The 57671-nt window shown below is 56.3% G+C and carries 52 protein-coding genes (1 of these 52 running past the window's edge); 23 read left to right on the top strand and 29 right to left on the bottom strand.

What is annotated here, in order from left to right; genetic code table 11:
• Together J1779_RS02750 and can are read right to left on the bottom strand one after the other, a co-directional pair.
• The coding region (locus J1779_RS02750) for a hypothetical protein (RefSeq protein WP_217202828.1) at window positions 1-218 on the bottom strand (218 nt) is incomplete at its 3' end.
• A 1323-nt stretch (window positions 219-1541) separates the two neighbouring features.
• Window positions 1542-2198, bottom strand: a complete 657-nt coding sequence (gene can, locus J1779_RS02755; RefSeq protein WP_056774718.1) for a carbonate dehydratase — start codon at window positions 2196-2198, stop codon at window positions 1542-1544.
• A 135-nt stretch (window positions 2199-2333) separates the two neighbouring features.
• Here can and J1779_RS02760 point away from each other — a divergent pair, with 135 nt between their 5' ends.
• A complete protein-coding gene (locus tag J1779_RS02760) occupies window positions 2334-3257 on the top strand; it encodes an ABC transporter ATP-binding protein (RefSeq protein WP_056774722.1) in 924 nt (307 codons plus the stop codon).
• Window positions 3257-4027, top strand: a complete 771-nt coding sequence (locus J1779_RS02765; RefSeq protein ID WP_056774725.1) for an ABC transporter permease — start codon at window positions 3257-3259, stop codon at window positions 4025-4027. The genes J1779_RS02760 and J1779_RS02765 overlap by 1 nt, the downstream gene beginning before the upstream one ends.
• A gap of 41 nt (window positions 4028-4068) precedes the next feature.
• Here J1779_RS02765 and panD read toward each other — a convergent pair whose 3' ends face one another.
• From panD to panB, 3 genes are all read right to left on the bottom strand, one after another.
• Window positions 4069-4449, bottom strand: coding sequence for an aspartate 1-decarboxylase (panD, locus tag J1779_RS02770; RefSeq protein WP_056774729.1), 381 nt, complete (start codon window positions 4447-4449; stop codon window positions 4069-4071).
• Window positions 4450-4554: 105 nt separating this feature from the next.
• The gene (gene panC / locus J1779_RS02775) at window positions 4555-5409 is read right to left on the bottom strand and encodes a pantoate--beta-alanine ligase (RefSeq protein ID WP_183848620.1); all 855 of its coding nucleotides are present in this window, start codon (window positions 5407-5409) and stop codon (window positions 4555-4557) included.
• 15 nt (window positions 5410-5424) lie between these two features.
• Window positions 5425-6219 (bottom strand): 3-methyl-2-oxobutanoate hydroxymethyltransferase, encoded by a 795-nt coding sequence (gene panB / locus J1779_RS02780; protein ID WP_112287803.1) that lies wholly within the window; start codon window positions 6217-6219, stop codon window positions 5425-5427.
• A gap of 158 nt (window positions 6220-6377) precedes the next feature.
• On the opposite strand from panB, the gene qseB reads away from it, so the two are divergent.
• Together qseB and qseC are read left to right on the top strand one after the other, a co-directional pair.
• Entirely contained in the window at window positions 6378-7055 is a 678-nt protein-coding gene (gene qseB, locus J1779_RS02785; protein WP_217202829.1) for a quorum sensing response regulator transcription factor QseB, read from the top strand.
• Window positions 7056-7060: 5 nt separating this feature from the next.
• Window positions 7061-8419: a quorum sensing histidine kinase QseC gene (qseC, locus tag J1779_RS02790; protein WP_217202857.1), complete on the top strand. Its 1359-nt coding sequence runs from the start codon at window positions 7061-7063 to the stop codon at window positions 8417-8419.
• Window positions 8420-8424: 5 nt separating this feature from the next.
• Here qseC and folK read toward each other — a convergent pair whose 3' ends face one another.
• From folK to thpR, 6 genes are all read right to left on the bottom strand, one after another.
• Window positions 8425-8904, bottom strand: coding sequence for a 2-amino-4-hydroxy-6-hydroxymethyldihydropteridine diphosphokinase (gene folK, locus J1779_RS02795; protein WP_122094117.1), 480 nt, complete (start codon window positions 8902-8904; stop codon window positions 8425-8427).
• Entirely contained in the window at window positions 8901-10229 is a 1329-nt protein-coding gene (pcnB, locus tag J1779_RS02800; protein WP_217202858.1) for a polynucleotide adenylyltransferase PcnB, read from the bottom strand. Before pcnB ends, folK begins: the two co-directional genes overlap by 4 nt.
• Window positions 10230-10718: 489 nt before the next feature.
• Window positions 10719-11585: a tRNA glutamyl-Q(34) synthetase GluQRS gene (gluQRS, locus tag J1779_RS02805; RefSeq protein ID WP_217202830.1), complete on the bottom strand. Its 867-nt coding sequence runs from the start codon at window positions 11583-11585 to the stop codon at window positions 10719-10721.
• A gap of 81 nt (window positions 11586-11666) precedes the next feature.
• The gene (dksA, locus tag J1779_RS02810) at window positions 11667-12122 is read right to left on the bottom strand and encodes an RNA polymerase-binding protein DksA (RefSeq protein ID WP_013576943.1); all 456 of its coding nucleotides are present in this window, start codon (window positions 12120-12122) and stop codon (window positions 11667-11669) included.
• A gap of 253 nt (window positions 12123-12375) precedes the next feature.
• Window positions 12376-13086: a DNA/RNA nuclease SfsA gene (gene sfsA, locus J1779_RS02815; protein ID WP_056774757.1), complete on the bottom strand. Its 711-nt coding sequence runs from the start codon at window positions 13084-13086 to the stop codon at window positions 12376-12378.
• A gap of 21 nt (window positions 13087-13107) precedes the next feature.
• Window positions 13108-13650: an RNA 2',3'-cyclic phosphodiesterase gene (gene thpR / locus J1779_RS02820; protein WP_217202831.1), complete on the bottom strand. Its 543-nt coding sequence runs from the start codon at window positions 13648-13650 to the stop codon at window positions 13108-13110.
• A 106-nt stretch (window positions 13651-13756) separates the two neighbouring features.
• Between thpR and hrpB the strand changes: the two genes are divergently transcribed.
• The 6 genes from hrpB to fhuB all read left to right on the top strand — a co-directional run bounded on the left by hrpB (window position 13757) and on the right by fhuB (window position 25352).
• On the top strand, window positions 13757-16201 hold the full coding sequence (gene hrpB / locus J1779_RS02825; RefSeq protein WP_217202859.1) for an ATP-dependent helicase HrpB: 2445 nt from the start codon (window positions 13757-13759) through the stop codon (window positions 16199-16201).
• 207 nt (window positions 16202-16408) lie between these two features.
• Window positions 16409-19042 carry a bifunctional glycosyl transferase/transpeptidase gene (mrcB, locus tag J1779_RS02830; RefSeq protein ID WP_217202832.1) on the top strand — a complete coding sequence of 878 codons (2634 nt, stop codon included), beginning with the start codon at window positions 16409-16411 and terminating at the stop codon, window positions 19040-19042.
• A 297-nt stretch (window positions 19043-19339) separates the two neighbouring features.
• On the top strand, window positions 19340-21562 hold the full coding sequence (gene fhuA / locus J1779_RS02835; RefSeq protein WP_056774774.1) for a ferrichrome porin FhuA: 2223 nt from the start codon (window positions 19340-19342) through the stop codon (window positions 21560-21562).
• Window positions 21563-21650: 88 nt separating this feature from the next.
• Window positions 21651-22463, top strand: coding sequence for a Fe3+-hydroxamate ABC transporter ATP-binding protein FhuC (gene fhuC / locus J1779_RS02840; protein WP_056774777.1), 813 nt, complete (start codon window positions 21651-21653; stop codon window positions 22461-22463).
• Between the two features lies 1 nt (window position 22464).
• Window positions 22465-23367 carry a Fe(3+)-hydroxamate ABC transporter substrate-binding protein FhuD gene (fhuD, locus tag J1779_RS02845; RefSeq protein WP_217202833.1) on the top strand — a complete coding sequence of 301 codons (903 nt, stop codon included), beginning with the start codon at window positions 22465-22467 and terminating at the stop codon, window positions 23365-23367.
• Window positions 23364-25352: a Fe(3+)-hydroxamate ABC transporter permease FhuB gene (gene fhuB, locus J1779_RS02850; protein WP_217202834.1), complete on the top strand. Its 1989-nt coding sequence runs from the start codon at window positions 23364-23366 to the stop codon at window positions 25350-25352. The genes fhuD and fhuB overlap by 4 nt, the downstream gene beginning before the upstream one ends.
• Window positions 25353-25432: 80 nt before the next feature.
• Here the strand turns inward: fhuB and hemL are convergent, their stop codons facing one another.
• The gene (hemL, locus tag J1779_RS02855) at window positions 25433-26713 is read right to left on the bottom strand and encodes a glutamate-1-semialdehyde 2,1-aminomutase (protein ID WP_136377216.1); all 1281 of its coding nucleotides are present in this window, start codon (window positions 26711-26713) and stop codon (window positions 25433-25435) included.
• A 187-nt stretch (window positions 26714-26900) separates the two neighbouring features.
• Here hemL and clcA point away from each other — a divergent pair, with 187 nt between their 5' ends.
• Window positions 26901-28364 (top strand): H(+)/Cl(-) exchange transporter ClcA, encoded by a 1464-nt coding sequence (gene clcA, locus J1779_RS02860; protein WP_056774792.1) that lies wholly within the window; start codon window positions 26901-26903, stop codon window positions 28362-28364.
• A 103-nt stretch (window positions 28365-28467) separates the two neighbouring features.
• Complete coding sequence (erpA, locus tag J1779_RS02865; protein ID WP_056774928.1) at window positions 28468-28812, top strand: iron-sulfur cluster insertion protein ErpA; 345 nt, start codon at window positions 28468-28470, stop codon at window positions 28810-28812.
• A 120-nt stretch (window positions 28813-28932) separates the two neighbouring features.
• Here the strand turns inward: erpA and J1779_RS02870 are convergent, their stop codons facing one another.
• The 3 genes from J1779_RS02870 to mtnN form a co-directional block, all read right to left on the bottom strand.
• Window positions 28933-29178, bottom strand: a complete 246-nt coding sequence (locus tag J1779_RS02870; RefSeq protein WP_217202835.1) for a hypothetical protein — start codon at window positions 29176-29178, stop codon at window positions 28933-28935.
• Between the two features lie 334 nt (window positions 29179-29512).
• On the bottom strand, window positions 29513-30325 hold the full coding sequence (gene btuF, locus J1779_RS02875; protein ID WP_217202836.1) for a vitamin B12 ABC transporter substrate-binding protein BtuF: 813 nt from the start codon (window positions 30323-30325) through the stop codon (window positions 29513-29515).
• Complete coding sequence (mtnN, locus tag J1779_RS02880) at window positions 30325-31029, bottom strand: 5'-methylthioadenosine/S-adenosylhomocysteine nucleosidase (RefSeq protein ID WP_217202837.1); 705 nt, start codon at window positions 31027-31029, stop codon at window positions 30325-30327. The genes btuF and mtnN overlap by 1 nt, the downstream gene beginning before the upstream one ends.
• A gap of 170 nt (window positions 31030-31199) precedes the next feature.
• Between mtnN and dgt the strand changes: the two genes are divergently transcribed.
• The 6 genes from dgt (at window position 31200) to gudD (ending at window position 40138) form a co-directional block, all read left to right on the top strand.
• Window positions 31200-32714, top strand: coding sequence for a dGTPase (dgt, locus tag J1779_RS02885; RefSeq protein ID WP_056774931.1), 1515 nt, complete (start codon window positions 31200-31202; stop codon window positions 32712-32714).
• Window positions 32715-32920: 206 nt separating this feature from the next.
• Window positions 32921-34363: a serine endoprotease DegP gene (gene degP / locus J1779_RS02890; RefSeq protein WP_056774806.1), complete on the top strand. Its 1443-nt coding sequence runs from the start codon at window positions 32921-32923 to the stop codon at window positions 34361-34363.
• Window positions 34364-34591: 228 nt separating this feature from the next.
• Window positions 34592-35752, top strand: coding sequence for a CdaR family transcriptional regulator (locus tag J1779_RS02895; RefSeq protein ID WP_056774812.1), 1161 nt, complete (start codon window positions 34592-34594; stop codon window positions 35750-35752).
• 308 nt (window positions 35753-36060) lie between these two features.
• Window positions 36061-37404 (top strand): MFS transporter, encoded by a 1344-nt coding sequence (locus J1779_RS02900; protein WP_056774815.1) that lies wholly within the window; start codon window positions 36061-36063, stop codon window positions 37402-37404.
• Window positions 37405-37428: 24 nt separating this feature from the next.
• Window positions 37429-38772, top strand: a complete 1344-nt coding sequence (locus J1779_RS02905) for a glucarate dehydratase family protein (protein WP_217202838.1) — start codon at window positions 37429-37431, stop codon at window positions 38770-38772.
• 28 nt (window positions 38773-38800) lie between these two features.
• A complete protein-coding gene (gene gudD, locus J1779_RS02910) occupies window positions 38801-40138 on the top strand; it encodes a glucarate dehydratase (RefSeq protein ID WP_183848640.1) in 1338 nt (445 codons plus the stop codon).
• A gap of 69 nt (window positions 40139-40207) precedes the next feature.
• On the opposite strand, the gene J1779_RS02915 is transcribed toward gudD, so the two are convergent.
• The 3 genes from J1779_RS02915 to J1779_RS02925 form a co-directional block, all read right to left on the bottom strand.
• Window positions 40208-41026, bottom strand: coding sequence for a shikimate 5-dehydrogenase (locus J1779_RS02915; protein ID WP_056774828.1), 819 nt, complete (start codon window positions 41024-41026; stop codon window positions 40208-40210).
• A gap of 100 nt (window positions 41027-41126) precedes the next feature.
• On the bottom strand, window positions 41127-41645 hold the full coding sequence (locus J1779_RS02920; protein ID WP_238485044.1) for a P-loop nucleotide/nucleoside kinase family protein: 519 nt from the start codon (window positions 41643-41645) through the stop codon (window positions 41127-41129).
• 33 nt (window positions 41646-41678) lie between these two features.
• On the bottom strand, window positions 41679-42479 hold the full coding sequence (locus J1779_RS02925; protein ID WP_217202839.1) for an isocitrate lyase/PEP mutase family protein: 801 nt from the start codon (window positions 42477-42479) through the stop codon (window positions 41679-41681).
• 91 nt (window positions 42480-42570) lie between these two features.
• On the opposite strand from J1779_RS02925, the gene J1779_RS02930 reads away from it, so the two are divergent.
• From J1779_RS02930 to J1779_RS02940, 3 genes are all read left to right on the top strand, one after another.
• Window positions 42571-43461 carry a LysR family transcriptional regulator gene (locus tag J1779_RS02930; RefSeq protein WP_217202840.1) on the top strand — a complete coding sequence of 297 codons (891 nt, stop codon included), beginning with the start codon at window positions 42571-42573 and terminating at the stop codon, window positions 43459-43461.
• Between the two features lie 52 nt (window positions 43462-43513).
• Window positions 43514-44167 carry a DNA oxidative demethylase AlkB gene (gene alkB / locus J1779_RS02935; RefSeq protein WP_217202841.1) on the top strand — a complete coding sequence of 218 codons (654 nt, stop codon included), beginning with the start codon at window positions 43514-43516 and terminating at the stop codon, window positions 44165-44167.
• 109 nt (window positions 44168-44276) lie between these two features.
• Complete coding sequence (locus tag J1779_RS02940; RefSeq protein ID WP_056774844.1) at window positions 44277-44756, top strand: cold shock domain-containing protein; 480 nt, start codon at window positions 44277-44279, stop codon at window positions 44754-44756.
• Between the two features lie 59 nt (window positions 44757-44815).
• Here J1779_RS02940 and J1779_RS02945 read toward each other — a convergent pair whose 3' ends face one another.
• The 6 genes from J1779_RS02945 to J1779_RS02970 all read right to left on the bottom strand — a co-directional run bounded on the left by J1779_RS02945 (window position 44816) and on the right by J1779_RS02970 (window position 50807).
• Window positions 44816-45784: a Csu type fimbrial protein gene (locus tag J1779_RS02945; protein ID WP_217202842.1), complete on the bottom strand. Its 969-nt coding sequence runs from the start codon at window positions 45782-45784 to the stop codon at window positions 44816-44818.
• The gene (locus tag J1779_RS02950; RefSeq protein WP_217202843.1) at window positions 45781-48318 is read right to left on the bottom strand and encodes a fimbria/pilus outer membrane usher protein; all 2538 of its coding nucleotides are present in this window, start codon (window positions 48316-48318) and stop codon (window positions 45781-45783) included. Before J1779_RS02950 ends, J1779_RS02945 begins: the two co-directional genes overlap by 4 nt.
• An 18-nt stretch (window positions 48319-48336) precedes the next feature.
• Window positions 48337-49134 (bottom strand): fimbrial biogenesis chaperone, encoded by a 798-nt coding sequence (locus J1779_RS02955; RefSeq protein ID WP_217202844.1) that lies wholly within the window; start codon window positions 49132-49134, stop codon window positions 48337-48339.
• 17 nt (window positions 49135-49151) lie between these two features.
• The gene (locus J1779_RS02960) at window positions 49152-49673 is read right to left on the bottom strand and encodes a Csu type fimbrial protein (RefSeq protein ID WP_056774939.1); all 522 of its coding nucleotides are present in this window, start codon (window positions 49671-49673) and stop codon (window positions 49152-49154) included.
• 8 nt (window positions 49674-49681) lie between these two features.
• Window positions 49682-50200, bottom strand: a complete 519-nt coding sequence (locus J1779_RS02965; RefSeq protein WP_122096330.1) for a Csu type fimbrial protein — start codon at window positions 50198-50200, stop codon at window positions 49682-49684.
• Window positions 50201-50261: 61 nt separating this feature from the next.
• Entirely contained in the window at window positions 50262-50807 is a 546-nt protein-coding gene (locus tag J1779_RS02970; protein WP_056774943.1) for a Csu type fimbrial protein, read from the bottom strand.
• Window positions 50808-51228: 421 nt separating this feature from the next.
• Between J1779_RS02970 and J1779_RS02975 the strand changes: the two genes are divergently transcribed.
• The gene (locus tag J1779_RS02975) at window positions 51229-52005 is read left to right on the top strand and encodes a YdcF family protein (RefSeq protein ID WP_217202845.1); all 777 of its coding nucleotides are present in this window, start codon (window positions 51229-51231) and stop codon (window positions 52003-52005) included.
• Here the strand turns inward: J1779_RS02975 and J1779_RS02980 are convergent.
• Window positions 51984-53519, bottom strand: a complete 1536-nt coding sequence (locus J1779_RS02980; RefSeq protein ID WP_217202846.1) for an MFS transporter — start codon at window positions 53517-53519, stop codon at window positions 51984-51986. The genes J1779_RS02975 and J1779_RS02980 overlap by 22 nt on opposite strands.
• A 116-nt stretch (window positions 53520-53635) precedes the next feature.
• Between J1779_RS02980 and J1779_RS02985 the strand changes: the two genes are divergently transcribed.
• The gene (locus tag J1779_RS02985) at window positions 53636-54517 is read left to right on the top strand and encodes a LysR substrate-binding domain-containing protein (protein ID WP_122096364.1); all 882 of its coding nucleotides are present in this window, start codon (window positions 53636-53638) and stop codon (window positions 54515-54517) included.
• A gap of 11 nt (window positions 54518-54528) precedes the next feature.
• Here the strand turns inward: J1779_RS02985 and J1779_RS02990 are convergent, their stop codons facing one another.
• From J1779_RS02990 to J1779_RS03005, 4 genes are all read right to left on the bottom strand, one after another.
• Window positions 54529-55659, bottom strand: coding sequence for an aminotransferase class I/II-fold pyridoxal phosphate-dependent enzyme (locus J1779_RS02990; RefSeq protein ID WP_122096333.1), 1131 nt, complete (start codon window positions 55657-55659; stop codon window positions 54529-54531).
• Window positions 55660-55687: 28 nt separating this feature from the next.
• The gene (locus tag J1779_RS02995; protein WP_217202847.1) at window positions 55688-56512 is read right to left on the bottom strand and encodes an amino acid ABC transporter permease; all 825 of its coding nucleotides are present in this window, start codon (window positions 56510-56512) and stop codon (window positions 55688-55690) included.
• Window positions 56512-57330, bottom strand: a complete 819-nt coding sequence (locus J1779_RS03000; protein WP_183848663.1) for a transporter substrate-binding domain-containing protein — start codon at window positions 57328-57330, stop codon at window positions 56512-56514. The genes J1779_RS02995 and J1779_RS03000 overlap by 1 nt, the downstream gene beginning before the upstream one ends.
• Before the next feature lie 153 nt (window positions 57331-57483).
• On the bottom strand, window positions 57484-57671 hold the 3' portion of the coding sequence (locus J1779_RS03005) for a DUF1345 domain-containing protein (RefSeq protein ID WP_056774886.1). 472 nt of this gene lie beyond the right edge of the window; the window shows 188 of its 660 coding nt (coding positions 473-660); its start codon lies off the right edge, out of view; it ends in the stop codon at window positions 57484-57486.

Below are 57671 nucleotides of genomic sequence, written 5' to 3' on the forward strand. Positions count from 1 at the left end.
GGTGAAGCGTCATCGTGTCGAAGATCATTTTTTTCTATGGAGATATTCTTATTATTAACGATATTCTTACTTTTAGTAGTATTAGGGATATCAGTTAAAATAGCATTTTCGAAAACGGTTAAATCTATTTTAGGATTGAATACTACATCCCAATTATTTTCTTTCCTATGCAGTCTGATTGTTTTCAAAAAGCTCTTAAACTTATCATCTTGCTCCATATTTAGATGTTCCAATTTAATCTAGTGTAGATGGATGGGGTCAATATTAATCCAATTGAGAGGAAAGATGCAACACGGTTTTGTTTATGTACATCTAGTATTTGGCCTCAGCTAGCCACAAAAAACCTTCATCTAAAGCTTATTATTATTCGATGCAAAGTTCTACCTATCAGCATGCTCACTAGTGCGCGACGCTCTGTGTCTGTGTCTGTGTCTGTGTCTGTGTCTGTGTCTGTGTCTGTGTCTGTGTCTGTGTCTGTGTCTGTGTCTGTGTCTGTATCTCTGTCTGTGAATTGGTCATGGTCAGCGCCGTCTACCTAGTCAATTCTGTTTCCAACTCTCGGTTTTTTGGCTAAATTTAGCTCTCTCGTAGAATTATTGACAGAACTTCTAGTGTTCCGCCGTGATGTTGTGTTTCATCAATTCGCGTTCGATTTCCGGCAAACGCGCCCGTTCTTCTGCCGTCAATCTTGCCGACGGGTCAATATCACGGCCTTTTGTTGGGTCAAAACTTCGCTGCGCCTTGCTGACTCTCGGTGCTTCCTCCCTTATACGCGCCACAATCGCCTCACGGCGGCTGTGTCTGTCCAGTCAATATGAGAACTGGATGCTGTTGGCGCGCTCCCATCCCGGCTATCACGCCAATCTGTAGTCTGTTCCGTTCCACCTAACCCACAGTTACCGACAGAACTCCAAGGCGCACCGGAGGCGCTTTTTGCGGTCAAAACCTCAGAATCCACGCTACGTCATTGAGTGGTACGCATTTCATCAACATGAGATTCGCCAAGGTGAGGCGCAAAATACCCACAACCTTTTTCATTTATTCATCGCAGGTATTCAGCTCATTGGCAACGCGACGTGCTACGCAGAGAGTCTGTTCGTCACGCGCTACATTAGCGCCGCCCTGGGCAGTCATGTAAGCCATAACGTCACCGGCACAGAGTCCATCAGCAGTTCGCTGGTTTCGACATTCTCCAGGTCGCGGCTTTTCAGATAATCCAGATTCGACAGGCGGCGGGAACATAATCACCCTGCAAAGAATTCCCGGACGCGCGAATATCAACCAGACAATGGTCTATGTTCATTTCGCGCCGGACTTCCTGCAGGACGCAATTTCCTTCAATCCACTGAGGGGAAAAGCGGGGCTGGAGTGTCCACATAGTGTCCACACCTGAGCATCTTTGTAGGTCTTACAGCTGCTTACAGTATTTATAACTCATTGATTTATAGTGTTAGCGTTGTAAGTGCAGGAAAAATAAATAACAAAAAAGGCACATTTTTGTGCCTTTTGTTTTTTGAATTTCTGTAGAGTAGTGCGGCTTGTTATTGCGGGTCGCCGTTGAGCAGGGCGGAGACACCCTGGCGGTAGCGCTGTTCCAGCGTTTCGCGGCTGGTGGCGTCGACTTCGAGGTTGCGCAGACGTCCGTCCTGAATGCCGTAAACCCAGCCGTGCAGCGTGACTTTCTGGCCGCGTTTCCAGGCCGATTGCATCACGGTGGAGTGGCCGAGGTTATAAACTTGTTCAACCACGTTCAGTTCGCACAACTTGTCGAGGCGCTTTTCTGGCGACAGTTCGCCCAGCAGGGAGCTGTGTTTGTACCAGATGTCCCGGATATGCAACAACCAGTTATTTATCAAACCCAGTTCAGGGTTTTCAACCGCCGCCTGCACACCGCCACAGCCGTAGTGACCGCAGATAATCACGTGTTCGACTTCCAGCACGTCGATAGCATATTGCACCACGGACAGGCAGTTAAGGTCGGTGTGAATGACCAGGTTGGCAACGTTACGGTGAACGAAAAGTTCACCCGGCTCCAGCCCTGTCAGGCGTTCGGCAGGCACACGGCTGTCAGAACAGCCAATCCACAGGAAACGGGGTTTTTGAGATTGGGAAAGCCGCTCAAAGAAACCAGGATCTTCATCAATCATGGTTTTGGACCAGGCTGCGTTATTGCTGATGAGTCTTTCTATGTCATTCATTGATGTTAATAGCCTGTGTTACGAGCTGACTGCGATGGAGTAATATAGGGCAATGCCCCGACTTTTCAAACTGATTCGGCATCTCCGTTTACTCATTCTTACAACAGGGTTTTCACAAGAAGGTACGCTCCCTTTATGAATTACGCATTGGAACTGGAAAAGTTAACCAAAACTTACGCCGGTGGTGTACAGGCTTTGCGTGGAATCGATCTGCGCGTCGAAGCCGGCGATTTTTATGCCCTGCTTGGGCCAAACGGTGCGGGTAAATCCACCACCATTGGCATCATCAGTTCACTGGTCAACAAATCCGCTGGCAAAGTGCGGGTGTTTGGTTACGACATCGATAAAGACATCGTCAACGCCAAACGCCAGCTCGGGCTGGTGCCGCAGGAATTTAACTTCAACCCGTTTGAAACGGTCATGCAGGTGGTGGTGAATCAGGCCGGTTATTACGGCGTGCCGCGTCCGCTGGCGCTGCAACGCGCCGAAAAATACCTGACCCAGCTGGATCTGTGGGGCAAACGCAACGAGCGTTCGCGCATGCTGTCCGGCGGGATGAAACGCCGTCTGATGATTGCCCGTGCACTGATGCATGAGCCAAAACTGCTGATCCTCGATGAGCCGACGGCGGGCGTGGACATCGAGCTGCGCCGCTCTATGTGGGGCTTCCTGAAAGAGCTGAATGCGCAGGGCACCACCATCATTCTGACCACGCACTATCTGGAAGAAGCAGAAATGTTGTGCCGCAACATCGGCATCATTCAGGGCGGCCAGCTGGTGGAAAACACCAGCATGAAAGAACTGCTGTCGAAGCTGAAATCCGAAACCTTCATCCTGGATTTAGGGGTGAAAAGCCCGCTTCCGGTGCTGGAAGGCTACCGCAGCCAGCTGACGGACACGTCAACGCTGGAAGTGGAAGTGATGCGCGAGCAGGGCCTGAACTCGTTGTTCAGCCAGCTGAGTAAGCAGGGTGTGCAGGTATTGAGTATGCGTAACAAAGCGAACCGTCTGGAAGAGCTGTTTGTCACGCTGGTGAACGGCAGCGAGGAAAAGAAATAATGTCGCAACTGTATTGGGTGGCACTGAAAAGTATCTGGCTGAAAGAGATCAACCGGTTTGGGCGCATCTGGATCCAGACGCTGGTTCCGCCGGTCATCACCATGACGCTGTATTTCATCATCTTTGGGAATCTGATCGGCTCGCAAATCGGCAGCATGCATGGTTTTACTTACATGCAGTTTATCGTACCTGGCCTGATCATGATGGCGGTGATCACCAACTCGTACGCCAACGTGGCATCGTCGTTCTTCAGCGCCAAATTCCAGCGCAATATTGAAGAGCTGCTGGTGGCACCGGTGCCGACGCACGTGGTGATCGCCGGTTATGTCGGCGGCGGGGTGGCGCGTGGGATCTGCGTGGGGATCCTGGTGACGGCGATTTCCCTGTTCTTCGTGCCGCTGGTGATCCATTCCTGGTGGGTGATCGCGCTGACGCTGCTGCTGACCGCGATCCTGTTCTCGCTGGGCGGCCTGCTGAACGCAGTGTTTGCGACAACCTTTGATGATATCAGCCTGATCCCGACCTTCGTGCTGACGCCGCTGACCTATCTGGGTGGCGTGTTCTACTCGTTGTCCCTGCTGCCGCCTGTCTGGCAGGCGGTTTCCAAGCTCAACCCGATCGTCTACATGATCAGCGGTTTCCGCTACGGTTTCCTGGGGATTTCTGATGTGCCGCTGGTGTTTACCATGAGCGTGCTGGTGGCGTTTATTGCGGTGTTTTACCTGCTGGCGTGGTACCTGATTGAACGCGGTCGCGGCCTGAGAAGTTGATTTTTGCTTTGCTCCTCCCCCTTCGCAGGGGGAGGATTTTATTATGCCACCTGAACCGGCACGGCTTTCGCGGTGCGTTTCAGCTGGTTTTCACCTTCGAAATAAGCCACTTTCGGTTTGTGCTGACGAGCCTGTTCATCTGACATCTGCACGTATGAACAGATGATCAGCAGATCGCCGACGCAGGCACAGCGCGCTGCCGCACCGTTGACCGAAATAATCCGCGAACCGCGTTCTGCCGCGATGGCGTAGGTCGAAAAACGCTGACCGTTATCAACGTTATAAATATCAATCGCTTCGTATTCCAGAATGCCTGAGGCATCGAGAAAATCCTGATCGATGGCGCAGGAACCTTCATAGTGCAAATCTGCCTGAGTGACGTGAACCCGGTGCAATTTGCCTTGCAGCATAGTGCGAATCATTGCTTCTACCCTTACTGACGTAAAAAGTCTGAGAATCTGCCGGGCTGAATACTAAAAATCCGATATCCAGCCGGCCAACATCTTTGCTGATTTGATCCGCGCTGTCTACTGCGTCAGATCAACCTGCTGGTTATCAATCAGCCGTGCCTTGCCCAGCCAGGCAGCCATCAGGATCACCGCTGATGTGCTGTCCACCGACAATTCCTGCAAGGTTTTCGCATCACGGATAAACAGTTCGTCCGGTGTGAAACCCGCCTGACGAAGTTGCTGTGCCGTGTCCTGCAACATCTCATCGATATGGCGCTCGCCCTGGCTCAGACGTTCCGCCAGCGCGTTCATGATCCTGTTCAGCTGCGGTGCGAGTTTACGTTCATCACTGGTCAGATAACCGTTACGTGAGCTCAGTGCCAGGCCATCTTTGGCGCGCACAATCGGCACACCGATAATCTCGATGTCATAGCCCATGTCTTCCACCATGGTGCGCAGCAGCGCCAGTTGCTGGAAGTCTTTCTGGCCGAAACAGGCCACCTGCGGTTGCACCAGATTGAACAGCTTGCTGACGATGGTCGAGACGCCACGGAAATGCCCCGGACGGCTCGCACCTTCCAGAATGGTGGAAATTACCGGCACATCGACCTGCGTTTGCGTCGCTAAACCTTTCGGATAGATTTCCGCAGGCGAAGGAGCGAACACCAGATCCACGCCGCGTTTATTCAGCTTCTCGCAGTCTTCCTGCAAGGTGCGCGGGTAGCGTTCGAGATCATCCGGGCGCTCGAACTGCATCGGGTTGACGAAAATACTCACCACCACCACATCGCCACGCGCTTTAGCTTCTTCCACCAGCGTCATGTGGCCTTCGTGCAGATTGCCCATGGTCGGCACAAGGGCGATGCGTTTGTTATTCTTACGAAAATCCCGGATTTCGCGACGCAGCAGCGCCACGCTGTCAATGATCAACACGGATAGTGTCCCCGATTATTTAAAGGAATGTTCTTCGCCCGGATACACGCCTTGCGCGACCTGATCGACGTAAAGGCGGACTGCGCCACGAATATCACCGGCTTCGCTGAGGAAGTCTTTGGCGAATTTCGGCGTGTGACCGCCGGTGATGCCGAACGCATCATGCATCACCAGAATCTGGCCGTCGGTGACGTTACCGGCGCCAATGCCGATCACCGGAATGCTCAGCTCCTCGGTCACGCGGCGCGCCAGTTCAACGGGCACACATTCGAGCACCAGCAGTTGTGCGCCAGCTTCTTCCAGCATCATCGCATCTTTGATCAGCTGGTTAGCGGCAACTTCATCGCGGCCCTGCACCTTATAGCCACCGAAGATATTTACCGACTGCGGCGTCAGCCCCAGATGGCCGCACACCGGCACGGCGCGCTCGGTCAGCATGCGGACTGTGTCACACAGCCAGCTGCCACCTTCAAGTTTGACCATATTGCCGCCCGCGCGCATCAGCACAGCAGCGCTTTCAAACGCCTGCTCCGGCGTGGCGTAACTCATGAACGGCAGGTCAGCCAGCAATAACGCGTGAGGTGCGCCACGACGCACGCAGCGCGTGTGATAAGCAATCTCTTCTACGGTGACCGGCAGCGTGGAATCCTGACCCTGAACGACCATGCCCAGAGAATCGCCAATCAGCATGACGCTGATACCCTGTTCTGCGAACAGTTGCGCGAAACTGGCGTCATAGGCGGTAATGGTCGCAAATTTATGTTTTTCCTGCTTCCATTGGCGAAGCTGGCTCAGCGTGGTTGGTTTCATGAACACTTTCCTTTGAATAATTCATCGGATGAATATGATGCCGGTATTCTACTGTATGTGCTGAAAGGCAAACAGCACGATCAATGCGTGACTCATTGATCCAGCTCTTAAGAAATGATTAAGAAGCGTCACCTAAAATGGGAAAAACGGAGGGAACCATGCGAATTCTGTTAGTTGAAGACGACAAAATGATCGGTGACGGTATTAAGGCCGGGCTGACGAAACTGGGGTTTACGCTCGACTGGTTCACCGACGGGCTGACCGGCAAAGTTGCGCTGGACAGCGCGCCTTACGATGCCGTGATCCTTGATTTAAGCCTGCCGGGAATGGACGGGATGCAACTGCTGCGCGAATGGCGAAATGCCGGACGCGATACGCCGGTGCTTATCCTCACCGCGCGGGATGCGCTGGAGCAACGCGTCGGCGGGTTGCAGGCCGGTGCCGATGACTATCTGTGCAAACCCTTTGCGCTGGTGGAAGTGGCGGCGCGTTTACAGGCGCTGATCCGCCGACGTCACGGCGTTGTCACCTCAAAAGTGATCCACGGCGGTATCGAGTTTGATCCTGCTGCGCGCAGCGTCACGCTCAACGGCGACACCGTCACCCTGACGCCGCGCGAAGTGGCGGTGCTGGAACTGTTTCTTAATAACAAAGGCCGCGTGCTGGCCCGTACGCTGATTCAGGAAAAACTCTATAGCTGGGACGATGACGTCAGCAGCAACGCGGTCGAGGTGCACATTCACCATCTGCGCAGCAAGCTCGGCAAAGGGTTTATCCGCACCGTTCACGGCGTCGGTTATACGCTGGGCGATGCGCAATCAGGGGAACCGGTGTGAAAGAGCTGAAAAACCTCAGTCTGCGCCTGCGGCTGATCCTGATTTTTTCAGTGCTGGCGCTGCTTACCTGGCTGATTGCCAGCGGCGTGGCATGGCATCAGACCCGTAAACACATCAACGAAGTGTTCGACACCCAGCAAATGCTGTTTGCCAAACGCCTTGCTGCCACCGGCCTCGGTGAGCGTCTGAATGAGCAGAAAAATACCGAACTGCCGGACACCAAAAAATGGGTGCACAAAGGCTCACGCGGCCATACCGATGATGACGCGCTGACGTTTGCCATCTTCAACCGGCAGGGCGATATGTTGCTCAACGACGGGGAGAAGGGCAGGCACATCCGTTTTGACCGCGACACGCTGGGCTTTAAAGATGTCGAGCTGAAAGGCGATGACGATCTTTGGCGGATGGTCTGGCTGACCTCGCCGGACGGGCAATACCGCGTTGCCGTCGGGCAGGAATATGATTACCGCAATGATATGGCATGGGGGCTGGTCAGCGGCCAGCTGACGCCGTGGCTGGCGTCTCTGCCGGTGCTGCTGCTGGCACTGATTTTGATGGTGACGCTGGAATTGCGGCCGCTTCGCCGTGTGGCAGAAGGCCTGCGGCAGCGTTCGCCGGAAGACGCCACGCCAATCAGTACCGATAAATTGCCGGGTGAAGTCTTGCCGCTGGCGGATGCGCTGAACTCACTGTTTACGCGAACCGGTGAAATGCTGGTTCGCGAGCGTCGTTTCACGTCCGATGCCGCGCATGAGTTGCGCAGCCCGCTGGCCGCGCTGCGGGTGCAAACCGAAGTGGTACAGCTTTCCGGTGACGACACCGAAATGCGCGAACATGCGCTGGAAAATCTGACCACCAGTATCGATCGCGCCACGCGGCTAGTGGATCAGTTGCTGACGCTTTCACGGCTGGAAAGCTTTGCGGAACCGGAAACGCTCGAGCGTGTCGACTGGTCTTCGCTGGTCGTGCAAAGTCTGGCGGAACAGGATCACCGTGCGCACAGCAAAGGGATCGAACTGCGTTTTGAGGATCATGGCACGCCACCGGAAATGCGCGGGCAATCGCTGCTGTTATCGCTGATGGTGAGAAACTTGCTGGATAATGCGATCCGCTATTCGCCTGCCGGGACTTACATCACCATTACGCTGGATGCGCAGGGTTTATGCGTCGCCGATCAGGGGCCGGGGATCACCGGTGAACATCTTGCCAGGCTGGGCGAGCGTTTTTACCGGCCACCGGGACAGGAACAAACCGGCAGCGGGCTGGGGATTTCGATCGTGCAACGGATCGCACAGTTACATCAGATGAAGGTGGTCTACAGGAACAGGGCAGAAGGGGGGCTGGAAGTGCGGGTAAGTCGCTGAGCGACTTACCATTTCGTCAGGCCATTCAGGGGAACGCGTGCGAGCAGGCTTTGCAGCGTTTCACCGTCCGGGAACACCAGTTCGGGTGCCAGATCCGCCAGCGGATAGAGCATGAACTCGCGGTTTTTCATGTCGTAATGCGGCACGATCAACCGCTCGGTGTTGATCACCTGATCGCCGTAAATCAGCATATCGAGATCTAGCGTCCTCGGCCCCCATCGCTCGGCTTTACGCACGCGCCCCTGGTTTTTTTCAATCGCCTGTGTGCAATCGAGCAATTGTTCAGGAGGGAGAAGGGTATCAAGCGCCACCACGGCATTGAGATAATCCGGCTGATCTTGCGGCCCCAGCGGTTTACTGCGGTAAAACGGTGAGGCGGCCACAAAATGGGTGCGCGGCATGTGTGCCAGCGCCTCCAGTGCGCAATTTACCTGGTCCAATGGACGGGCAAGATTACTGCCCAGAGCCAGGTAAACGCGGATCATTGACCGCTATCCTTACGCGGAGCAGCCCGTTTGCGCGGACGGCGGGTGCGTGCACGGCGTGCCGGCACGGCATCTTCACCCAGCGTACCCAGCATCGTTTTCTGGGAGGCCGGAGTGGCTTCCTGGAATTCGCTCCACCATTCGGTCAGGCTTTGCAGCTCGCGATGCTGTTCTACGTCGGCACGCAGTGCCAGTAAATCGAAGGCGGCACGGAACTTAGGATGCTCCATCAGTTTGTGCGCACGCTTGCCCTGACGGCGTGAAAGACGCAGCTGCAATGCCCAGATATCACGCACCAGCGTGGTGATACGTTTAGGAATGGCCAGCGTGCGGCATTGCTCATCCAGCACATCGTTCATCGCCAGAGAGAAGGCGTCGTAATAGGTCAGACCGCCTTCCTGCGCCAGTTTCTGGGCATGTTCAATCACCGGATACCACAGCATGGCAGCGAACAGGAACGCCGGATTGACGCGCTGATCGTTGTGCAAACGGTGATCGGTGTTTTTCAACACCTGCAACAGGATGTGTTCCATCGGGCTGTCGCCGGCTTCAGTAAACTGGCGGGCAATCAGCGGGAACAACGGCTGGAACAGCTGGTATTCGCAAAGCTTCTTGTAGGTGGCGTAGCCGTAACCGGCCTGCAACAGCTTCAGGGATTCTTCGAACAGACGCGCTGGCGGAATTTCCTGCAACAGCGTGGCCAGACGTGGGATCGGCTCGGCAGTTTCCGGGCTGATTTTCATGTCCAGTTTTGCCGCGAAACGTACCGCACGCAGCATACGCACCGGATCTTCGCGATAGCGGGTTTCCGGATCGCCAATCAGACGGATAATGCCGTTTTGCAGATCGCGCAGACCGCCGGTGTAATCACGCACCGTAAAGTCGGCAACCCCGTAGTACAGGCTGTTGATGGTGAAGTCACGGCGCTGGGCATCATCTTCGATGGTGCCGAAAATATTGTCGCGCAGCAGCATTCCGTTCTGAGCCTGCTGGGACACATTCTTGTCGTCAGTTTCTTCGTACTGTTCGTGATGACCACGGAATGTCGCGACTTCGATGATTTCCGGGCCAAACATGACGTGCGCCAGACGGAAACGGCGACCGACCAGACGACAGTTACGGAACAGCTTACGAACCTGATCCGGCGTGGCGTTGGTGGTGATATCGAAATCTTTCGGTTTTTTATCCAGCAGCAAATCGCGCACGCCGCCACCGACCAGGAAGGCTTCAAAGCCAGACTTGTTCAGGCGGTACAGCACTTTCAGCGCGTTTTCGCTGATGTCACGACGAGAGATGTTGTGCTCATCGCGTGGAACAATAGTGATGGCGCGGGTTTCACCGGCATAGTCAAACGACGGACGAGGCTTCTGTACGTGCTCGACGGGGGCGCGTGGCTCACTGCGCTCACCGCGTTGATCGTTGCGTTCGCCGCGAGGCTGATAAGGCGTGGAGCGGCGATTGTTGTTGTTACGGCGCTCGCCCCGGTTCGCGTTGTCTTCCCGGCGGCCGCGATTTTCACGGCGTTGGTCGTTGTCACGACGCTCAGGATTTTTTGCCTTCACATTGCCTTCAGCCACAGGGGAAGGATCACGACGGGAAGTCTCCTCGCGATTAACTTCTGCATGAAGCGGGGCGTCGTCATGAACAGCCTTTTCTTCACGAATGACTTTATCTTCACGAACTAGCACCTTACGGCAAAAATTGGCTACTCGGGTAAAAATGGTACACCTCGATAGTGACTGAAAAATGGCGTGACGCAAAAACAGCGGCTAATCATAGCTCACGACAGGCTCTTTGAGAATGCCGATGTGCTTTTAAGCGTTCTGACGCGGGATATCTGCTGGCGTCCAATGTGTTATCGCCCAGCGTAATAATAAAGGCAACGTATAATCCTGCCAGTTTTCCGGCGAGGTTTGCCCTAAAAAATTCAGTGCGTTAATGATTACCGGACGTGGATCGCCTTCCGGCAAGGCGGGCGCATGATTCTGCTTCGAAAGCTTATCGCCTTTTTCATTGACCGCCAGTGGCAAATGCAGATAACCCGGTTGCGGGTAGCCAAGATGACGATACATCGAGATCTGGCGCACCGTCGGTTCGATCAAATCTGCTCCGCGCACAATGTGATTCACGCCCTGGAAATGGTCATCGACCACCACCGCAAGATTATAGGCGAACAGCCCGTCGCGGCGGCGGATAATAAAATCTTCTTCGGCAAGCGCCGCATTTGCCTGCAAGTGCCCCTGAAAATCATCGTCAAAACCGTATACCGGCAAGGTCTGATGCAGGCGGATCGCGGCGTTCTCTGGGCCTGACCCGAGCGTGCGGCAATGGCCATCATACACGCCGCCGGTGTGCGCAATGCGCTGACGGGTGCAGGTGCAATAATAACTTTTCTGTTGCTGATACAGTGCGTCGAGTACCGCCCGGTAAGCGTCATGCCGCGCCGACTGCCAGAGCACCTCGCCATCCCATTCCAGACCGTAACGCTCAAGCGTCGCTAAAATCCGGCCAGCAGAGCCCGGGACTTCGCGCGGCGGATCGATATCGTCGATGCGAACTTTCCATTGTCCGTGCTGAGCGCGGGCATGCAGATAACTGCCGAGTGCGGCAATCAGCGAACCAAAATGGAGATCACCGGAAGGTGAAGGTGCGAAACGACCAATGTAGGGTTTCAAAGACATGGCAGGGTTTCAAAGAAATCAGCGTGAAGAACGGCTTTATAAAGGAAACGCGGTGCATGACGCACCGCGTGGAACCCTGAATTAACCAGCCATCTGCTTTTCGCGGATTTCTGCCAGAGTTTTACAGTCGATACACAAATCAGCAGTTGGACGTGCTTCAAGACGGCGGATACCGATCTCAACGCCACAGGAATCGCAGTAACCGAAATCCTCGTCTTCTACTTTCTTCAGTGTTTTTTCAATCTTTTTGATGAGCTTGCGTTCGCGATCACGGTTACGCAGTTCAAGGCTAAATTCTTCTTCCTGAGCGGCACGGTCAACCGGATCAGGGAAGTTTGCAGCTTCGTCCTGCATATGCGAAACGGTACGGTCTACTTCATCCCTGAGCTGATTGCGCCATGCTTCAAGAATCTTTTTGAAGTGAGCCAGCTGAGCGTCGTTCATGTACTCTTCGCCCGGCTTCTCTTGATACGGCTGCACCCCAGCGATAGCGAGAATGCTCAAGGACGACGTCTTACGGGTTTGGCCTTCTTGCATGATGCTTCTCCTACATAACACGCACTATGTTCATCCGCCTGTAGATTGCAGTTTTGCTGCAAAGAATCGGGCTTCGAACATTTCGATCCCCAAAGGGGGAAAAAATCAGGCCGCTATAAATAACAGAAGGCAACGAGGTTAGCAATTATTCCTGACAGGTGCTTGACAAGCCTGTGAGGAAAAGCGTATTCGCGACCTGTTTTTTATGCCGCCGACGACGATTAACAGGGTTATCCGAACTGGGTTTATCCGTTTAGTACTTCGTGTCCAGCGGTAATCGTTCTGTGAGGCGGATACCCTCAGCAGAAAGTGCAGCACCGTAGCACATCACTTCTACACCATTATTCTGAACATGTTTGAGTAAATCAGAATATCGCGGATCAATATGGTGTGCGGCGGACACGCTTTCAATGCCTGAATGTAAAACAGCGAAGAAAAGAACGGCTCGCTGCCCCTGCTCTGCCATCGACTGTAACTCGCGCAAATGCTTCTGACCGCGCAGTGTGACTGCATCCGGGAAATATCCCTGCCCTTGATGCAGCAACGTGACAGATTTCACTTCAATATAGCAGTCAGGTTGATTTTCTGCCTGTAACATCAAGTCTATACGGCTATTTTCGGCGCCGTATTTTACTTCTGAAGTCAATTTACTGTAACCGGATAATTCCGGAATGCGGTCCTGGGTGATGGCTTCGCGCACCAGTTGATTGGCGCGCAGCGTGTTGACGCAAATCCAGTGGTGTTGCTGAGTTTCGGTCAGTTCCCAGCTGTGGGCATACTTGCGTTTCGCGTTGTCAGAGGTGGAATACCAGACGGTATCGCCCGGCGTGGCGCAGCCGGTCATGGCGCCGGTATTGGCGCAGTGCAGCGTGATTTCACGCCCGTCTGGCGTGATGACGTCAGCGAGAAAACGTTTATAACGCGTGATCAGAGTGGCAGGTTGCAGCGCAGGCTCGAAGTGCATGACAGTTTCCAGTGAAATAAATTAAAGGGCAGGCGCATCAGCCAGCGGCCAGGTTTGCAGGCAGCGGTAACGCGTGCGCCCCCGCTCCCTGGTGGATTCATACAGGCTGAAGGCGTCGGCCTCCAGCAGCCAGTCGGGCGTCGCCGGGGGAATGGCGACCGGCCGCGTGGCGTTGCGATAAAGCGAAACGTGTGGATGAAACGGCAATGCACTTTGATAACAACCATTGCGCGCCGCGTGGGATCGCAGCACCGAGGCCAGTTGCAGCAGCGCGTTGGGTGCCCGCCGGGTGCCGACCCACACCACGCCGGAGCCCGGCCAGTGGCCGATGTCATCAAGCCGCAGACTGAATTTATGCCCCTGAATGCGCCCGGCGATGCGGGTCAGTGCGTCGGCTTTCAGCTCACTGATTTCGCCGAGAAAGGCCAGGGTGATATGCAGGTTAGCGGCCGCAACGGGGCGTCCTGTCTCCGCCGGAAAATGCGCTGCGCGCCACTTTATCACCTGCTTTTGCAGTGCGGGCGGCAGTGACAAAGCGAAAAACAGACGGCGTTCGACAGACATATTCATTCCTGTGGCGGGCATTGCGGGTCATTCACGGCAACATGCCGGATGTGGGGCTAAATGCTACAATGCCCGCCGTTTAAAGTTAACTCTCATGGAGCATTCATTGTCTTCTTTGCCGGTCAGCGCCGTACTCGAACCGCTTTTAGCCGCACTGCAACAGGCGTCGCAGGTACTTTTGCTTGCGCCCACCGGTGCGGGGAAATCCACCTGGCTGCCATTGCAGCTGCTGAAACAGGCGAATCTGCCGGGCAAAATCCTGTTGCTGGAACCGCGCCGTCTGGCGGCGAAAAACGTCGCTTTCCGTCTGGCGCAGCAACTGGGGGAAACGCCGGGGCAAACTGTCGGGTACCGTATGCGCGCCGAAAGTAAGACCAGCGCGGCGACCCGCCTTGAAGTGGTGACCGAAGGCATTCTGACCCGCATGGTGCAGGCTGATCCTGAACTGACCGGCGTGTCGATGGTGATCCTTGATGAGTTCCATGAGCGCAGTTTGCAGGCCGATCTGGCGCTGGCGCTGCTGCTCGATGTGCAAAATGCGCTGCGTGATGATTTAAAACTGCTGATCATGTCGGCCACGCTCGATAATCTTCGCCTCTCTTCTTTGCTGCCGGAAGCGCCGGTCATTGAATCCGCAGGCCGCAGTTTTCCGGTCGACCGTCAGTACCTTTCTCTCGCCACGCACGAACGGCTGGACGACGGCGTGGCACGCGCAGTCAGCCGCCTGATGGCGGAAAATCATGGTTCGATGCTGCTGTTTTTACCGGGCGTCGCTGAAATCACCCGCGTTCAAAATCTGCTTAACGGCAGGCTGGCAGATGATGTGGATCTCTGTCCGCTTTACGGCGCGTTGTCGCTGGATCAGCAGCAGAAAGCCATTCAGCCCTCACCGGCCGGACGCCGTAAAATCGTTCTGGCGACCAATATTGCTGAAACCAGTCTGACCATTGAAGGCATCCGTCTGGTGGTGGACAGCGGTCTGGAACGCAGCGCGCAGTTTGACCCGCGCAGCGGCCTGACGCGGCTGGTGACGCAGCGTATCAGCCAGGCGTCGATGACTCAGCGGGCGGGCCGCGCGGGCCGTCTCGAACCGGGTTTGTGCTGGCATCTGTTCAGTAAAGAGCAGGCGGAACGCGCCAGTGCGCAGGCCGAAGCCGAAATTCTGCAAAGCGATCTCAGCAGCTTCTGGCTTGAGTTGTTGCAGTGGGGCTGTCAGGACGTCGGGCAATTGCAATGGCTGGATACGCCGCCCGTGGCCGCGCTGTCTGCCGCAAAACATCTTTTACACCAGCTCGGCGCGACCGACGGGCAGGGAAAACTCACTGCCGCAGGCCAGCGCATGGCGCAACTCGGCTGCGATCCGCGTCTGGCGGCCATGCTGATTTCTGCTGCGGCGCAGAGCCCGGACGCGCTCGCCACCGCGGCGTTGCTGGCCGCGATGCTCGAAGAACCGCCGCGCGGGGGATTGCCCGATATTGATTACTGGTTCAGCCGTGCGCAGGGAAACTGGCAGCGGCGGGCAAAACAGCTGGCGCAGCGTACCGGAGCGAAAAGCGGAGAGCCGGATGCTTCCCTGGCGCCGTGGCTGCTGGCCCGCGCCTTCAGCGACCGTATTGCCCAGCGCCGCGGTGAAGAGGGGCGCTATCTGCTGGCCAACGGATTAGGCGCGTCTTTGCCGCAGGACGACGGATTAACCCGCGCGCCGTGGCTGGTCGCGCCGCAATTATTGCAGGGCAACAACAGCCCGGACGCCCGTATTCTGCTGGCGATCTCGCTGGATATTACCCAACTGCCGTCGCGCCTGCCGGACGTCGTTAACGAGCAGACGGCGGTGGAGTGGGATGAAGAAAAAGGCACGCTGCGCGCCTGGCGTCGCTGGCAGATCGGCAGGCTGGTGCTCAAAGCCAGTCCGCTGGCGAAACCGGATGACGACGAAATGCAACAGGCGCTGATTGACTGGATCCGCACCCAGGGATTACAGGCACTCAACTGGTCGGTAGCGGCAGAGCAATTGCGGCTGCGGCTGATGTGTGCAGCAAAATGGCTGCCGGAAGCCCCGTGGCCCGCAATGGATGACGACGCCCTGCTCGACGGGCTGGAAAACTGGTTACTGCCCTCGTTAAAAGGCGTGCGTTCGTTAAAATCTCTGCAACAGGTCGATCTGCATGAGGCGTTGTTAAGACTGCCGGACTGGCAACAGCGGCAGCGTCTGGACAGCGCCTTACCGACTCATTACACCGTGCCGACTGGCAGTCGTCTGCCGATCCGCTATCATGCAGACCTGCCACCGGCGCTTTCGGTGCGGATGCAGGAGATGTTCGGCGAAGAGCGCAGCCCGAGCCTGGCGGAGGGAAGGGTGAATGTGGTGCTGGAATTGTTGTCCCCGGCGCAGCGCCCGTTGCAAATCACCGCCGATCTGGCGGCGTTCTGGCAGGGCTCCTACCGTGAAGTGCAAAAAGAAATGAAAGGCCGGTATCCGAAACATCCGTGGCCGGACAATCCGGCACAAGCGCTGCCCACGCGGCGTACCAAAAAATATTCAGCGCAATGACGAAATGTGCAGAAAGGAAACAATTTTTCAGACATTTCTTCTGGGCGAAATCCAAAGCGGGGCACAGAGTAAGCGCCTTGCGGCCTGTTTTGCAGGCTTTTTACAGTATCCTTTTGAAATACAATGTTTTTTGAAATTAAAAATGACAATGACTCAGCAAAGCAGAATCATTATGACGAACACAGCAGCACGTTGGGAGAATGACTGATGTCTGGCGATGATCGCGAGCCGATTGGCCGCAAAGGTAAACCTGGCGGGCGCAAGCCTTCGCGGGAGCGTCCTGTCCGCCGTAACCGTCGGGATGACGATTACGATGACTATGAAGAAGAAGTGGATGAAGACGTTGAGGATGACGATGACTACGAAGAAGAGCGGGAGTCGCGCATGACCCGTAAAGCAGCACCGCGCAAAGCGAAAAAAGGCGGCAAAAAAAGCCTTAAGCGTCGTTTGTTCTGGCTGATGGTCAAACTTTTCGTCGTTTTTGCCATTCTGCTGGGCATTTACGCGGTGTACCTCAACCGTGAAATTCACAGCCGCATTGATGGCGGGAAAGTCTGGCAACTTCCGGCGGCGGTCTATGGCCGTCAGGTGAATCTCGAGCCGGACATGTCGATCAGTAAAGCGGAAATGGTCGGGCTGCTGGAAGGCACGCAATATCGCGAAGTGACGCGCATCACCCGTCCGGGCGAATTTACCGTTCACGCGAATTACATCGATATGCTGCGCCGGCCGTTTGATTTCCCGGAAGGCAAAGAAGGGCAGGTTAACGCCCGTCTGATGTTCGACGGCAACAGCCTGTCAGAAATTAAAAACCTGGATAATCAGCGTGATTTCGGGCTGTTCCGCCTCGATCCGCGTTTGATCACCATGCTGCAGGCCTCTAACGCCAACGGTGAACAGCGCCTGTTCGTGCCGCGTTCCGGCTTCCCGGATTTGCTGGTGGATACGCTGCTGGCCACGGAAGACCGTCACTTCTATGAACACGACGGGATTAACTTCTATTCCATCGGACGTGCGGTGCTGGCGAACCTGACGGCCGGTCATGCGGTGCAGGGCGGTTCAACGCTGACACAGCAGCTGGTGAAAAACCTGTTCCTGACCAACGAGCGTTCACTGAGCCGAAAAGCGCGTGAAGCCGTGATGGCCGTGCTGCTGGATGCGGATTACAGTAAAGATCGTATTCTCGAGCTGTATCTCAACGAAGTGTATCTCGGCCAGAGTGGTTCAGATCAGATCCGTGGTTTCCCACTGGCGAGCCTGTATTACTTTGGTCGTCCGGTGAACGAACTGAGTCTGGATCAGCAGGCGTTGCTGGTCGGCATGGTGAAAGGGGCGTCGCTGTACAATCCGTGGCGTAACCCGAACATGGCCTTGCAGCGCCGTAATCTGGTGCTGCGCTTGCTGGTCGATCAGAAAGTTATCGATCAGGAACTGTATGACATGCTCAGCGCGCGTCCGCTCGGCGTACAGCCGAAGGGCGGGGTGATTTCACCTCAGCCGGCGTTTATGCAGATGGTGCGCCAGGAGTTGCAGGCGAAACTCGGCGATAAAGTGCAGGATATGTCCGGGGTGAAAATCTTCACCACGCTGGATCCGATTTCACAGGATGCGGCGGAAAAAGCGGTCGAAGAAGGCATTCCGTTACTGCGTAAGAAAAGCGGCCTGAATGACATCGAAACCGCCATGGTGATCGTTGACCGTTATACCGGCGAAGTGCGCGGCATGGTGGGCGGTGCGGAAACGCAGTTTGCCGGTTTCAACCGTGCCATGCAGGCACGCCGTCAGGTCGGTTCTCTGGCAAAACCGGCCACCTATCTGACCGCGCTGTCTCAGCCGGATAAATACCGCCTGAACACTATTCTGGCCGACCAGCCGCTGACCCTTAAACTGGCGAACGGCCAGACCTGGTCGCCGAAAAACGATGACCATCAGTTCCGCGGTCAGGTTCTGCTGGTGGATGCACTGGCGCGTTCCATGAACGTACCGACGGTCAATCTGGGTATGGCGGTGGGCCTGGATAACATTACCAAGACGCTGATTGATTTAGGCATTCCGAAAGAATCCCTGAACCAGACTCCGTCGATGTTGCTGGGGGCAATCGCCCTGACGCCGATGGAAGTGGCTCAGGAATACCAGACCATTGCCAGCGGCGGTAATAAAGCGCCTCTGTCGGCGGTGCGTTCGGTGATTGCGGAAGACGGCACCGTGCTGTATCAGAGCTTCCCGCAGGCTGTCCGGGTGATCCCGGCGCAGGCCGCGTATCTGACGCTGTACGCCATGCAACAGGTTGTGCAGGAAGGGACATCGCGCGCGCTGGCGAACAAATTCCCGAAACTGCATCTGGCGGCGAAAACCGGGACCTCGAACGAACTGCGCGACAGCTGGTTCGCCGGTATTGATGGTAATCAGGTCGCCATCACCTGGGTTGGCCGTGATAACAACGGCCCGTCGAAACTGTGGGGCTCAACCGGTGCGCTGGTGCTTTACGGACGTTATCTGGAAAACGGCACACCACAGCCACTGAATCTGCAAATGCCGGAAGGCATCAGCACCATGAACATCGACGGCAGCGGTAACTTTGTTTGCGGCGGTGGTTCAGGTTCAGGCATGCTGAGCGGCGGCGGCGCGGTGCGCTCGATTCCGGTCTGGACCGATTCTCCGGATGCGATGTGTCAGGCGTCTGTGAGCGCTGTTCAGCAGCAGCAACAACAGATGCAGCAGCAGCAGCAACAACAGCAACCTTCCTCTCAGGGGCAGCAGCCTCAACAGCAGCAGGATGAGAAGAAAGACAGTAATGGTGTCGCTGGCTGGATCAAGGATATGTTCGGGTCAGGTAACTGATAAACAGCGGATTCATTAAAGTGAAAAGGCGCAATGAGAGTTGCGCCTTTTTTATTTGTTATTCTTAACCCAAATTCACGCACGCAGATTTACATTCTCCGCAAGCTGGTTACATCCATTCCCGTTTAATTTATAGGCACTTTTACCCATATTTAACATGGGGATAATTTTTATTCATTCAGTCAATCTATGAGTTAAATAGGCTTGCAGATGCGCAAGCATTGCGCATATTATGCGATGTTCATAATAATAATTATCGTTTACATTCCCATTAATAAACATCCCAGAGATAACGCAATGGCTTTTCAGCGCTCCCTTTCTTCATCTAAAGACGTCTTTACACGTCGCACTTTGGCTTTGACTATCACGGCAACGTTGAGCTCCACGTCTTTCTATGCAGGCGCAGCCGTCACGGCCCCCGCCAAAGAAGATACGATCAACGTCACCAGTTCAGCCGCTGCCGAAGCCGCGCCGGAATCTGCGTGGGGCCCTGCGGCGACAATCGCAGCAAAACACAGTGCGACCGGCACCAAAACCGATACGCCGCTGGTGAAAACTCCGCAGTCAGTTTCCGTCGTCACCCGTGAAGAAATGGACATGAAACAGCCTGCTTCGGTAAAAGAAGCGCTGGGCTACACGCCGGGCGTTTTCGCCAGCCGTGGCAGTTCTAACACCATCGATGCCATGGCAATCCGTGGTTTCACCTCGGTGAACACCAATCAGTATCTCGACGGCATCAAACTTCAGGGTGACAACTATTCTGAAGTGTCGATGGATCCGTACATGCTGGAGCGCGTTGAACTGCTGCGCGGGCCGTCTTCCGTTCTTTACGGTAAAAGCAATCCGGGCGGCGTGGTCAGCATGGTCAGCAAGCGTCCGACCACTGAACCGTTGAAAGAAGTACAGTTCAAAATGGGTACGGATAACCTGTACCAGACCGGTTTTGATTTCAGCGATGCCATCGACGATGCGGGTGTGTATTCCTACCGTCTGACCGGCGTGGCGCGCAGTCAGGATACGCAGCAGGAGATGGCGAAAGAAAAACGCTATTCGATTGCGCCGTCTTTCTCATGGCGCCCTGATGATAAAACCGACTTCACCTTCCTGAGCAATTTCCAGAACGATCCGGATGCCGGTTATTACGGCTGGTTGCCACGTGAAGGCACCGTGGTGCCGTACTACGATGCCAACGGTAAAGCACATAAACTGCCGACAGATTTCAACGAAGGTGAAGCGGGCAACCGTATGTCACGCAACCAGAAAATGGTCGGTTACAGCTTCGCACATCAGTTTGATGATACCTGGACGGTTCGCCAGAATCTGCGCTACACCAAACTCGATACCCAATATAAATCAGTTTACGGCTTCGGCTACCTCGGTAACGGCAACATCACGCGCAGCTACGTTCAGTCCAAAGAGAAGCTGGCGAACTTTGATGTCGATACCCAGGCTCAGGCTAAATTCGGCACCGGCGCTGTCGATCACACCCTGCTGATGGGTGTCGATTACATGCGTATGCGTAACGATATTGATGCGGATTACGGCAGCGCAAGTAATCTGAATCTGGCAAATCCGCAATACGGTAACGGCAATGTCTCATTGTACTTCCCGTATGAGATCCTCAATCGTCAGGAGCAAACCGGCCTGTACATGCAGGATCAGGCGGAATGGAATAAGTGGATCCTGACTGTTGGCGGCCGTTACGATTTCGCCAAAAGCTCAACCTTTACGCGCACCACCAACAGCGCTTCGCAGATCAACGATCAGCAGTTTACCTGGCGTGGTGGTCTGAACTATCTGTTCGACAACGGTATTTCTCCGTACTTCAGCTACAGCGAATCCTTTGAACCGAACGCAGGCGCCACCAAACAAGGCCAGCCGTTCGATCCTTCAATAGGTAAACAGTACGAAGCGGGTGTGAAATACATCCCGAACGATCGTCCGATCAGCCTGACGGCAGCGGTGTATCAGCTGACCAAAGATAAAAACCTGACTGCCAACCCGTCTGACGCTAACTTCAGCGTTCAGTCTGGTGAAATCCGTTCCCGCGGTCTGGAACTGGAAGCCAAAGCCGCGGTTAACGCCAACATTAACCTCACGGCGTCTTATACCTATACCGATGCAAAATACACCCACGACACCAATTTCGAAGGCAAGCGTCCTGTTGAAGTCCCGGCAAATATGGCGTCTCTGTGGGCGGATTACACCTTCCACGAAACCGCGCTCAGTGGCCTGACAGTCGGTTCGGGTGTGCGTTACGTCGGTGCCAGCTCCAGCTTCTACACCGCAAACGGTGTGAATGCAGACAAAGCGAATGAAGCCTTTAATGTGTCTTCCTACACGCTGGTGGATGCCACGATCAAATACGATCTCGCGCGCTTTGGCCTGCCGGGCTCTTCCGTTGGCGTGAACGTCAATAACCTGCTGGATCGTGAATACGTCGCCAGTTGCTATCGCGATTACGCCTGTTACTGGGGTTCAGATCGCCAGGTTGTCGCCACAGCGACATTCAGATTTTAATCGTTAGTTTGCATTAACGCTGTGAAATCCGGGCACGCTGGTCGTGCCCGTTTCCTGTTCTTAACCAGATGTCGACGCAGAAAATCTTATGCTTAATCACAACGTACCTCCGTCTTCCTCGCTGCCAGAAAGCGTATTCCGCCTGCAAGATGTCAGTTTTTCTGTCACGGGACGCACACTGCTGGCTCCGCTGTCACTGACGTTTCCCCAGGGACAAGTGTGTGGCCTGATTGGTCACAACGGCTCGGGTAAGTCGACGTTGTTAAAAATGCTGGGGCGGCATCAGTCTGCGACATCCGGCACGATTTTCCTCAATGACACGCCGCTGGCTCAGTGGGACAGCAAAGCCTTTGCGCGTCAGGTGGCGTATCTGCCACAACAACTTCCCGCCGCAGAAGGCATGACCGTGCAGGAGCTGGTGGCAATTGGCCGCTACCCGTGGCACGGCGCGCTGGGGCGTTTCAAACATCAGGACAAAGAAAAAGTCGAAGAAGCGATCTCTCTGGTGGGCCTGAAGCCTTTCGCGCACCGTCTGGTGGACAGCCTCTCCGGCGGCGAGCGTCAGCGCGCCTGGCTGGCGATGATGGTGGCGCAGGACAGCCGCTGTCTGCTGCTTGATGAACCCACCTCCGCACTTGATATCGCCCATCAGAAAGACGTGCTGGCGCTGATCCAGCGTCTGAGCCGCGAAAAAGGCTTAACCGTGATTGCGGTTCTGCACGATCTGAACATGGCGGCGCGCTATTGCGACCAACTGATGGCGCTGCGTGGCGGCGAGATGATCGCTCAGGGCGCACCGGAAGAGATGATGCGCGGCGACGTCCTTGAACAAATTTATGGTATTCCGATGGGCATTCTTCCGCATCCGGCGGGCGGTGCGCCTGTGAGCTTCGTATACTGATATGTCTGATTTTCCTAATTTTTCTGGAATAACGCGTCGCCGGATTTTACAGGCGCTGGCGTTATCCCCGCTGCTGGCTTCTATGCCGACGTTTTCTGCATCAACACCCGATCTCAGCCGAATTATCGCGCTGGAATGGCTGCCTGCCGAGTTGCTGATTGCGCTCGGTGTCATGCCGATGGCGATTGCTGATATTCCCAATTATGAACTCTGGGTCGAAGAGCCAAAGCTGGCGCCGACGGTCATTGACGTGGGGCAGCGCACTGAACCCAATATGGAGTTTATCCAGCAACTTAAGCCGTCTCTGCTTGTGGTGACTCAGGGCTACGGCCCGAAAACCAGCCAGCTGGAATCCATCGCGCCGGTGGTAGATGTGAAAGCCAACGACGGCAGCGCCAAACCTCTGCAACTGGCGATCCGTTCCCTGCACAAACTGGCGGATTATCTCGGTTTGCCGGAACGCGCTGAACAGCATTTGCAGCTCTATCACCAGCAACTGGCGAAAACCCGCGAGCTGATGAAACCGGTCGCCGCTCAGCCGGTGCTGTTAATCACCTTTATCGACACCCGCCATGTGCTGGTGTTCGGCCAGGGAAGCCTGTTCCAGGAAGTGATGGAGGAGGTCGGGCTGACCAATGCCTGGCAGGGCGAAGGCAGCTTCTGGGGCAGCGTGTCTGTCGGGATCGAACGTCTGGCGGCCATCAAAAATGCCCGCGTGCTGTGCTTTGATCACGGCAGCGCCGACATCATGGACGCCGTTGCACCCACGCCTTTGTGGAAATCGATGCCGTTCGTTCGCAATAATCAGTTCACTGTGGTGCCCGCGGTCTGGTTTTACGGTGCGACGTTTAGCGCCATGCATTTTTGCCGCATTCTTAACAGCACTCTGGGGAAACCGGTATGAACCGCCGCGCACTCAGCGTTTCGCTGATATTTTTGATTCTGCTGACGCTGGCGGCAGGTATGCTCAGCGTTTACAACCTCCATCAGCAACTGCCTTATCACCAGTGGCGCAGCGCGTTGTGGCAGCCGGACATCGATGATGTTCAGCAGATGCTGTTCCATTACAGCTCGCTGCCGCGTATCGCCGTCGCACTGCTGGCTGGTGCCGGTCTGGGGCTGGTCGGTTTACTGTTTCAGCAGGTTCTGCGCAATCCGCTGGCAGAACCGGCGACGCTCGGTGTTTCTGCCGGTGCGCAGCTTGGTCTGACTATTGCCACGCTGTGGGCGTTGCCGGGGGGCCTTATCACCCAGCAGTTCGCCGCCATGCTTGGCGCGGTGGTGATCGGCGTGCTGGTCTTCGGGATCGCCTGGGGTAAACGACTTTCGCCGGTGACGCTGATCCTCGCCGGGCTGGTGCTCGGTTTGTATTGCGGTGCGGTCAATGGCCTGCTGGGGCTGTTCAACTATCAGCGCCTGCAAAGTTTGTATATGTGGAGCAGCGGGGCGCTGAACCAGCAGGACTGGAATATTGCTTCGTTCCTGTTGCCGCGCGTGATCATCGTCTGGCTGCTGGCCTTCCTGTTGCAACGTCCGATGACCTTACTGGGGCTGGATGACGGCGTGGCAAAAAATCTCGGACTGGGATTATCCGCTGCCCGCCTCGCGGTGCTGGCGCTGGCGATCCTGATGAGCGCCCAGCTGGTTAACGCCGTAGGCATGATTGGTTTTATCGGTTTATTTGCGCCGTTGCTGGCGAAAATGCTCGGCGCACGTCGCCTGTTTTCGCGGCTGGTCATGGCGCCGGTGATCGGTGCGCTGCTGCTGTGGTTCACCGATCAGGTGATGCAGTGGCTGACACAATACTGGATGGAAATACCGACCGGTGCAGCCACCGCGCTGGTCGGCGCGCCGTTGCTGCTGTGGCTGTTGCCGCGGCTGCGTAACAGCATGACGCCACCACCGATGGATCAGGGCGACAACGTGCCCGATGAGCGTCAGCATCTGGTGCGCTGGGTGTCGCTTGCGCTGCTGGTGTTACTGGCAGGGCTGGCCGTCGCGCTGATGGCCGGGCGCAATGCCACGGGCTGGAGCTGGTCAACGGGCGCAGATTTACAGGCGCTGCTGCCGTGGCGTATGCCGCGGGTGATGGCGGCGCTGGCGGCAGGAATTATGCTGGCGTCATCAGGCGTGCTGATTCAGAAACTGACCGGCAACGCGATGGCCAGCCCCGAAGTGCTGGGGATAAGTTCCGGTGCGGCATTTGGTGTGGTGCTGATGATGTTTATTGTGCCCGGTGATGCCTTTGTCTGGTTGCTGCCCGCGGGCAGTGCCGGTGCGGCGATCACCCTGCTGGTGATCATGCTCGCCTCCGGTTTACGCAGCTTCTCCGCCGAGCGGATGCTGCTGACCGGTATCGCGCTGAGCACCGCGTTCAGCACGCTGCTGACGCTGTTACTCGCCAGCGGTGATCCGCGTATGGGTGGCCTGCTGACCTGGATTTCCGGTTCAACCTATTCCGTGACTTCTGATACCGCATGGCGAACGCTGGTGCTGGCTGCGGTGCTGATGGTGCTGGTGCCGTTCCTGCGCCGCTGGGTCAATATTCTGCCGCTCGGCAGTGTGACTGCGAAGTCTGTCGGAATGGCGCTGACGCCAAGCCGTATGGCGATCCTGATGCTGGCCGCAATCATGACAGCCGCCGCCACGCTGACCGTCGGGCCGCTGAGTTTTATCGGGCTGATGGCACCGCACATGGCACGCATGATGGGCTTTCGACGGGCGATGCCGCAATGGATGGTCGCCAGTATTCTCGGTGGCTTGCTGATGGTGTTCGCCGACTGGTGCGGCCGGATGTTCCTGTTCCCGAACCAGATCCCGGCAGGGCTGCTCGCGACCTTCATCGGTGCGCCGTACTTTATCTACCTGCTGAGAAAACAGGCGAAATAACGCCGGGACGGATGCAACAAAAAGGGGCCAGAAGGCCCCTGTGTATTTCAGTGTCTCCCCTGCACAGGGGCGAGCGGATCTTACAGCTTCGCGAAACAGCGACGTGCCGCGCTGACGGTGCGCTGGATATCTTCTTCGCTGTGCGCCAGCGACATAAAGCCTGCTTCGAAGGCGGAAGGTGCGAGATAAACGCCTTCTTCCAGCATCAGGTGGAAGAACTTTTTGAAGCGCTCAACGTCGCACTTCATCACGTCCTGATAGCAGGTCACGGTGTCTGCATCGGTAAAGAACAGGCCGAACATGCCGCCGACGTGGTTCACCACAAACGGAATGTTTTCCGCTTTCGCCGCATGCAGTAACCCTTCTGCCAGCTGGGTGGTGCGCTCATTCAGGGTCTGATGCACGCCCGGTTGTGCGACCTGAGTCAGGCAGGCAATACCGGCCGCCATGGCAATCGGGTTACCGGAAAGCGTCCCCGCCTGATACACCGGGCCGGTCGGTGCCAGTGCGTCCATCACGTCGCGGCGGCCACCGAATGCGCCTACCGGCATCCCGCCGCCGATGATTTTGCCCAGACAGGTCAGGTCCGGCACCACATTGTAATATTCCTGAGCACCGCCGAGCGCGACGCGGAAACCGGTCATCACTTCGTCGATGATCAGCAGCGCACCGAATTCATCACAGAGTGCACGCAGACCCGGCAGGAACGCCGGCAGTGGCGGGATACAGTTCATGTTGCCCGCTACCGGCTCAACAATGATACAGGCGATATCGTCCGGGAACTGTTCGAAAGCGGCGCGTACGGAATCCAAATCGTTATAGGTGCACGTCAGGGTGTGTTTGGCGAAATCCGCCGGTACGCCCGGAGAATTTGGCTGGCCGAGGGTCAGCGCGCCGGAACCGGCTTTCACCAGCAGGCAGTCGGCGTGGCCGTGATAGCAGCCTTCGAATTTGATGATTTTATCGCGATGGGTAAAGCCGCGGGCAAGACGAATGGCGCTCATGGTGGCTTCAGTACCGGAGTTCACCATGCGCACCATGTCCATACTTGGCACCAGTCCGGTAACCAGTTCGGCCATTTTCACTTCCATCTCGGTTGGCGCACCAAAGCTCAGGCCGCGCTGTGCCGCTTCAATCACCGCATTGCGAATGTCAGCGTTATTGTGGCCGAGCACCATCGGACCCCATGAACCGACGTAGTCGATGTAAGCTTTACCATCGGCATCAAACAAAAAGGCACCGTCAGCGCGCTCGATGAATAGCGGGACGCCGCCGACGCCGGAGAAGGCACGTACCGGCGAATTCACACCGCCCGGGATTAGCGCTTGCGCCTGCGTGAACAGACTTTCTGACTTACTCATTACTCGGCTCCTGGTTTTCTTGATGCTGTATGACATAAGGGATAGCAATGCGCCCATTCTAGTGAACTGCGCGAGGTTATCAAACCGTAAACCGTCGCGGATTTTGTCCTGAGTCCTGTCAGGCGGCCATGTTGTATGATTTAATCCATAAATATTCCATTACCTTTTCTGTATTCCTCCTGATCCGATGAATGAATCAAATACTGATATGCCTGAGCCAGCCTCTGCGCATGGCCCGCGTAAACGCAGTGAAGTGCTGCGTATGTTCCTGCGCCGTGATAAAACGCCGGTCGCAATTCTGATTGTTGCTGCTGTGGTGGGAACCGTCGCCGGTCTGCTTGGCGTGGCTTTCGAAAAAGCGGTGAACGGGGTGATGGCCATGCGGCTTTCGGGCCTCAGTATTTTCAGCGATTACTGGATTTTAATGTGGCCGCTGACCTTTGTGGTGTCAGGCCTGCTGGCGATGTCCGGCTATTATCTGGTCCGGCGTTTCGCGCCTGAAGCGGGCGGCTCCGGCATTCCTGAAATCGAAGGTGCGCTGGAAGAGTTACGTCCGGTGCGCTGGTGGCGGGTGATCCCGGTGAAATTCTTTGGTGGTATAGGCACGCTGAGCGCCGGCATGGTGCTGGGCAGGGAAGGGCCGACCGTGCAGATGGGCGCAAACGTCGGCAAAATGATGGCGGATATTTTCAGGCTGCGCAGCGCCGAAGCCCGCCACTCGCTGCTGGCTACCGGGGCGGCGGCAGGGCTTTCAGCCGCCTTTAACGCGCCGCTGGCCGGTATCCTGTTCATTCTCGAAGAGATGCGCCTGCAATTTCGCTACAGCCTGATTTCTATAAAAGCGGTGTTTATCGGCGTGATTATGTCGAGCATCGTTTTCCGGATTTTCAACGGTGATACGGCCGTGATAGAGGTCGGTAAACTGGCGAATACTTCGCTGAATACCCTGTGGCTGTTTCTGGTGCTGGGGATGGTTTTTGGCGTGGTCGGCGTCAGCTTTAACGCGCTGATCTTCCGCACACAGGATATGTTTGCCCGCATCCACGGCGGTAATCTGCGCAAGATCCTGATTATCGGCGGCGTGCTCGGCGGCGTCTGCGGCCTGATCGGGCTTGTTCAGCCAGAAGCGGCGGGCGGTGGTTTTGCGCTGATCCCGCTGGCGGCGGCAGGGCAATACGGTCTGATGATGCTGCTGTTTATCTTTTTTGTCCGCGTGGTGACCACGGTGCTTTGCTTTGCTTCAGGTGCACCGGGCGGCATATTTGCCCCGATGTTAGCGCTCGGCACCTTGCTGGGTACGGCATTTGGTACCGCCGCGCTGGTCTGGTTCCCTGAGTACGATATTCAACCGGCGACCTTCGCCATCGCCGGAATGGGCGCACTGTTTGCTGCCAGCGTGCGTGCGCCGCTGACCGGCATCGTGCTGGTGCTGGAAATGACCGACAACTATCAGCTGATTTTACCCATGATCATCACCTGTCTGGGCGCGACCCTGCTGGCACAGTTTTTGGGCGGTAAGCCCTTGTATTCAACGATACTGACCCGCACCTTACAGAGGCAGGAACGCGAAAATGCAGAAAAAGCGCAGGCAGAATCTGTGGGTGAGAGCACCAATAAGCAGGACAGCGCCGCGAAAAATGCCCATACTTGAAGCATCAACTCAGGTATAAGATAATGAGTTCATTATTCAGACAGTCAATCTGGCGGCCTGAACAAATGCGGATTGGGAGTGAGAAATGATGAGTGAAGCGTTAATGAATGAAACAACCGCGTTGCCGTTACAGTTTACTGAGGCTGCGGCGCGTAAGGTGCAGAACCTAATTTCTGATGAAGAAAATCCGAATCTGAAGTTGCGTGTTTACATCACCGGCGGCGGTTGCAGCGGATTCCAGTACGGTTTTACGTTTGACGATAAAATCAACGACGGTGATATGACCATCGAGAAAGCCGGTGTGGCGCTGGTGGTTGACCCGATGAGCCTGCAATATCTGGTGGGCGGTTCGGTGGATTACACCGAAGGTCTGGAAGGTTCACGTTTTATCGTGACCAACCCGAATGCCAAGACAACCTGCGGTTGCGGTTCGTCATTCAGCATCTGATGCGCGGCTGAGAGTTTCAGCAGCGTCAAAAAAGCCCGTCTGTGTATGCAGACGGGCTTTTTTAATGGGCTTATTTCCACTCCGAAAAGGCACTAAGGTAAGTAAGTGCTTACAAGAGGATTACCACTCGACGGTCACCAGCGTGGAATCCACCTTGATGCCGGGCGCTGCTGCCAGTACCGTTTCGCTGATATGTGGCGGGCTCATGCTGCGGTTGGCGCAGATCACGGAAGTGCCCGAAGGCGCTGCGTTCACCTGGCATAAAGGTAAAATAGTCAGACTGATGTGGATTTCGCCACTTGTCATGCCCGCGACAGCCGCCAGCGGGCCCAGGGCGAGTAACGCACTGAGTAATAAAGCTTTCATTTCTGTTTCCTGCTGGTGTCGTTCAATTTTTAGAGCAATAAAATCAGTGTGGCTGATTAAGGTTATCGGTCTTATTTTTGCGGTCTTTAATCCAAAACGTTTCCGTCCGGGAGCGTCGCCGCTGAGTCGTCGTATCAGATACCGTTATTGTATTATTTCGTTTGTATAACAAAGAGATAATCTAAAGCGAAGGCAGTCATCGTACGAAGGATTTGACGACGCACATACTAACAGATAAAAGTGGCGGTTCATTGATTTTGGTTAATAAAGCAACGATTCGGAAAAGTGCCATAGCGGCGAGGGGCAAGAAAGTCACTGTACTGTTAGTGAGTATTCACCTCTGAGGCAGGGCCGCAATCCGGGGACAAAGCTGTTGTGCTGCCAGTAAAATTCGCGGGCCTGCACGGCTGAACCAGTCTGAATCCAGCGTAATGACCTGTGCGCTGAGCAGGGAACGCCAGTAATCTTCAATAACCTGCTTTTGTGATGGACCGCCCGCTACCACAATCACCTGCGGATGGCGGTTCAACACCTGCTCCCGGCTGACCTGAGGCCAGGGGACACGGCTGTCTGCGAAAATGTTTTTGGCACCACAGAGTTCCAGCACTTCACTTTGCATCGTCGCCGATGAGGCGGTAAACAGCGGCTGTGTGCCGAACTGAATAAAAGCCGGCACCGGTTTTACGCGGTGGTATTTCAGCTTAAGCGCCTGCCATTGCTGACGGAAATGCGTGGCAGCGCGCTGCGCGGTGGCGGGATCGGCACTGTAGGGCGCCAGTTGTTCCAGCGCCTGGGCAATCTGCGCTGCATTTTGCGGATCGAGATACACCACGTTGATACCCAGCGAAGCCAGCTGCTCCAGCGGTCGTTGCGGATTGCCGCCGCGCCAGGCGAGCACCAGATCAGGTTTGAGCGTCACGATGCGTTCAACGTTGATGCCCTGCCAGTTCGCCACCTGCTCAATCTTTGCAGCCTGCGGCGGGTAGTCGGAGTAAGCACTCACGCCAACAAGCTTATCGCCCAAACCGGCGGCAAACGCCAGTTCTGTCAAATTAGGTGCCAGAGTGATCACCCGTTGCGCCGGGGCCGCCGCGGCCACCCACGGCAGCATCAGAAAACCCAGAACCAGACAGAACCGGCGCATCATCACTCTTGTGAATCAGCCAGCGTTTTGAGCATAGCATCCACCATCAGGGTGGATTGCTGCGCCGCGGTGACCAGAAACTCTTCGAAGCTCAGGTGCGATTCGCCGTCGGCGACATCAGAAATAGCACGCACCACCACAAATGGCGTATCGAACAGATGACACACGTGGCCGATGGCTGCGGCTTCCATTTCGACGGCTGCCACATTCGGGAAGGTGGCGCGAATGCGGGCCAGCGGGGCGGCGCCGTTGATGAATGCGTCGCCGCTGCACACCAGACCGCGCACGGCGTTCAGATCCAGCTGACGGATACAGGTTTCAGCCAGTTCGATCAGCGCCGGATCGGCCTTGAACGCCGCCGGGCAGCCTGCCATCTGGCCGGGTTCGTAACCGAAAGCGGTCACGTCGGCGTCGTGATAACGCACTTCGTCAGACACCACGATATCGCCCACTTTCAGGGTGTTCGCCAGGCCACCGGCGGAACCGGTATTGATGACGACGTCTGGCTGGCAATGCTCCAGCAGCAACGTGGTACCCATCGCCGCCGACACTTTCCCGATGCCGGATTTCAGCAGGGCAACGTCCACGCCGTGTAACTGGCCGGTATAGATTTCGCAGCCCGCGCGTTCGATAGTCTTGCGGTTAATGATTTTGTCGCGCAGCAGAGTCACTTCCTGCTCCATAGCGCCGATGATGCCTACTTTCATATGAATACTCGCAGATGTGGGTGAAATGGGCCGCAGCAGAGGCGGAATTGACGCTTTAATACCGAAAACAATGCGCGATAGTCTATCATGGCTAAAGGTAAGAGATAATGCGTTTGGGATGCGGGTTCCGCGTCTGCCGGGCGCGTGAGTGGCTGAAAGGGTGGAAAAGTATGTCCGGGATCGATTTTAAAGCGAAATTCAATTTTCAGCGTCCTTTCAGCTCGCCCATTGAGGCGCGGGATGAGTACGATGTCGTGCGTCAGTTTGAAAGCGATCGTGGCCGTATTATCAACTCCGCCGCGATCCGCCGTTTACAGCAAAAAACCCAGGTTTTTCCGCTGGAGAAAAACGCTGCCGTCCGCAGCCGCCTGACCCATTCTCTCGAAGTTCAGCAGGTAGGCCGTCACATCGCCAAAGATGTGCTGCACCGTCTGCGCAAGCAAGGAAAGCTGGACACCTACGGGCTGACGGAGGTTACCGATCCTTTTGAAAGTGTCGTCGAAATGGCCTGTCTGATGCATGACATTGGCAATCCGCCTTTCGGGCATTTTGGTGAATCGGCGATCAATAACTGGTTTGGCAAACGCATGGATACCGCCAGCTGCGGCAAAGAATTTCAGCTGACGGATGCCTGCACTATCGGCTGTCTGCGTCTGGAAAAGAGCGCCGAACCGCTCAATGAACTGCGCAGTAAAATCCGCTACGATCTTTCCAATTTTGAAGGCAACGCCCAGGCGATCCGTCTGGTGTATACCCTGCTTAAACTCAACCTGACCTACAGCCAGACCGCCTGCATCCTGAAATACACCCGCCCGGCCTATTCCACTGAAAAATTGCCTTCGCATGATTATCTGATGAAAAAGCCCGGTTTTTATCTGGCGGAAGAGCCGTTTATCCAGCGTCTGCGCAGCGAGCTGGGGCTGGGCGAGTTCAATCGTTTCCCGCTGACGTACATCATGGAAGCGGCAGATGACATCTCCTATTGCATCGCCGACTTAGAAGATGCGGTTGAAAAGAACATTTTCAGCGTCGAACAGTTGTACGCCTATCTTTGTCGCGAATGGGGGGAGATCGAAAAGGGCGATTTCTTCGATAAAGTGGTGCGCACCGCCTATGAAAAAATGGATAAAGCCAAAACGTTCCGTAATCCGGTGGATTATTTCTTTATGGAACTTCGGGTACAAACGGTGAAACAACTGGTGCCACACGCGGCGCGAAGATTCATTGAAAACGTGCAGGAAATTTATGAAGGCACCTTTAACCATGCGCTGCTGGAAGATGACAGTCAGGCAAATCGCTTGCTGGAAATTTATAAACGCGTGGCCTTCAAACAGGTATTCAATCACCCGGAAGTGGAAGAGCTGGAATTACAGGGTTACCGGGTCATCAGCGGTTTGCTGGATATTTACAGCCCGCTTCTCGATATGTCTTTGAAAGACTTTACTCAGCTGGATCAGGAAGATACGCACCGTGCTTACCCGATTGAAACCCGGCTTTTGCATAAGATATCGGCCAAGCATCGTTTAGCCTATACCAATGCAGTGGTGGGGCTGGAAGGCAAACCGGAGAAAGTGTTTGCGGCGCTGGAGTTTTATTACCGGGCAAGAATGTTACAGGATTATATCAGCGGGATGACCGATCTCTATGCGTATGATGAATATCGCCGCCTGATGGCCGCAGAGTAATTATCATTCACATCAAAAAGGAAGACTTCTTTATTCTTCTTTACGAATCTGTCTGAAAAACCATCTTTTGTAAATATCCACAATACTTTTTTACTATTAACCGATCGACCCTGATGAACTTCGCGCTATTAATTACATCTCAGTATCACGACTACCAAGCAATGCAACTATTTTGGTTGCCACAATAATTTTAAGAGATCCTGAAAATGAAAAAATCGAGTTTATTCCTGAGCGCATTAGCGTTAAGTATCGGTATGGCAATGGCCCCGGTTTCTTCTGCACTGGCTGCTGAAACAGCCTCTTCCAGCACGTCGCAGCTTCCAAGCCTGGCGCCTATGCTGGAAAAAGTCATGCCCTCCGTGGTGAGCGTGAACGTTGAAGGCAGCGCCCCGTCCAAGACGCCGCGTATGGGCCAGCAGTTCCAGCAATTCTTTGGTCAGAACTCGCCGCTGTGCCAGGACGGCTCGCCGTTCCAGGGTTCACCTGTTTGTCAGGGTGGCGGTCAGGAAGGCCAGCAGCAAGCGCCTGAGCAGAAAGAAGATTTCCGCGCTCTGGGTTCCGGCGTCATCATTGATGCCGCTAAAGGCTATGTCGTGACCAACAACCACGTGGTTGATAACGCCACCAAAATCAGCGTTCAGCTGAACGATGGCCGTAAATTTGATGCCAAAGTGATCGGCAAAGATCCACGTTCTGACATCGCGGTTATTCAGCTGCAGGATGCTAAAAACCTGACCGCCATTAAAATGGCTGACTCCGGTCAGTTGCGCGTCGGTGATTACACCGTGGCCATCGGTAACCCGTATGGTCTGGGTGAAACCGTCACGTCCGGCATCGTTTCTGCGCTGGGCCGTTCTGGTCTGAACATCGAAAACTACGAGAACTTTATCCAGACGGATGCGGCGATCAACCGTGGTAACTCCGGCGGCGCGCTGGTTAACCTTAACGGCGAACTGATCGGTCTGAACACTGCGATCCTGGCGCCGGACGGCGGCAACATCGGTATCGGTTTTGCGATCCCAAGTAACATGGTGCAGAACTTGTCCAAACAGATGATCGAATACGGCCAGGTGAAACGTGGCGAACTCGGCATCATGGGGACTGAGCTGAACTCCGAGCTGGCGAAAGCGATGAAAGTTGACGCACAGCGCGGCGCGTTCATCAGCCAGGTCATGCCGAAGTCTGCGGCAGAAAAAGCGGGCATCAAAGCCGGTGACGTGATCCTGAGCATGAACGGTAAACCGATCAGCAGCTTTGCGTCGTTCCGTGCGGATATCGGCACGATGCCAATCGGCACCAAAGTGACCCTCGGCCTGCTGCGCGACGGTAAACCGGTGAACGTCGATGTGACCATTGAGCAAAGCACGCAGACCGCGAAAGTCGAATCCGGCAATATCTATACCGGTATTGAAGGCGCTGAGCTGAGTAACAATGCCGCTGCCGATAAGAAAGGCGTGAAAGTGGACGAAGTGAAAGCCGGTTCCACCGCGGCGCGTATCGGCCTGAAAAAAGGCGATGTGATCCTCGGTGTTAACCAGCAGAAAGTCGCTAATCTGGGCGAACTGCGTAAAATCCTCGACACCAAACCTTCGGTGCTGGCGCTGGATATCTTACGTGGTGACACCTCAATTTACCTGTTAGCCCAATAATCCTTCCTCCGTGAAATGATAAGGCACGCTCCGGCGTGCCTTTTTTATTCCTGCTTTGCCCCCGCTTCTCATCTTCGTTCCTGCGCGTCTCTGTGCAGGTGCATAAAACTGTGACTTTCCCCGCAACTTCAACGGGTTCTCCTGCTCTTTGGGCATTTGCATAATGTCTGGCTGACGGCGACTGAGTATGCTGGTCAAACTAACAAGAACAGCCAAGGCAGGAACCCCATGTCGGCGTATCATCTCGATGCAAAACTGGCGCAGCAAATTGTTGCCCGCACGATGCAAATTATTGATAGTAATGTGAATGTCATGGATGGCCGTGGAAAAATCATTGGCAGCGGCGACGATCAGCGTCTTGGCGAATTGCACGAAGGTGCTTTGCTGGCCATTTCACAGGAACGCATTGTCGATATTGATGAAGGCGTCGCACGGCATTTGCACGGAGTGCGTCCGGGCATCAACTTACCCCTGCGCATCGACGGCCAGATTGTCGGTGTGATCGGCCTGACCGGTAACCCGTTACAGCTGCGTCAGTACGGTGAACTGGTGTGCATGACTGCCGAAATGATGCTCGAACAGGCGCGTTTGCTGCACATGCTGGCGCAGGACAGCCGCTTGCGCGAAGAGCTGGTGCTTAATCTTATCCGGGTGGACGAACTTTCTCCGGCATTGAAAGAGTGGGCACAGCGTCTTGGTATTGATTTGAACCGTCCGCGCGTGGCGGCGGTGGTTGAAGTGGACAGCGGACAGCTGGGCGTGGATTCGGCGATGGCCGAACTGCAACAGCTGCAAACCTTGCTGACCACGCCGGAGCGCGACAACCTGATTGCGATCGTGTCCCTGACCGAAATGGTGGTGCTGAAACCGGCGCTCAACAGCTATGATCGCTGGGATCCGGACGGTCATCGCCAGCGCATCGATCACCTGTTGTCCCGCATGACCGAAACCGGGCGCCTGCGTGTGCGTATTTCTCTCGGCAACTTCTTCACCGGCCCCGGCAGCATCGCGCGTTCATACCGCACAGCGCGCACCACCATGACGGTCGGCAAACAGCGGATGCCGGAACAGCGTTGTTACTTCTATCAGGATCTGATCTTACCCGTGCTGCTCGACAGCCTGCGCGGCGGCTGGCAGGCCGACGAACTGGTGCGTCCGCTGGCGCGTTTAAAAGCCACCGACAGCAACGGTTTACTCCGGCGCACCCTGGCGTCGTGGTTCCATAATAACGTCCAGCCGACAGCCACGTCGAAAGCGTTATATATTCACCGTAATACACTGGAATATCGCCTCAACCGCATCTCGGAATTAACCGGATTAGATTTAGGAAATTTCGACGACCGTCTCCTGCTGTATGTGGCGCTGCAATTAGATAATGATCAGATTTGAATATTATTCCGTTCTGAAAGTATTCTCCCTGAGGGTATTTTCAGGATGGTGTATATTTTCGCTTTTTTTATCGGTGTGATGCTCATCACAGCCGTTTCATTTTTTGTGAAACAACTCGCATGGCTCTGGGCATTCGCCTCAAGATAAATGCAAATATGCGCTGATGCCTGGCATTTTGCCTAATGAGTTGGTCACGGGTTGTTCTTATACTGGCAACGTTCCTTCCTCTCTGAACCCTACAGTTCTGTCGTGCGGAGGAATGGCTTGCCCTTCGGGTCGAGGCATTGTCATTAATTCCGGAGAACACCATGGAAACAATCGTTTCATCAGCCAGTGCCGTAAAAAAAAGAACGAATGCGCGCTACTGGATAGTGGTGATGTTATTTATTGTCACCTCATTTAATTACGGCGACCGTGCGACATTATCTATTGCCGGTTCGGCAATGGCGAAAGATATTGGCCTGGATTCCGTCGGCATGGGCTATATTTTCTCTGCATTTTCCTGGGCCTATGTTATTGGGCAAATACCCGGCGGATGGTTGCTGGATAAATTTGGTTCCAAGAAAGTTTATTTCTACAGTATTTTTATTTGGTCTTTATTTACCTTACTGCAGGGCTTTGTCGATGTATTCAGCGGCTTTGGCATTGTGGTTTCCCTGTTCGCTTTACGTTTCCTGGTAGGGCTGGCAGAAGCGCCGTCTTTTCCAGGCAACAGCCGCATCGTTGCCGCCTGGTTTCCGGCGCAGGAACGCGGCACTGCCGTCTCGATTTTTAACTCCGCACAGTATTTTGCCACCGTCATTTTCGCGCCAATCATGGGCTGGCTGACCCACGAAGTGGGCTGGTCACACGTGTTCTTCTTTATGGGTGGGCTTGGGATCATCCTGAGTTTTATCTGGCTGAAAGTGATCCACGATCCGAAAGATCATCCGGGCGTCAACCAGGCCGAGCTCGATTACATGGAAGCCGGTGGCGCGCTGATCAACATGGATCAGAAAACCACTAAAAAAGCCGCCGTCAAAGGCGAAAAACTCTTCCAGATTAAGCAATTAATGAAGTCGCGCATGATGATTGGCATCTACATCGGCCAGTATTGCATCAACGCGCTGACCTACTTCTTCATCACCTGGTTCCCGGTATATCTGGTGCAGGCGCGCGGCATGTCGATCCTCAAAGCCGGCATGGTGGCGTCGGTTCCGGCGATCTGTGGTTTCCTCGGCGGAGTGCTCGGCGGGATCATTTCCGACTGGCTGATGCGCAGAACCAGCAACCTGACGCTGTCGCGCAAAGTGCCGATTGTGGTTGGCATGCTGCTGTCGATGTCGATGATTGCCTGTAACTACGTCGATACCGAGTGGATGGTGGTTGGCATTATGGCCTTCGCCTTCTTCGGCAAAGGTCTGGGTGCACTGGGCTGGGCGGTAATGGCTGACACCGCACCGAAAGAGATCAGCGGGCTGAGCGGCGGGCTGTTCAACATGTTCGGCAACGTTTCCGGCATCGTGACGCCAATCGCTATCGGTTACATCATCGGCACGACAGGATCCTTCAACGGCGCCTTGATTTACGTCGGGATCCACGCACTGCTGGCGGTGGTGAGCTATGTATTTATTGTCGGCAAAATCGAACGCATCCAGCTACGCCCGTTCTGATCCCCGGCACAGATAAGGAGACACATGATGAATACGCAATCCTCGCCGATCATCACTGACATGCAGGTGATCCCTGTGGCAGGGCACGACAGTATGTTGATGAATATCGGTGGCGCACATGGCGCTTACTTCACCCGCAATATCGTGATCCTCAAAGACAGCGCCGGGAACACCGGCGTGGGGGAAGCGCCGGGCGGCGAAGTGATTTACAACACGCTGATGGAGGCGGTTTCCCAGGTCAAAGGCCAGGAAGTGGCGCGGATGAACCGCCTGGTGCATCAGATTCACACCGGCAATCAGTCGTCGGATTTTGATTCTTTCGGAAAAGGTGCCTGGACGTTTGAGCTGCGGGTCAACGCCGTTGCCGCGCTGGAAGCGGCCCTGCTGGATCTGATGGGCAAGTTTCTCGGCGTGCCGGTGTGCGAACTCCTCGGGCCGGGCAAACAGCGTGATGAAGTGACGGTGCTCGGTTACCTGTTCTATATCGGCGACCGTCAGAAAACCGATTTGCCGTATCAGGAAGGAGAACGCGGCAGCCACGACTGGTATCACCTGCGCCATCAGGAAGCGATGAGCAGCGGGGCGGTGGTGCGGCTGGCCGAGGCGGCGCAGGATCGTTATGGCTTTAAGGATTTCAAACTCAAAGGCGGCGTGCTGCCGGGCGAGCAGGAGATCGACGCGGTTAAAGCGCTGGCAAAACGTTTTCCGGATGCACGTATCACCGTTGATCCCAACGGGGCGTGGCTGCTGGATGAAGCCATTGATTTATGCAAAGACCTGCACGGGATCCTCAGCTATGCGGAAGATCCGTGCGGCGCGGAGCAAGGCTTCTCGGGGCGCGAAGTGATGGCGGAGTTCCGCCGCGCCACCGGTTTGCCGGTCGCCACCAATATGATCGCCACCAACTGGCGTGAGATGCAGCACGCGGTGATGTTGCAGTCGGTGGATATTCCGCTGGCGGATCCGCATTTCTGGACCATGCACGGTGCGGTGCGCGTCGCCCAGCTGTGTGACGACTGGGGCCTGACCTGGGGCTGCCATTCCAACAATCATTTCGACATTTCTCTGGCGATGTTTACCCACGTCGGTGCTGCTGCACCGGGTAAACCTACGGCCATCGATACGCACTGGATCTGGCAGGAAGGCAATCAGCGCCTGACCAAAGAGCCGCTGCAGATCGTCAACGGAAAAATCAAAGTGCCGGAAAAACCGGGGCTGGGCGTGGAGATCGACATGGATCAGATCCATCGCGCCCACGCGTTGCACAAGACGCTGCCGACCGGGGCGCGCAACGATGCTGCCGCGATGCAGTATCTGATCCCCGGCTGGACATTCGATCGTAAGCGCCCGGCAATGGGGCGCGGTTAACGGAATCTGAATTCACTAAGGAGTAAGCATGACCTCTTCATCTGCACCTAAAATTGTCTCCATGCAGGTCATCCCGGTGGCCGGGCACGACAGCATGTTGCTTAACCTCAGCGGTGCGCACGCGCCGTTTTTCACCCGTAACATCCTGATCCTCAAAGACAGCAGCGGCAACACCGGCGTCGGAGAAGTGCCGGGCGGCGAGAAAATCCGCCAGACGCTGGACGATGCCGCGCTGCTGGTGATCGGCAAAACGCTGGGCGAATACAAAAACGTGATGACTGCGGTGCGGGAGAAATTCGCCGATCGCGATGCCTCCGGTCGTGGACTACAGACTTTTGATTTGCGTACCACTATCCACGTGGTCACCGCCATTGAAGCGGCGATGCTGGACCTGCTCGGCAAGCATCTGGGCGTGACCGTGGCGTCGTTGCTCGGCGACGGTCAGCAGCGTGATGAAGTCGAGATGCTCGGTTATCTGTTCTACGTCGGTGACCGCAATAAAACGTCGCTGGGCTATCAGAGCCAGCCGGGCGACAGCTGCGACTGGTATCGCCTGCGCCACGAAGAAGCGCTGACACCCGCAGCGGTAGTGCGGCTGGCGGAAGCCGCGTACGAAAAATATGGCTTCAATGATTTCAAACTCAAAGGCGGCGTGCTGGCGGGCAGCGAAGAAGCGGAAGCCGTGACGGCGCTGGCGCAACGCTTCCCGCAGGCGCGGATCACGCTCGATCCGAACGGTGCCTGGTCGCTGAATGAAGCCATCGCGCTCGGTAAACAACTGCGCGGTGTGCTGGCGTATGCCGAAGATCCGTGCGGCGCAGAGCAGGGCTTCTCCGGGCGTGAAGTGATGGCGGAATTCCGTCAGGCGACCGGCCTGCCGACGGCGACGAATATGATCGCCACCGACTGGCGTCAGATGGGGCATACCATTCAGCTGAAATCGGTGGATATCCCGCTGGCGGATCCGCATTTCTGGACCATGCAGGGGTCAGTGCGCGTGGCACAAATGTGTCACGAATGGGGTCTGACCTGGGGCTCGCATTCCAACAATCATTTTGATATCTCGCTGGCGATGTTTACCCAGGTGGCGGCTGCGGCACCGGGCAAGATCACGGCCATCGACACGCACTGGATCTGGCAGGAAGGCAATCAGCGCCTGACCAAAGAGCCGTTGCAGATCAAAGGCGGCAAAGTGCGGGTGCCGGAACAACCGGGTCTGGGCGTTGAGCTGGATATGGATCAGGTGATGAAGGCCCACGAACTCTACAAAGGCATGGGCCTCGGTGCGCGTGATGATGCGCAGGGCATGCAGTTCCTGGTGCCGGACTGGAAGTTTGATCCGAAAAGGCCGTGTCTGGTGCGTTGATCGCCGGGTGGATCCACGCCATTAAAAAAGCCTCTCGTCTGAGAGGCTTTTTGTATTTATCACGCGGGGTTAACTGCGCGCATGTACCGCTGCCGCTTCAATCTGTTCATCTGACGGGCGCACGCCGGTGTACAGGACGAATTGCTCGACGGCCTGTAATGTCGCGACTTCCGCGCCGGTGATCACTTTCTTACCGTGATCGCGACCATAACGGATCAGCGGCGTTTCTGCCGGTAAGGCAACAACGTCAAAGACGATGCTGGCGCGGTCGATCACCGCCGGTTCGAAGGCCAGTGAATCCACTTCCGGGCCACCGGCCATGCCGATTGGCGTGACGTTCACCACCATATCGACGGCCAAATCGCCGACTTCTGCTTTCCATTCGTAACCGTATTCTTCTGCCAGGGCGCGGCCATTGGCTTCATTGCGGGCAATAATGTAGCCCTTTTTGAAACCGGCATCACGGATGGCGGCAACCACCGCTTTGCCCATGCCGCCGCTGCCGCGCAGTGCGAAAACGGCATCGCGCGGGACTTTGTGGCTGTCGAGCAGTTTAGCGACCGCGATGTAATCGGTGTTGTAAGCGCGCAGGAAGCCGTCATCATTGACGATGGTATTCACCGACTGAATGGCGGTGGCGGAAGGATCCAGTTCATCGAGGAAAGGAATGCAGGCTTCTTTAAACGGCATCGATACCGCGCAGCCGCGGATGCCCAGCGCACGCACGCCTTTGACAGCGGCTTCAATGTCTTTGGTGGAAAAGGCTTTATAGACGAAGTTCAGGTCTAACGCCTGATACAGGCTGTTATGAAAACGGGTACCGAAATTTCCCGGACGACCGGAAAGGGACATACACAACTGCGTGTCTTTATTGATTTCCCGACTCATTATGTTCTCCTGATAGGGTATTTAAATCTTCTCGAACCATAGCTGAAACGATACAACCCTACAATAATCCTCTTCCCCGTACGGCTGAATAATGGCGGCGCTAAGCGTGGATGATTACGTTAAAACCTTCTTCCGGTTGCGGCGCAACAAAGTGACGGGATATCAGCTCAAACTGCTCATCGGTGACGCTAAACGGGTGCGTTCCGGCCTGATTGCGTGCCCGCAGCCGGGCTTTACACTCGTCTTCCGGCACGTTCAGATAATGCAGGCGGTGGTCTGCGCCTGACGCCGTGATGAGGCTCATCATCCACTCGCGGTTCGCCACCGTATTGGCCGGGAAATCCAGCACGACTGAGACACCGGCTTTGAGCAGGGAAATGGCATGAGGCGCAATGGCTTGCCTGAGTCTGGCGGCACAGCGCAGATAATCCGCCACGGTGTGCATCTCATCCTGATAAAGATGAGCAAGCCAGGTGTCTTCACTCAGCACCACCGTGCCGGGCGGGCTTGCCAGATTGCGGGACAGGGTGGATTTCCCGGAGGCTATTTTCCCGCATAAAATATGCAGAACTGCCTGATTTTCTGGCATGACATTGTCGGGGCGGGCTGTGGAATTCATGTTACCTCTCATGTTCAGTCGTGGTCTGCGTCGTTAAAACATCGCATTAATTTCTGAATAAGGCGCGGCTTTTTCCAGCATCGGCATCATTTTATCGTGTTGTAAAAATCCGCTGACTAACTGCGCATGGTGCGCCCATAAGGTTTGCGGCAACCAGGAACCGGCGCTCAGGCGGCGTACGCCAAGGGCTGCGAGATCGCTGACCGGCGGCAGTCCCGGCCAGACCGCCACGTTGAGCAGCAGAGTTGTGCCCTCAGCAATGGCGCGCATTTCTCCTGCCTCCGTCAGCCCGAGCACGAAAAGCCCGTCGGCACCGGCACTGCGGTAACTCTGCGCCCGCGCCATCACTTCATCCGCTTTATCCGCGGCGCAAACCAGGTGACGGGCGTACACATCTGTGCGCACGTTGATATACAGATCTACGCCGCAGCGGATACTGGCGGCTCTGATGGCTTCGATTTTCCGGCACAACGCATGCGGATCGCCTGCGCCGTCCTCAATATTGATGCCCACCACGCCCGTATCCATAAACCGTGAGACGGTTAACGCCACCGTGGCCGGAATATCGCTGTAGCCACCCTCAATATCCGCCGAAAGCGGCACCGAAATCACCCTGGCGATAGACGCCGCGCGGGCGACATAGTCTTCCACCGGCAACTGATTGCCGTCGCGATACCCCAAAGACCATGCGACGCCCGCGCTGGTGGTGGCAATTGCCGTGGCACCCAGACTTTCTGTCTGGCGTGCGCTGCCCGCATCCCAGACGTTGGGCAATTTCAGCGGGGCTGCTTGCAGATGAAGTTCGCGAAAGACGCGGGCAGACGTGGTTTTCATAAAATGTTCCTCAAAAAAGAAACATTCTAATCATGCTGAATTTTCTTGATAATAGCCGGAAATAACATTCATTCATTCCGTGAGAGCATCAATGAACGCGCCGTCGCTGCACTTAGTTCAAACGTTTGTTGCGGTTGTTGAACACCATAGTTTTGCCCGTGCGGCCCACGCGCTCGGCATTACGCCGTCGTCGGTTAGCCGTTTTATCAAGACGCTTGAACGGCAACTGGGCGCGACGTTACTCAACCGCACCACGCGGGCGATGTCGCTGACCGAAAGCGGAAAACGGTATTTTGCCGAATGCCATCAGGCACTTTCGCAACTCACTCAGGCAGCTGACATGGTGCGTGACGAGCAGACGTTACCCTATGGCGCACTGGTGGTCAGTGCGCCGGTGGCGTTCGGTCATACCCATCTGGTGCCTTATCTGAGTGAGTTTCTGGCGGCGTACCCGCAGGTGCAACTGGATCTGCATCTGACCGATGACTACGTGGATTTGGTGAGTGAAGGCATCATGCTGGCATTTCGCATCGGGCGTATGAAGGATTCGTCTCTGATCGCCCATAAATTGCTGGAGAACCGGCGGATCCTGGTGGCCGCGCCCGCTTACCTGAAAAAGCGTGGCGTGCCTGAGGTGCCGGAAGATCTTTATCAGCACGAGTGCATCGTCTCTTCGGCCAGTCAGGACGGTGTGCTGTGGCGGTTATTTTCTGCCGGTGAGGAGCGCACGCTGGCGCCGAAAGGATCGGTCAAGGTCGATAATGCCGATGCGGCACGCAGGCTGTGTATGGATGCGCACGGCATCGCTTTTCACTCGGCGGTCACCATGGCAGCGGCCATAGACGCAGGGGAATTGGTGCAGATATTGCCACAATGGACCGGACGTGAAACCGGCGTTTACTGTGTGCGGCCCAACCGGCGTATCGGCCCGGCAGCACAGGGGCTTCTCGATTTTTTAACCGCCCGCTGGCAGCAAAAATGACGATCTGGCGACATCCGTTATACTTAACGGACAGGCAAACGCGGAGGCTGACATGAATTTAGATCTTTTTGATCACCCCGATTTCCACCCCAACTGGCGCGAAGATCTGTGCCCCGGCGCGGTGGTGCTGCGCGGTGCAGCGCTGGCAGATGATGTGGCGTTGCTGGCGGAGATCGACCGCATCGCCGGGCTGGTGCCTTTTCAGTATCGCGCGACGCCGGGCGGTTACGCGATGTCGGTGGCGATGACCAACTGTGGCGATGTCGGCTGGGTGACGGATAAAGCCGGTTACCGTTATCAGGCCATGTCGCCGGAAAGTCATCAGCAATGGCCGCCGATGCCGGAGCTGTTTCGTGCTGTTGCGGTGAAGGCGGCGGAGCAGGCAGGGTTTACGGGGTTTGACCCGGACGCGTGCCTTATCAACCGCTATCAGCCGGGGGCGAAAATGAGCCTGCATCAGGACAAAGACGAGCACGATTTCGGCCAGCCGATTGTCTCTGTCTCGCTGGGTTTACCGGCCGTTTTTCAGTTTGGCGGCATGGAGCGCAGCGATAAAACCCAGCGCGTGCCGCTGCTGCATGGCGATATTGTGGTGTGGGGCGGGCCGTCGCGGCTGCGTTATCACGGCGTGTTGCCGCTCAAAGCAGGCGAACATCCGCTGACCGGATCCTACCGGTTTAACCTCACGTTCCGTAAAGCGACGTAATTCCGCAGGCATCAGGCTGTAAAGCACAGGACTTTGTTCTCATTCTGCTTTACACTGCCGCCCTGCAAAAACTGACATGTTGAATAAATAATTACTTAGGCGGTAAGCGATGAACGGCGTAATCACAACCTGGTTTGAAGATAAAGGTTTCGGTTTTATCAAAGATGAAAACGGCGATAACCGTTATTTCCACGTGATTAAAGTTGCAAACCCTGAACTGATTAAAAAAGATGCAGTGGTCACCTTCGAGCCGACCACCAACAACAAAGGCCTTTCTGCCTTTGCGGTGAAAGTCGAGCCGGAGAGCAAATACATCTTTATCGCCGGTGAGCGCATCAAAATCACCAGCATCAAATCTTTCCTGGCGTTTAACGAAGAAGTGCCGGGAGAAGCGAAGATCGACAAAGAAAACGCGGTGCTTTCTGTTGGCCTGCTGATGAACCGCATCCGCCCGCAGGAAGAAGAGAAAAAAGCGGAGATGCGCACCATGAAAAAGCTGCTCATCACCACCTTCCAGAACAGCACTTATGTGTTCACGGAAGATGAAATTGATGTGGATGCCACCATCAAAACGCTGAAAGCGCTGTAAAAACGGCGTCTGAAACCGGTGCACACTCGCTGCACCGGTTCTGTTTTCCCCTTTATATCCTAATAAGTCACCGTGACCGTCACCGTATCGCTATACGCGCCTGCGGGCTGATTGCTTTGTGCCAGATTCACCGACGCGGTATACGGGAACGACTGTGATGTGCCGGAGCCGGTCGCGCTGCTGTTGGTTGACGCGCTCCACACCGTGCTGTCGCTTTTAAATATCTGATATTGCAAATAACTGGTGGTGCCGTTGACCGTTGAGGCCATCTGCCGGTACTGGCCGGACCCCGTTACGCTGCTGGTCAGGTTGACGGAATAGCTGGCGTTGAGCGTACAGCGCACGCTGAGGGTATTGGCGACCACCGTCGTCAGGCCGGAAGGCAGGGCGGCGCTGCCAAAACCCACGTTCGGCGCGCTGTCGATATAGCAAAAGTTGGTGATGTTGAGCGTCAGGTTGACGGTACCGTTCACGTTGCCGCTGTCGGCAATGCACAATAATGTCCCGATGGCGACCGAACAGATGTTCCACGTCCAGGCGATGGGGACAGTGTCGGTATACGTCCCGGCGGCCAGATTGGACAACGTTTTTGGCATCACATAAATCGGCAGTGTGCTGTTCGGGCCGGTAAACAGCCCGAGCAGGCCGAGTGCGGTGGTGCTGTTCCAGGTAATCACGTCACCCTGGTTATAGACGGTGCCACAACTGCCGTCCTTGCACAGGCTGTACGGCAAATACTGATTGGTGGCTGCACTGTAAAGCCGTGGCTGCGTGCCGCTCGGATGTAGCGTGGCGCCAATTGTTGCCGTCACGATATTGGTGCCGCCAATACTGAGCAAGGGACCGTTACAGCTCAGTCCGCTGCTGCCTTGCGTAATCAGCGGAGAAGTGCTGACCGCAAAGGAGTTCTGTGTGCCGAGCGTAATGGTGCTTGCCGCCGTGGTACAGGCCGCCATCACCTGCCACGATGCGCCCAGCAGCAACATCAGCAATACGCCATGACGTATCCACGGCCTGAAAATTTTCATGATTTATCTCCTGGCGTTGCGCCACCCGGACATGCCAGCGGGCCAACCTGCTCAATGCTGTGACGTTTAGGATCTAAAGTGAAACTGATCCGGCATACCGAACGGTCTTCCTGCCTGATATTCAGCACGTTGTTTTCCTGTAAGTGCGAGAAGTACACCAGCCCGTCGTAACCGGTGACGGTGGTTTGCTGCGTATTCTGTTCGGTGACCAGCGTGCCGGGCTTCAGCGGTTGTCCGGCGGCGTCGTGCAGCCTGATATTCGCCGACAGCACTTTCTCGACGTTGAATTTCACCACCACGCCGCTGCCTTGTTTCACTGCGATGCGGTCATTGACGTTATTAGCGACCACATCGGCGGGCAGCGGCAGGGTGTCGATTTCCACTTTGGCCGGATAATACGAACTGACGGTCGGGATCAGCAGGTGACCATTTTTATCGGTTTCGCCCATTTTCTGATTCTCGAACAGGACGGGCACACCGGCGTAATGATCGGTATCGACCACGATAAAGGCGTCGTTGATCTTGTCGGAAAGGAACCAGTCATTGGCCATAAACACCACGGATCCGCTCAGATCTGCCCAGTTGGTGTAATCGCCCTGATTGCCGTAGAACCCGCCCTGAATCGTCGCGACGCGGGATTTCCAGGTGGCATCGGCCTGCTGATACGGATTATTGCCGCCGCTGTAGGCCAGATTCCAGCCGAGGCCGCCGTCGGTTGGCGTGGCTTTGCTGGCGCCAATCTGCTCCTGATAATTGCCCGCACTGTCACGCTGCACGCCAGCGTTCATGTTGATATTGGTGCCAAGCGGAATGATGAATTGCAGCTGCGCGCTGTAACCGTTATCGCCCAGCTTTTTATTGAGCGATAAAAACATGCTGCTTTGCCCCCACAGCGAGCGGCTGTAGGAGAAATTCACCAGACGGGTATGCGAATTGTCATAGGCTTCGACGTCGTAATAGCCGATGCCCATGGTGCCGTTGGCCGGGCCGAACGGCGAGGTGCTGAACGTCACCTGATCCGACTGACGGCTTAAGCGCGTGTCGCTGGTGTAAGAGGTGATGTCCTGATAACCCACCGTGCGTTTTGAGCGCAGCGCCGAGAGGCTGAACACCGTCGAATAGTAGGAATAACCCAGCGTGTACTGGCTGCCGTCTTTTTTATCCGTCACGCTTTCGCCTGTCGGATTGAGGATCTGACCGCCTGAATTCGGGATGCCCGGCATCTGGCCGTTGTTATCGTAATCCGGCGTGTTGAGCGGAGTATCGCCGCTGACCGGCGGGTGATCGGCTTTACTCTGGCTGCCGGAAACGCTCAGTGTGCCCCAGGTGCCGACCGCGATATCTGCGCCGGCACCGCCCAGCGTCAAACCCTGAACCATTTCGGTATGGCCGGAGAGCGTCAGGTAATTGGTCAGCCCGTAACGATAAATACCGCTGAAGGCCGCATCTGAATAATCGCCGTTGGTGACGCCATAATTGTTGCGCACCGCCCCGAGGGACAAATCGAAATCGCTGAGGTTTTTACGCAGCAGCGTGTTGGAGACGTAAAACGGGACGCTGGTGGACACCTGACGCCCGACTGCGTCGGTGGTCACAATGGTCGCTTCACCGGCACCGTTGATATAAGGCACGTTAGTCAGGGTAAACGGCCCGGAGTTCAGGTTGTTACTGCTGGCCTTGTAGCCATTAAGGAACAAATCCACCGTGGTTGGCACCGCCGCCGACCCGCTGTATTGCAGTAACGGATAGGTCACCAGATCCGGGCGCACGCCAAAGTTACGGCTGATCCGCACACCACCCATGCGCGCCGAATTACTCCACGTCAGGGAATCGCTGACGAAATCCCCGACCTGATAGCTGATCAGGTTTTTCTCGTCGGTAAACCGCCAGAAGGTGTCGTAACGCAGATAGCCGTCCTGCGCGGTGCTGCCGCCCGTGTTGCCGTTGCCCGCACTGTCGATGTTATAGCGGTAAGTGCCGGTATTGGTGAGCAGCCCGAGGCTGCTGAATAACCGCTGTTCCATCCAGGTGGCGACGGATTTCGGGCCGCCGGGCGGATCGGTGTAGTACGAATCATAGTTAAACAACAGGCCGGTGCTGCTTTGCGACGGCGTGTAGTTCATCAGCGGATCGCCGCTGACAGTCTGATTGGGCAGCCAGACATCCGGCACCGTTAACACCAGTTGCTGGCTGGCTGAATCGTATTTCGCTTTCACGTCCGGCAGTTCACCGACGTTAATCAGCCCCTGCTGGCCGTTAATGTGGATGTGATTTTTTGCCAGCACCCCGGCTTCGACGAAATAGGCGTTATTGCGATAGGTCACCGGCACCACCTGATTATCCGTCTGGCCGTTGACCACAATCGACAGATAAAACATGGCGTCCGTGACCACCGGTGCCGCCCGCGGGGCATCGGGCAGGGAACCGTATTCCTGTGCCTGCGCGCTGAACGCACTCAGGCAGATCAGGCACAGGCTTCCCCGGAAACAGAGCGGTCGCTGCTGACCTTCACGGGGAAGACGTCTGATTGGCATGCGTTGCGGCTCCTGCTGTTATTCGCCGCGCGCAATGACAATCGGTTGGGTGTTGTCGGCAATCTGCGCATTCAGCTGCGCCCCCGGCGTCACACCCGCCGGCACCGGCCAGCGCATCTGCTGCCCCGGCAACACGTACCCCATAAAGCCGCCGACCATGGTTTTTACACCCTGTTTCTGGTTGCCGCTGGCTGACCAGAACACGTTGCTCAGACGTGCGTGAACGATGCCGGTATTGCGCACCTGCAGATAGTTTTTGCCGCCTTCCGAGACGGTGCGCCAGGTGAGGACAGGGCGCGTGGCGGTGGAGGCATCGCGCTTCACATCCGCGCGGTCGTTGGTCCACAAACCGCCGCCATCCATAAACAGCGGCAGCAGATAACGCATCTGCAATTGCAGCCCGACCACCGCTTTGTCCTGACCTTCACCGGCGCTGTTTAGCGGAGAAGGGATCTCGTCAATGATAATGCGGTACGCCTGCTCGGTATTGGCGGGCACCGGCGTGTTGCGGATCAAACGGATCAGCTGGCGCTGGCCCGGCGGCACTGTGGCAAAAGGCGGGCTGGCCACCACGTTGCTCTGATCGGCATACTTCTCGTTAAAATTCTCCTGCTTCCAGGCCAGCACGCGCACCTGCAACGACACCGGTTCCGCGCCCCGGTTTTCCAGCCACAGGGCGGATCCGTTCTGATCGGATTCAATAATCTGGTACACCGGCCAGACGAGCACCGAACTGGCGGCGTGCACCGCCGTACCGGAAAACAGCGCCACCGTCAGGGCCGTGGTGGCAATCATGCGTGAGAACATCGTCGTCATAGCTCATATCCTGATGATTAATAAGTGAGAGTCACGGTCACCGTGTCGGTGTAAGTTCCCGCAGTGGGTGACGTCGTGAAAGAAAACAACCGGCCATACACCGGATACGTTTGGGTGGTGGAGGGAAAGCTGCTGATGGTCATTGCCTGCGCGCCGGTTCCCCAAACCACGGTGCGCGCAGCATTCTGATAAAGCTGATAGGCCAGCGTTGCCGTCGCCCCGCTGTTGGCCATATAACGCCGGGCGGCAGATCCGCCGTGGATGCCGTAATCCATGCCAATCGCCACCGTGGTGCCGGGGGTACAGGTCACCACAACGGAGCCTGCGCCCGACGTACTGACCACATCGACATTGGTGGGAACGGAAGGAAACGAGCCGAAATTGAGGGTGCCCAGATTGGTGGTCGGGCTGGAAAGCGAGCTGCCGAAAACGCAGCCATTGGTCAGCGTTGCCGTCACGGTAAAGGTGGTGGTGGCCGTGGCGGCCAGCGCTGAGCCGCACAGCATCAGCAGCGGCAACAGCAGCAGACGGCCAGGCATGAACACCTCTACCAGGATACGGTGACATTCACCGTATCCTGATAAACCCCGGCAGCGGGCGTGACCTGCCCCGGAACGCGGCCATACACCGTGCTCCACTGGTCCGCGCCGTTGCCGGTTCCGCTCACGCCGGTGACGTTATCCCACACCGTCGTGCGTGCCGCCGTGGTGTAAAGGTTGTACTGCAGGGTCGCTGCGCTGTTGGTGGTGTTGACCATTCTGCGGGCAGTGACCACGCCGCTGCTGCCGCCATCCATCACGATTTTGTAGGTCAGCCCGTTCACGCAGTTCACGCGGATCGACCCCGCCAGCTGGGCGCTGGTGGCATTGATGGCGCTGGTGAGCGACGCATAATTACCAAAGTTCAGCGTACCAAAGCTGGTGCTGCCGGACGTCGTGGTGCCCGCGCTGCAGGCGGGCAGCAACGTGGCACTGATGCCTATCGTGGCTGCCGGACTGAACGGGATGCGCAGCTGCATCGACACCAGCAGGGCAGCTGGCAGGAGCAGCAGTACCTTGATGTCCATGATCTTTCCTTCCTTGAATCAAAAGCCAGTCAGAGGCGCAACCGACTCTGATGGAAAACGCTTACCAGGAAAGAGTGGCAACAACGGTATCGTTATAGGTGCCCGCAGCCGGTGTGGTGCTGGTCTGGTCAGCAGGCAGCACGCGGCCATAAATCGGGATATTTTGTGCAGCGGTGCCCGTACCGAGCGTGATCGGCGTATTGATGGCGATCTCGGTGGTGCGTGCGGTATCGGAATAGAGGCGGTAAGGAATGCTGTTGCCGCTGGAGGTCATGGTGCGCAGCCCGCCGGTTGCCGCCAGTCCGCCGTTGAGTGACAGCGTCGGGGTCAGCCCGGTGCTGCAGGTGATGGTGACCGCGCCGGTGCCGTCCGCACCAAACACCGTACCGTTGATGACGCTGGTCAAATCGGCGTAATTACCGAAGTTCAGCGTACCCCACTGGTTGGTGCCGCCGGTGGCCGTGCCATTACCGACGGTACACCCGGTACTGATGGTTAACTGAACGCCCACTTGCCCTGTTAAAGTACCGGCCGCCTGTGCGCCTGCGGACAGCGCTAAGGTTGCCGCGGCCAGAATAGCCGGAAATAAAGAATGTTTATCGCCCATGATGACTCCCAATAACTGCTTATACACTGGTGTGCATGCATGCAATCGCGTTGCGGCTGCATGTGGAAATCCTCTGGTGGTCAATTTAAAAGCATAAAAAAAATAAAAAGCATCAGTCATTCAGCCGGGATTTGCGTTTTACACTCAAGCAAAAGGGATCCCTGACCGCAGGCGCGTGGTGTCCCACGTCGCTACAGTTAAATATAAGTTAATAAATTTACCTTAAGAGGATCTTTACGCCATTTCGATGAATAAGGATAAAAAGACTAAGAAAACAAAATTAATGGTTTTTTATTCCGGTTTAATGGCTTTTTTTATGTTTAATGATGGGTGCCACGCCGCGTAACCGTGAGTTTTTTTAACCATTTTTTGAGCGGTGTTATAGGTTTATGATGGCTGCCCTTATCCGACGGAGGCTGCAATGTTTTCTGACGCTGTGATTAACGATATAAACCGGCTGGCGCGTTTTCTCTCTTTTGATCAGACCGGGGGAAAAGGGCCAGCGGGAACCCCTTCGCTGCTGATCCTGCTGGGTAACGCGATTTTACCGACCGCCGAAGCGGCGTTTGAGGCGCTGGCTCAGGGCCGGGTTTCACGTTTGCTGATTGCCGGAGGCGTCGGCCATTCCACGCAATTACTCTGTCAGACGGTGCAGGCGCATCCGCGTTACCGGCACATTTCCACTGACGGGCGCAGCGAGGCGGACATTCTTAATGACATCGGCGTGCAGTGTTTTGGCCTGTCGGCGGACCAGATATTGCTGGAAACCGCGTCAACCAATTGCGGCGACAATGCCGTGCAGGCGCGCCGCGTGCTGCAAGCCGCGGGCGATACCCACACCCGGATTACCCTGACGCAGGATCCGCTCATGCAGCTGCGTACCGACGCCAGTTTCCGCCACGTCTGGCGCGACAGGCCGGACATCACCTTCACCAGCTGGCCGACGCTGATCCCTCAGCTTGAGCGGGCAGGCGACGGGCTGCGGTTTGCCGGCGGTCATCAGCAGGGGATGTGGTCGCTGCCGCGATTCGCGTCGCTGCTGCTGGGGGAAATCCCCCGTCTGCGCAATGCGCCGGGCGGTTATGGCCCGCGCGGTGCGGGCTTTATCGCTGAGGTCGACATCCCCGCCGACATCGAAGAAACCTATGCCCGGCTGCGGCCGGTACTGGAAGCCGATTACGGCGACAGATCTTTCTGACCGGCGGCGGTGACCTGGTCGCTTTCCTGATGATTGCCTTTCAGCGCCAGCAACACCACCAGCGCCGAAAACAACGTGATCGCCATCAGGCACAGCAGTAACGGATGCAGAGAGGCGGCATAAAGCTGCTGAAGCTGCGCGGTGCTGGCTTCAGGGATCAGCTGTTGCGTCACCGCCAGATTACCGGTCGCCAGCCGCTGCGCCGCCTGACTGAGTTCGCCGGAGCTGAAATGTGCCGCCAGCGCGCGGTGGCTCATGGCCGCCAGGATCGCCCCGACGATCGCCAGCGAAATGCCTTCTCCCGCCACGCGTGTGGTGCTGAAAATACCGGTCGCCATCCCCGCGCGCTCTTTCGGCACCACGCTGACCGACAATCCATCCATCAGCCCCCACGGCAGGCCGGTGCCGATGCCGATAAGCAGCATCGGGGCGATCATCGCCGTGACGTTTTGCGCCAGCACCGCCTGGCTCAGCCAGCCTAAACCGGCGGCGGCAATCACCAGCCCGGCGGTGCACAGCACGCCGGCCGAAATCCAGCGCGTCAGCCACGCCGCCAGCAACGGCACAATCAGCATCGGTACGGAAAGCGCCATCATCATCAGTCCGGCGCGCTCTTCGCTCAGGCCTCTCACGCCGATGAACAGCATCGGTAAAATCACCAGCAACACCACAAAACAGAAACCGGTCGCCAGCGGCAGCGCCTGCACGCCGATGAAGCGGATATAGCGAAAAAGAGAGAGATCCAGCATCGGCTGTTTGACCCGCAATTCCACCCCGACAAATATCACCAGCAACAGCGCCGCACCCGCCAGCAGCGCAACAACCTGTGTGCTTTGCACGCCGTATTGCGGGATCGCCATCAGCGCCCAGGTGAGCAGCGCCAGCATCGCGGTAAAGGTGACGGTGCCCGGCCAGTCGATGCCGGACGCCTGCGGATTGCGGGTTTCCCGCATTTTTGATGCGCCGGTCAGCAGGGCGATCAGCGCAATCACCGTGGCGGAGAAAAACACCGCGCGCCAGCCGAAATGAGCAATCAGCAGGCCCGCGAGAAACGGCCCGAAAGCCAGACCGACGCCAAAACTGCTGCCCATCAGGCTGAACGCGCGGGTGCGCGCCGCGCCGTCGAACTCCTGCGCCAGTGCCGCCGCGCCGCCCGCCAGCGCACCGGCGGCGGCGATGCCTTGTGCGCCACGCAGCACATCCATCCACAGCAAACTGTTGCTGAACGCCTGCAATAACGACAACAGCGCAAACAGCGAAACACCGCTGATGAACACTTTTTTACGGCCAATTTCATCGGCCAGCGCCCCGGCGGCCATCAGAAAACAGCCGAAGGTCAGCATAAAGGAATTGGTTATCCAGCTCAGCGCCTGCGCGCTGCCGCCGAGTTCGCGGGCAATCGCCGGGGTGGCTACCGCGCCGCTGACAAAATTGAGCGGCAGGATCACAGCGGCGATGCACACCGTTACCAGCACCCTGAGGCTGCCAGCCGGATGGGACGAGGATGTATTCATGATTTCTCCAGAAAGTGGTGTATAACGATGATGATAAAATGTCGGCAATCTGGCGGAAACAGGCTGGAAGTCCGATGATTCAGGACGAAAACGCTCGAATATACGGGAGTGGGAAAATGGAAAACCTGAACGGCCTGCTGGCCTTTGTGCGGGCGGCGCAGAGCCAGAGTTTTGCGGCGGCGGCGGAGCGCATGGGCATATCGGCGTCGGCGGTCGGCAAAAGTGTGGCGCGGCTGGAGGAAAAACTCAGTGTGCGGCTGTTCAACCGCAGCACGCGACGCATCAGCCTGACGGATGAAGGCCAGCTGTTTTTCGAGCGCTGCCAGAATATTGTCGCGCAACTGGAAGACGCCGAGCAGGAGCTGGTGCGGATTTCCGCCGTGCCGCGCGGCAAGTTACGCATCACCGCGCCGGCCATCGGTTACCGCATGTTGTTGCCGCACCTGCCGGAGTTCCGTCAGCGCTACCCGGAGGTCGAACTGGATCTGGATTTCAGCGACCGGATGGTGAATGTCATCGACGAAGGGTTTGATATCGCCATCCGCAGCGGGGAACTGAACAGTTCGCAGATGATGTCACGCCGCCTCGGGCCGTTCCGTTTTGTGATTGTCGGCGCTGCCGGTTATTTTGCCGAACATCCTGTACCGCTTACCCCTGACGATCTTTATCAGCACGCCTGCCTGCGCTACCGGTTTCCGGGCAACGGCCAGTGGCAGGAATGGGAGATGACCAGCGCGATGCCGCCGGAGCTGCCGCTGGCGCTGAGCAGCAACAATCTGGAATCGATTTTACAGGCGACGGTGCAGGGCCTCGGGCTGGCGTACGTGCCGGAATTTATCGTGCGGCCTTATCTGGCCTCGGGCGAGCTGATCCCGGTGTTGTCACCCTATCTGAAAGAGGGCGGCAAATTCTCGGTGGTGTGGCCGAGCAGCCGCCATATGCTGCCAAAAGTGCGGGTGTTCATTGATTTTCTGACCGAAAAGCAGGTGCTGGACTGAGCCGTTTCCCCCTACTGTTTATCCAGCCATTTGCCCATTTCGCCCAGCGCATCGTCGAGATTCTCCCGCCCGAAACCGATGCGCAGGAAATCTTCAGACACGGCGTTGAGCGCTGAACCGTAGGCCACGGAAGGGATCACCATCACTCCGGCTTCTTCCACCAGCCGCGTGGCGAACGCTTGCGCCCCTTCTGCGCCGGTGTAACGGGGGAAGGCGAGCACACCGGCTTTCGGCACGCTGAGCGTAAACAAGTGCGGGTATTTCGCCAGAAACGTCGTGAGCGTCGCCAGCTGACGGCGTGAACGTTCCATGACCCGTTCCAGAATGGGCGCGCGGGCGTTCAGCGCGAGGGCCGTCAGGAACTCACCGGGCATGGAATTACAGATCGACAAATACTGCTTCATGCGCTCCAGCTCCAGCATCCAGGCTTTATCCTGACAGGCGACCCAGCCGATACGCAGCCCCGGCAATCCGTAAGCTTTCGAGGTCACGTTCAGCGAAATGCCGCGTTCGTAAAGATCAGCGAGCTGCGGCAGCCGGTCAGCAGGGTCAAATTCGGTCAGCCGGTAGACTTCGTCAGAGAAAATCCAGATCCCCCGCTCGCGGCACATTGCGACCAGTTCGTCGAGTTGCGCGCGGCTTATCAGCGCACCGGTCGGGTTGTGCGGGAAATTTATCACCAGCACTTTGGTGTTGGCGCGCAACGCTGCCCGCACAAGACCGGTATCCAGTGCCCAGTGGTTATTTTCATCCAGCGCCACGCCGGTCACTTCGCAGCGCGACATCGGTACGCTTTCCAGCGACTGATAATTCGGTGTGATGACCACCGCGTGATCGTCCGCGTTCAGCAGCATCTGGAAACTGGCGTAAATCGCTTCATCGGCCCCGGCAAAACTGATCACCTGCTGCGGCGTGATATGCCGGTACGTGGCGGCGATCGCTTCGAGCAGTTCCGGCGTACCGCGCAGGGGCGGGTAATCCAGCTGGGTTTGCATAAACGCCGCGCGATGCTCTTTCCCCGCCAGTTCAAACAACGTATCGATGCTCATCGATTCGGGATAGGAGGAGGACAGCGGGAAACGGACGGCGTGTTCGAGGCGCGAGAGATAGCTGATTAAACGAAAATCTTCAGGAAAAGACATGGCGTATCCGTGATGAAAAAGGGCGAAATTAGCGGCGATGGCCTTGGGCAAAACGGCGCTCGAGGCGGCTTTGCAGCAGTTCTAACACAATCGACATGATCCAGTATATCGCGGCGGCGGTGGCCAGCATTTCCATATACCGGTAGGTGCTGCGGCCATAAGACTGCGCCAAAAAGTTAAGTTCCCACAGCCCCATCAGCGACACCAGCGAGGAATCTTTCAGCATCGAGATAAACATCGACCCGGCGGGCGGAATAATGATGCGCAGCGCCTGTGGCGCGGTGACGTGCACGGCCACCGTCCAGCGCGAGACGCCGAGCGCCAGTGCGGCTTCCTGCTGACCGCGCGGCACCGAGAGCACGCCGCTGCGGATAGTTTCCGCCAGATACGCGCCGTAGTTCATTGACAGCGCGATAATGCCGGAACTGAGTGCGCCGAGCACAATCCCCACCTGCGGTAACGCCAGATAGATAATCAGTACCTGCACCAGCAGCGGTGTGCCGCGAAACAGCGAGGCGTAAAACGTCGCGCAGCCAAACGCCAGCGCGTTATCGGACATCCTGCCCAGCGCGGTGATAAGGCCAATCAGCAGACAGAAAAACATCGAGCAGGCGGTGATCATAATGGTCAGCGCCGCGCCCTGAATAAAGCCGTCCGGCGACAGGCGCAGGCCGAGCAGGAACGGCAGTTTCTGGCTAATCAGGCTCCAGTCCAGCCCCATTTTGCTGAACGTGCCGAGCAGCAGACTGAGCAAAATCAGCCACGTCAGCCCGGTTTTGAATTTAAACGCGTGTGCGTGGTGCCAGCGTTCGGGCGTTACCACTTTCGGCTGGCTGTCCGGGATTTGTGGCATCAGGGTACCTCGTGGGTGATATCTTCACCCAGCCAGTGCTGGGAGATTTTAGCCAGCGTGCCGTCGTCGCGCAGCGATTTGATGGTGTCCGCCACTTTCTTATCCCACTCGGCGTCGCCTTTGTCGGTCGCTACCCAGTTCGGTTCCGCATACAGTTCGGTGACGATTTTGAACATCGGCGCGCGTTTGATGCGTGCGTTAGCGGTGGCTAAATCGGACACCACGCCGTCAAGGCGCACACCCGGCCCGAGCGCCAGATTCTGGAACGCCACTTCTTCATCACTTGGAATGACATGAACGTTATCAAACGGGAAGTTGATGGGCTTGCTGCCGGGGATCACCAGCGTTTTTTGCAGATACGTTTCGTAGGTCGAGCCGATGCCGACACCAATCTTTTTATTGCTCAGGTCGGCCGCCGATTTTATGCGGTCGTCTTTCTTATTGACCACTAACACTGCCGGAGAGTTGTAGTACGGCGTCGGGAAATCCAGCACTTTGGCGCGCTCGCTGTTTGGCGTCATCGAGCAGATACAGGTATCCCAGCGCCCCTGCCATTTACCGCCGACAATGGTTTCCCAGCCCGGCGCGATGATCTCAAGTTTCACGCCCATGCGCTGTGCCACGGCTTTCGCCACATCAACGTCAAAACCGGCCAGCTGGTTATTGTCATCAATAAAGCCGAACGGCGGATAGTCATTCACGATGGCATTGCGCAGCACACCGGTTTTCGTGACGCGATCCAGCGTGGTGCCTGCCTGCGTGGTGGCGGAAAACAGCGTGGTGGCAAGGAGTGTCAGAGCAACAAACGAAGTGCGCATAAGCAGATCTTTCCTTAAATGTAACCAAACCAGGAGAATATTGTAAAAACCTACACTAAGTTTTAGACGTATAGAAGTCTGAATGCACGGTTTTCCGGCTTATAGTGATCTCTGCCGGAAATTTACCTGATGGCAGTGAATTGCTTTGCTCGGCTAGTTTAACAACCCCGCGCCCACGTTAATCGACAGCCCCAGGATCGCCAGATTAAAGACGAAAGAAATCACCGACTGCAACAGGGCAATCTGCCGCATGTCAGTGGTGCCCGTCTCCACGTCGGCAGTCTGTGAGGCCACGGCAATGGTGAAAGAGAAATAGAGAAAATCCCAGTAGCCGGGCAGTT

This window comes from Rahnella rivi (genome assembly GCF_019049655.1).
Classification (GTDB): Bacteria; Pseudomonadota; Gammaproteobacteria; order Enterobacterales; family Enterobacteriaceae; genus Rahnella; species Rahnella rivi.

Bases quoted from the DNA above. Each gene is read 5' to 3' on its own strand.
- J1779_RS02975 (WP_217202845.1), top strand. From the start codon at position 51,229: ATGTTTTCTGACGCTGTGATTAACGATATAAACCGGCTGGCGCGTTTT.
- qseB (WP_217202829.1), top strand. From the start codon at position 6,378: ATGCGAATTCTGTTAGTTGAAGACGACAAAATGATCGGTGACGGTATT.
- fhuC (WP_056774777.1), top strand. From the start codon at position 21,651: ATGCTTAATCACAACGTACCTCCGTCTTCCTCGCTGCCAGAAAGCGTA.
- J1779_RS02950 (WP_217202843.1), bottom strand. From the start codon at position 48,318: ATGCCAATCAGACGTCTTCCCCGTGAAGGTCAGCAGCGACCGCTCTGT.
- hemL (WP_136377216.1), bottom strand. From the start codon at position 26,713: ATGAGTAAGTCAGAAAGTCTGTTCACGCAGGCGCAAGCGCTAATCCCG.
- thpR (WP_217202831.1), bottom strand. From the start codon at position 13,650: ATGTCTGTCGAACGCCGTCTGTTTTTCGCTTTGTCACTGCCGCCCGCA.
- gudD (WP_183848640.1), top strand. From the start codon at position 38,801: ATGACCTCTTCATCTGCACCTAAAATTGTCTCCATGCAGGTCATCCCG.
- fhuA (WP_056774774.1), top strand. From the start codon at position 19,340: ATGGCTTTTCAGCGCTCCCTTTCTTCATCTAAAGACGTCTTTACACGT.
- J1779_RS02905 (WP_217202838.1), top strand. From the start codon at position 37,429: ATGATGAATACGCAATCCTCGCCGATCATCACTGACATGCAGGTGATC.
- can (WP_056774718.1), bottom strand. From the start codon at position 2,198: ATGAATGACATAGAAAGACTCATCAGCAATAACGCAGCCTGGTCCAAA.
- J1779_RS02915 (WP_056774828.1), bottom strand. From the start codon at position 41,026: ATGAGTCGGGAAATCAATAAAGACACGCAGTTGTGTATGTCCCTTTCC.
- J1779_RS02970 (WP_056774943.1), bottom strand. From the start codon at position 50,807: ATGGGCGATAAACATTCTTTATTTCCGGCTATTCTGGCCGCGGCAACC.
- panB (WP_112287803.1), bottom strand. From the start codon at position 6,219: ATGAAACCAACCACGCTGAGCCAGCTTCGCCAATGGAAGCAGGAAAAA.
- mrcB (WP_217202832.1), top strand. From the start codon at position 16,409: ATGTCTGGCGATGATCGCGAGCCGATTGGCCGCAAAGGTAAACCTGGC.
- J1779_RS02930 (WP_217202840.1), top strand. From the start codon at position 42,571: ATGAACGCGCCGTCGCTGCACTTAGTTCAAACGTTTGTTGCGGTTGTT.
- fhuD (WP_217202833.1), top strand. From the start codon at position 22,465: ATGTCTGATTTTCCTAATTTTTCTGGAATAACGCGTCGCCGGATTTTA.
- J1779_RS02895 (WP_056774812.1), top strand. From the start codon at position 34,592: ATGTCGGCGTATCATCTCGATGCAAAACTGGCGCAGCAAATTGTTGCC.
- mtnN (WP_217202837.1), bottom strand. From the start codon at position 31,029: ATGAAAGTAGGCATCATCGGCGCTATGGAGCAGGAAGTGACTCTGCTG.
- gluQRS (WP_217202830.1), bottom strand. From the start codon at position 11,585: ATGTCTTTGAAACCCTACATTGGTCGTTTCGCACCTTCACCTTCCGGT.
- J1779_RS02940 (WP_056774844.1), top strand. From the start codon at position 44,277: ATGAACGGCGTAATCACAACCTGGTTTGAAGATAAAGGTTTCGGTTTT.
- clcA (WP_056774792.1), top strand. From the start codon at position 26,901: ATGAATGAATCAAATACTGATATGCCTGAGCCAGCCTCTGCGCATGGC.
- dgt (WP_056774931.1), top strand. From the start codon at position 31,200: ATGTCCGGGATCGATTTTAAAGCGAAATTCAATTTTCAGCGTCCTTTC.
- btuF (WP_217202836.1), bottom strand. From the start codon at position 30,325: ATGATGCGCCGGTTCTGTCTGGTTCTGGGTTTTCTGATGCTGCCGTGG.
- degP (WP_056774806.1), top strand. From the start codon at position 32,921: ATGAAAAAATCGAGTTTATTCCTGAGCGCATTAGCGTTAAGTATCGGT.
- J1779_RS02920 (WP_238485044.1), bottom strand. From the start codon at position 41,645: ATGAATTCCACAGCCCGCCCCGACAATGTCATGCCAGAAAATCAGGCA.
- J1779_RS02955 (WP_217202844.1), bottom strand. From the start codon at position 49,134: ATGACGACGATGTTCTCACGCATGATTGCCACCACGGCCCTGACGGTG.
- J1779_RS03000 (WP_183848663.1), bottom strand. From the start codon at position 57,330: ATGCGCACTTCGTTTGTTGCTCTGACACTCCTTGCCACCACGCTGTTT.
- J1779_RS02960 (WP_056774939.1), bottom strand. From the start codon at position 49,673: ATGCCTGGCCGTCTGCTGCTGTTGCCGCTGCTGATGCTGTGCGGCTCA.
- J1779_RS02990 (WP_122096333.1), bottom strand. From the start codon at position 55,659: ATGTCTTTTCCTGAAGATTTTCGTTTAATCAGCTATCTCTCGCGCCTC.
- sfsA (WP_056774757.1), bottom strand. From the start codon at position 13,086: ATGCACTTCGAGCCTGCGCTGCAACCTGCCACTCTGATCACGCGTTAT.
- alkB (WP_217202841.1), top strand. From the start codon at position 43,514: ATGAATTTAGATCTTTTTGATCACCCCGATTTCCACCCCAACTGGCGC.
- J1779_RS02980 (WP_217202846.1), bottom strand. From the start codon at position 53,519: ATGAATACATCCTCGTCCCATCCGGCTGGCAGCCTCAGGGTGCTGGTA.
- panD (WP_056774729.1), bottom strand. From the start codon at position 4,449: ATGATTCGCACTATGCTGCAAGGCAAATTGCACCGGGTTCACGTCACT.
- erpA (WP_056774928.1), top strand. From the start codon at position 28,468: ATGAATGAAACAACCGCGTTGCCGTTACAGTTTACTGAGGCTGCGGCG.
- J1779_RS02965 (WP_122096330.1), bottom strand. From the start codon at position 50,200: ATGGACATCAAGGTACTGCTGCTCCTGCCAGCTGCCCTGCTGGTGTCG.
- J1779_RS02945 (WP_217202842.1), bottom strand. From the start codon at position 45,784: ATGAAAATTTTCAGGCCGTGGATACGTCATGGCGTATTGCTGATGTTG.
- J1779_RS02900 (WP_056774815.1), top strand. From the start codon at position 36,061: ATGGAAACAATCGTTTCATCAGCCAGTGCCGTAAAAAAAAGAACGAAT.
- J1779_RS02760 (WP_056774722.1), top strand. From the start codon at position 2,334: ATGAATTACGCATTGGAACTGGAAAAGTTAACCAAAACTTACGCCGGT.
- J1779_RS02985 (WP_122096364.1), top strand. From the start codon at position 53,636: ATGGAAAACCTGAACGGCCTGCTGGCCTTTGTGCGGGCGGCGCAGAGC.
- J1779_RS02995 (WP_217202847.1), bottom strand. From the start codon at position 56,512: ATGCCACAAATCCCGGACAGCCAGCCGAAAGTGGTAACGCCCGAACGC.
- J1779_RS02765 (WP_056774725.1), top strand. From the start codon at position 3,257: ATGTCGCAACTGTATTGGGTGGCACTGAAAAGTATCTGGCTGAAAGAG.
- J1779_RS02870 (WP_217202835.1), bottom strand. From the start codon at position 29,178: ATGAAAGCTTTATTACTCAGTGCGTTACTCGCCCTGGGCCCGCTGGCG.
- J1779_RS02925 (WP_217202839.1), bottom strand. From the start codon at position 42,479: ATGAAAACCACGTCTGCCCGCGTCTTTCGCGAACTTCATCTGCAAGCA.
- dksA (WP_013576943.1), bottom strand. From the start codon at position 12,122: ATGCAAGAAGGCCAAACCCGTAAGACGTCGTCCTTGAGCATTCTCGCT.
- folK (WP_122094117.1), bottom strand. From the start codon at position 8,904: ATGATCCGCGTTTACCTGGCTCTGGGCAGTAATCTTGCCCGTCCATTG.
- fhuB (WP_217202834.1), top strand. From the start codon at position 23,364: ATGAACCGCCGCGCACTCAGCGTTTCGCTGATATTTTTGATTCTGCTG.